The organism is Cognaticolwellia aestuarii (assembly GCF_002000025.1).
Classification (GTDB): Bacteria; Pseudomonadota; Gammaproteobacteria; order Enterobacterales; family Alteromonadaceae; genus Cognaticolwellia; species Cognaticolwellia aestuarii.
On record NZ_MUZV01000007.1, the window covers coordinates 1 to 57671 of the forward strand.

Annotated in this window: 56 protein-coding genes, 1 tRNA gene and 2 rRNA genes; 29 read left to right on the forward strand and 30 right to left on the reverse strand. The window is 39.1% G+C overall.

Going from position 1 to position 57671, the window contains the following annotated elements; all coding sequences use genetic code 11:
- Positions 1-139: 139 nt before the first annotated feature.
- From rrf (B0169_RS11590) to epmA, 3 genes are all read left to right on the forward strand, one after another.
- Positions 140-254: ribosomal RNA gene (rrf, locus tag B0169_RS11590) — 5S ribosomal RNA — on the forward strand.
- Positions 255-351: 97 nt separating this feature from the next.
- Positions 352-466, forward strand: a 5S ribosomal RNA gene (gene rrf / locus B0169_RS11595).
- 177 nt (positions 467-643) lie between these two features.
- Entirely contained in the window at positions 644-1621 is a 978-nt protein-coding gene (gene epmA, locus B0169_RS11600; protein WP_077286154.1) for an elongation factor P--(R)-beta-lysine ligase, read from the forward strand.
- Between the two features lie 24 nt (positions 1622-1645).
- Here epmA and glnG read toward each other — a convergent pair whose 3' ends face one another.
- The 4 genes from glnG to glnA all read right to left on the reverse strand — a co-directional run bounded on the left by glnG (position 1646) and on the right by glnA (position 6264).
- The gene (gene glnG / locus B0169_RS11605; RefSeq protein ID WP_077286155.1) at positions 1646-3055 is read right to left on the reverse strand and encodes a nitrogen regulation protein NR(I); all 1410 of its coding nucleotides are present in this window, start codon (positions 3053-3055) and stop codon (positions 1646-1648) included.
- Positions 3052-4140, reverse strand: a complete 1089-nt coding sequence (gene glnL, locus B0169_RS11610) for a nitrogen regulation protein NR(II) (protein WP_077286156.1) — start codon at positions 4138-4140, stop codon at positions 3052-3054. Before glnL ends, glnG begins: the two co-directional genes overlap by 4 nt.
- A gap of 76 nt (positions 4141-4216) precedes the next feature.
- Complete coding sequence (locus B0169_RS11615) at positions 4217-4744, reverse strand: DUF4124 domain-containing protein (protein WP_143323528.1); 528 nt, start codon at positions 4742-4744, stop codon at positions 4217-4219.
- A 113-nt stretch (positions 4745-4857) separates the two neighbouring features.
- On the reverse strand, positions 4858-6264 hold the full coding sequence (gene glnA / locus B0169_RS11620; protein ID WP_077286157.1) for a glutamate--ammonia ligase: 1407 nt from the start codon (positions 6262-6264) through the stop codon (positions 4858-4860).
- Between the two features lie 345 nt (positions 6265-6609).
- On the opposite strand from glnA, the gene typA reads away from it, so the two are divergent.
- The 6 genes from typA (at position 6610) to dtd (ending at position 11746) form a co-directional block, all read left to right on the forward strand.
- The gene (gene typA / locus B0169_RS11625; protein ID WP_077286158.1) at positions 6610-8427 is read left to right on the forward strand and encodes a translational GTPase TypA; all 1818 of its coding nucleotides are present in this window, start codon (positions 6610-6612) and stop codon (positions 8425-8427) included.
- 310 nt (positions 8428-8737) lie between these two features.
- On the forward strand, positions 8738-8920 hold the full coding sequence (locus B0169_RS11630) for a hypothetical protein (RefSeq protein WP_077286159.1): 183 nt from the start codon (positions 8738-8740) through the stop codon (positions 8918-8920).
- Positions 8921-8953: 33 nt separating this feature from the next.
- On the forward strand, positions 8954-9118 hold the full coding sequence (locus B0169_RS19245; RefSeq protein WP_158077084.1) for a hypothetical protein: 165 nt from the start codon (positions 8954-8956) through the stop codon (positions 9116-9118).
- Positions 9119-9373: 255 nt separating this feature from the next.
- The gene (locus tag B0169_RS11635) at positions 9374-10252 is read left to right on the forward strand and encodes a virulence factor BrkB family protein (protein ID WP_077286160.1); all 879 of its coding nucleotides are present in this window, start codon (positions 9374-9376) and stop codon (positions 10250-10252) included.
- Positions 10253-10334: 82 nt separating this feature from the next.
- The gene (gene pip / locus B0169_RS11640; protein ID WP_077286161.1) at positions 10335-11303 is read left to right on the forward strand and encodes a prolyl aminopeptidase; all 969 of its coding nucleotides are present in this window, start codon (positions 10335-10337) and stop codon (positions 11301-11303) included.
- 5 nt (positions 11304-11308) lie between these two features.
- Positions 11309-11746 carry a D-aminoacyl-tRNA deacylase gene (dtd, locus tag B0169_RS11645; RefSeq protein WP_077286162.1) on the forward strand — a complete coding sequence of 146 codons (438 nt, stop codon included), beginning with the start codon at positions 11309-11311 and terminating at the stop codon, positions 11744-11746.
- A gap of 11 nt (positions 11747-11757) precedes the next feature.
- Here the strand turns inward: dtd and B0169_RS11650 are convergent, their stop codons facing one another.
- Positions 11758-12525 carry a polyamine aminopropyltransferase gene (locus B0169_RS11650; protein WP_077286163.1) on the reverse strand — a complete coding sequence of 256 codons (768 nt, stop codon included), beginning with the start codon at positions 12523-12525 and terminating at the stop codon, positions 11758-11760.
- 69 nt (positions 12526-12594) lie between these two features.
- Here B0169_RS11650 and B0169_RS11655 point away from each other — a divergent pair, with 69 nt between their 5' ends.
- The 4 genes from B0169_RS11655 to B0169_RS11670 all read left to right on the forward strand — a co-directional run bounded on the left by B0169_RS11655 (position 12595) and on the right by B0169_RS11670 (position 15397).
- Positions 12595-13512: a bifunctional GNAT family N-acetyltransferase/hotdog fold thioesterase gene (locus tag B0169_RS11655; RefSeq protein ID WP_077286164.1), complete on the forward strand. Its 918-nt coding sequence runs from the start codon at positions 12595-12597 to the stop codon at positions 13510-13512.
- A gap of 95 nt (positions 13513-13607) precedes the next feature.
- Positions 13608-14084, forward strand: a complete 477-nt coding sequence (locus tag B0169_RS11660) for a nuclear transport factor 2 family protein (RefSeq protein ID WP_077286165.1) — start codon at positions 13608-13610, stop codon at positions 14082-14084.
- A 42-nt stretch (positions 14085-14126) separates the two neighbouring features.
- Positions 14127-14993 (forward strand): Rossmann-fold NAD(P)-binding domain-containing protein, encoded by an 867-nt coding sequence (locus tag B0169_RS11665; protein ID WP_077286166.1) that lies wholly within the window; start codon positions 14127-14129, stop codon positions 14991-14993.
- 80 nt (positions 14994-15073) lie between these two features.
- Positions 15074-15397, forward strand: coding sequence for a hypothetical protein (locus B0169_RS11670; protein ID WP_077286167.1), 324 nt, complete (start codon positions 15074-15076; stop codon positions 15395-15397).
- 59 nt (positions 15398-15456) lie between these two features.
- Here the strand turns inward: B0169_RS11670 and B0169_RS11675 are convergent, their stop codons facing one another.
- Genes B0169_RS11675 through B0169_RS11685 form a run of 3 tightly spaced genes read right to left on the reverse strand, consistent with a single transcriptional unit; the run spans position 15457 to position 17810 of the window.
- The gene (locus tag B0169_RS11675) at positions 15457-16392 is read right to left on the reverse strand and encodes an SPFH domain-containing protein (protein WP_143323529.1); all 936 of its coding nucleotides are present in this window, start codon (positions 16390-16392) and stop codon (positions 15457-15459) included.
- Complete coding sequence (locus tag B0169_RS11680; protein WP_077286169.1) at positions 16389-17309, reverse strand: SPFH domain-containing protein; 921 nt, start codon at positions 17307-17309, stop codon at positions 16389-16391. The genes B0169_RS11675 and B0169_RS11680 overlap by 4 nt, the downstream gene beginning before the upstream one ends.
- Positions 17310-17357: 48 nt before the next feature.
- The gene (locus tag B0169_RS11685) at positions 17358-17810 is read right to left on the reverse strand and encodes an NfeD family protein (protein ID WP_077286371.1); all 453 of its coding nucleotides are present in this window, start codon (positions 17808-17810) and stop codon (positions 17358-17360) included.
- A 240-nt stretch (positions 17811-18050) separates the two neighbouring features.
- Here B0169_RS11685 and B0169_RS11690 point away from each other — a divergent pair, with 240 nt between their 5' ends.
- On the forward strand, positions 18051-18383 hold the full coding sequence (locus B0169_RS11690; protein ID WP_077286170.1) for a PBPRA1643 family SWIM/SEC-C metal-binding motif protein: 333 nt from the start codon (positions 18051-18053) through the stop codon (positions 18381-18383).
- 121 nt (positions 18384-18504) lie between these two features.
- On the opposite strand, the gene B0169_RS11695 is transcribed toward B0169_RS11690, so the two are convergent.
- Genes B0169_RS11695 through hutC form a run of 3 tightly spaced genes read right to left on the reverse strand, consistent with a single transcriptional unit; the run spans position 18505 to position 22802 of the window.
- Positions 18505-20535, reverse strand: coding sequence for a urocanate hydratase (locus B0169_RS11695; RefSeq protein WP_077286372.1), 2031 nt, complete (start codon positions 20533-20535; stop codon positions 18505-18507).
- Positions 20536-20551: 16 nt separating this feature from the next.
- A complete protein-coding gene (gene hutH / locus B0169_RS11700; RefSeq protein WP_077286171.1) occupies positions 20552-22069 on the reverse strand; it encodes a histidine ammonia-lyase in 1518 nt (505 codons plus the stop codon).
- A gap of 22 nt (positions 22070-22091) precedes the next feature.
- A complete protein-coding gene (hutC, locus tag B0169_RS11705) occupies positions 22092-22802 on the reverse strand; it encodes a histidine utilization repressor (protein WP_077286172.1) in 711 nt (236 codons plus the stop codon).
- Positions 22803-23019: 217 nt separating this feature from the next.
- On the opposite strand from hutC, the gene hutI reads away from it, so the two are divergent.
- On the forward strand, positions 23020-24255 hold the full coding sequence (hutI, locus tag B0169_RS11710; RefSeq protein ID WP_412842132.1) for an imidazolonepropionase: 1236 nt from the start codon (positions 23020-23022) through the stop codon (positions 24253-24255).
- A gap of 156 nt (positions 24256-24411) precedes the next feature.
- On the opposite strand, the gene rraA is transcribed toward hutI, so the two are convergent.
- The gene (gene rraA, locus B0169_RS11715; RefSeq protein WP_077286174.1) at positions 24412-24897 is read right to left on the reverse strand and encodes a ribonuclease E activity regulator RraA; all 486 of its coding nucleotides are present in this window, start codon (positions 24895-24897) and stop codon (positions 24412-24414) included.
- A gap of 170 nt (positions 24898-25067) precedes the next feature.
- Here rraA and B0169_RS11720 point away from each other — a divergent pair, with 170 nt between their 5' ends.
- A complete protein-coding gene (locus tag B0169_RS11720; protein WP_077286175.1) occupies positions 25068-27068 on the forward strand; it encodes a putative bifunctional diguanylate cyclase/phosphodiesterase in 2001 nt (666 codons plus the stop codon).
- Positions 27069-27100: 32 nt separating this feature from the next.
- On the opposite strand, the gene B0169_RS11725 is transcribed toward B0169_RS11720, so the two are convergent.
- The 5 genes from B0169_RS11725 to priA form a co-directional block, all read right to left on the reverse strand.
- Entirely contained in the window at positions 27101-27487 is a 387-nt protein-coding gene (locus B0169_RS11725; RefSeq protein WP_077286176.1) for a gamma-butyrobetaine hydroxylase-like domain-containing protein, read from the reverse strand.
- 28 nt (positions 27488-27515) lie between these two features.
- Positions 27516-28844: an HslU--HslV peptidase ATPase subunit gene (hslU, locus tag B0169_RS11730; RefSeq protein WP_077286177.1), complete on the reverse strand. Its 1329-nt coding sequence runs from the start codon at positions 28842-28844 to the stop codon at positions 27516-27518.
- 24 nt (positions 28845-28868) lie between these two features.
- Positions 28869-29387, reverse strand: coding sequence for an ATP-dependent protease subunit HslV (gene hslV, locus B0169_RS11735; protein ID WP_077286178.1), 519 nt, complete (start codon positions 29385-29387; stop codon positions 28869-28871).
- 181 nt (positions 29388-29568) lie between these two features.
- On the reverse strand, positions 29569-30120 hold the full coding sequence (locus B0169_RS11740; protein ID WP_077286179.1) for an SPOR domain-containing protein: 552 nt from the start codon (positions 30118-30120) through the stop codon (positions 29569-29571).
- Positions 30121-30230: 110 nt separating this feature from the next.
- The gene (gene priA, locus B0169_RS11745; RefSeq protein WP_077286180.1) at positions 30231-32459 is read right to left on the reverse strand and encodes a primosomal protein N'; all 2229 of its coding nucleotides are present in this window, start codon (positions 32457-32459) and stop codon (positions 30231-30233) included.
- A 235-nt stretch (positions 32460-32694) separates the two neighbouring features.
- On the opposite strand from priA, the gene rpmE reads away from it, so the two are divergent.
- From rpmE to alr, 6 genes are all read left to right on the forward strand, one after another.
- Positions 32695-32907, forward strand: a complete 213-nt coding sequence (gene rpmE, locus B0169_RS11750) for a 50S ribosomal protein L31 (protein WP_077286181.1) — start codon at positions 32695-32697, stop codon at positions 32905-32907.
- Positions 32908-33102: 195 nt separating this feature from the next.
- On the forward strand, positions 33103-33660 hold the full coding sequence (locus tag B0169_RS11755; RefSeq protein WP_235838556.1) for an RNA polymerase sigma factor: 558 nt from the start codon (positions 33103-33105) through the stop codon (positions 33658-33660).
- A 3-nt stretch (positions 33661-33663) separates the two neighbouring features.
- Positions 33664-34185, forward strand: coding sequence for a hypothetical protein (locus tag B0169_RS11760; protein WP_077286182.1), 522 nt, complete (start codon positions 33664-33666; stop codon positions 34183-34185).
- Positions 34186-34225: 40 nt separating this feature from the next.
- Entirely contained in the window at positions 34226-35167 is a 942-nt protein-coding gene (locus B0169_RS11765) for a DUF4097 family beta strand repeat-containing protein (RefSeq protein WP_158077085.1), read from the forward strand.
- 469 nt (positions 35168-35636) lie between these two features.
- Complete coding sequence (gene dnaB, locus B0169_RS11775) at positions 35637-37055, forward strand: replicative DNA helicase (RefSeq protein WP_077286185.1); 1419 nt, start codon at positions 35637-35639, stop codon at positions 37053-37055.
- 6 nt (positions 37056-37061) lie between these two features.
- Positions 37062-38150, forward strand: coding sequence for an alanine racemase (gene alr / locus B0169_RS11780; RefSeq protein WP_077286186.1), 1089 nt, complete (start codon positions 37062-37064; stop codon positions 38148-38150).
- A 96-nt stretch (positions 38151-38246) separates the two neighbouring features.
- Here alr and B0169_RS11785 read toward each other — a convergent pair whose 3' ends face one another.
- The 8 genes from B0169_RS11785 to ccmA form a co-directional block, all read right to left on the reverse strand.
- Positions 38247-39863 carry a methyl-accepting chemotaxis protein gene (locus tag B0169_RS11785; RefSeq protein WP_077286187.1) on the reverse strand — a complete coding sequence of 539 codons (1617 nt, stop codon included), beginning with the start codon at positions 39861-39863 and terminating at the stop codon, positions 38247-38249.
- Between the two features lie 107 nt (positions 39864-39970).
- Positions 39971-40387: a type 2 periplasmic-binding domain-containing protein gene (locus B0169_RS11790; protein ID WP_077286188.1), complete on the reverse strand. Its 417-nt coding sequence runs from the start codon at positions 40385-40387 to the stop codon at positions 39971-39973.
- 13 nt (positions 40388-40400) lie between these two features.
- A complete protein-coding gene (locus tag B0169_RS11795; protein ID WP_077286189.1) occupies positions 40401-41573 on the reverse strand; it encodes a hypothetical protein in 1173 nt (390 codons plus the stop codon).
- A gap of 293 nt (positions 41574-41866) precedes the next feature.
- A complete protein-coding gene (gene ccmE, locus B0169_RS11800; RefSeq protein WP_077286190.1) occupies positions 41867-42379 on the reverse strand; it encodes a cytochrome c maturation protein CcmE in 513 nt (170 codons plus the stop codon).
- A gap of 18 nt (positions 42380-42397) precedes the next feature.
- On the reverse strand, positions 42398-42625 hold the full coding sequence (gene ccmD / locus B0169_RS11805) for a heme exporter protein CcmD (RefSeq protein WP_077286191.1): 228 nt from the start codon (positions 42623-42625) through the stop codon (positions 42398-42400).
- On the reverse strand, positions 42615-43370 hold the full coding sequence (locus B0169_RS11810) for a heme ABC transporter permease (RefSeq protein ID WP_077286374.1): 756 nt from the start codon (positions 43368-43370) through the stop codon (positions 42615-42617). The genes ccmD and B0169_RS11810 overlap by 11 nt, the downstream gene beginning before the upstream one ends.
- A 4-nt stretch (positions 43371-43374) precedes the next feature.
- A complete protein-coding gene (ccmB, locus tag B0169_RS11815) occupies positions 43375-44058 on the reverse strand; it encodes a heme exporter protein CcmB (protein ID WP_077286192.1) in 684 nt (227 codons plus the stop codon).
- A gap of 11 nt (positions 44059-44069) precedes the next feature.
- The gene (gene ccmA, locus B0169_RS11820; protein ID WP_412842133.1) at positions 44070-44741 is read right to left on the reverse strand and encodes a cytochrome c biogenesis heme-transporting ATPase CcmA; all 672 of its coding nucleotides are present in this window, start codon (positions 44739-44741) and stop codon (positions 44070-44072) included.
- Between the two features lie 550 nt (positions 44742-45291).
- Here ccmA and B0169_RS11825 point away from each other — a divergent pair.
- A complete protein-coding gene (locus B0169_RS11825) occupies positions 45292-45870 on the forward strand; it encodes a glutathione peroxidase (protein ID WP_077286193.1) in 579 nt (192 codons plus the stop codon).
- A 9-nt stretch (positions 45871-45879) separates the two neighbouring features.
- A complete protein-coding gene (gene hemH, locus B0169_RS11830; RefSeq protein ID WP_077286194.1) occupies positions 45880-46899 on the forward strand; it encodes a ferrochelatase in 1020 nt (339 codons plus the stop codon).
- A 143-nt stretch (positions 46900-47042) separates the two neighbouring features.
- Here the strand turns inward: hemH and B0169_RS11835 are convergent, their stop codons facing one another.
- The 4 genes from B0169_RS11835 to pepA form a co-directional block, all read right to left on the reverse strand.
- On the reverse strand, positions 47043-47252 hold the full coding sequence (locus tag B0169_RS11835) for a cold-shock protein (protein WP_077286195.1): 210 nt from the start codon (positions 47250-47252) through the stop codon (positions 47043-47045).
- Positions 47253-47562: 310 nt separating this feature from the next.
- The gene (locus B0169_RS11840) at positions 47563-50433 is read right to left on the reverse strand and encodes a valine--tRNA ligase (protein WP_077286196.1); all 2871 of its coding nucleotides are present in this window, start codon (positions 50431-50433) and stop codon (positions 47563-47565) included.
- A 22-nt stretch (positions 50434-50455) separates the two neighbouring features.
- The gene (locus B0169_RS11845) at positions 50456-50932 is read right to left on the reverse strand and encodes a DNA polymerase III subunit chi (RefSeq protein ID WP_077286197.1); all 477 of its coding nucleotides are present in this window, start codon (positions 50930-50932) and stop codon (positions 50456-50458) included.
- Between the two features lie 34 nt (positions 50933-50966).
- Positions 50967-52472 (reverse strand): leucyl aminopeptidase, encoded by a 1506-nt coding sequence (gene pepA, locus B0169_RS11850; RefSeq protein WP_077286198.1) that lies wholly within the window; start codon positions 52470-52472, stop codon positions 50967-50969.
- Positions 52473-52723: 251 nt separating this feature from the next.
- Here pepA and lptF point away from each other — a divergent pair, with 251 nt between their 5' ends.
- Together lptF and lptG are read left to right on the forward strand one after the other, a co-directional pair.
- On the forward strand, positions 52724-53848 hold the full coding sequence (gene lptF, locus B0169_RS11855; protein WP_077286199.1) for an LPS export ABC transporter permease LptF: 1125 nt from the start codon (positions 52724-52726) through the stop codon (positions 53846-53848).
- Complete coding sequence (lptG, locus tag B0169_RS11860) at positions 53848-54915, forward strand: LPS export ABC transporter permease LptG (protein ID WP_179143621.1); 1068 nt, start codon at positions 53848-53850, stop codon at positions 54913-54915. Before lptF ends, lptG begins: the two co-directional genes overlap by 1 nt.
- Before the next feature lie 27 nt (positions 54916-54942).
- On the opposite strand, the gene B0169_RS11865 is transcribed toward lptG, so the two are convergent.
- Positions 54943-55443, reverse strand: coding sequence for an RDD family protein (locus tag B0169_RS11865; protein WP_077286201.1), 501 nt, complete (start codon positions 55441-55443; stop codon positions 54943-54945).
- 275 nt (positions 55444-55718) lie between these two features.
- On the opposite strand from B0169_RS11865, the gene B0169_RS11870 reads away from it, so the two are divergent.
- From B0169_RS11870 to B0169_RS11880, 3 genes are all read left to right on the forward strand, one after another.
- Positions 55719-55803, forward strand: a tRNA-Leu gene (locus tag B0169_RS11870).
- A 204-nt stretch (positions 55804-56007) separates the two neighbouring features.
- A complete protein-coding gene (gene ppiC, locus B0169_RS11875; RefSeq protein WP_077286376.1) occupies positions 56008-56286 on the forward strand; it encodes a peptidylprolyl isomerase PpiC in 279 nt (92 codons plus the stop codon).
- Between the two features lie 370 nt (positions 56287-56656).
- On the forward strand, positions 56657-57502 hold the full coding sequence (locus tag B0169_RS11880) for a hypothetical protein (protein ID WP_143323530.1): 846 nt from the start codon (positions 56657-56659) through the stop codon (positions 57500-57502).
- Positions 57503-57671: the final 169 nt, after the last annotated feature.

Here is a 57671-nt window from a genome sequence, read left to right on the forward strand (position 1 = left end):
TGGTTTTGTAGGTAAGTTTGACAAGTGTGTAGGAATACACAAATCACGCATAACATAGTGTGAATAAGAGAAAACAAAACGTATTTATTATCATTAAGGCATGTCTTAATGAACGGCTTTCAAGATTGTACCCTTTTTGTCTAGCGACAATAGCGACATGGCCCCACCTGATCCCATTCCGAACTCAGAAGTGAAACGTGTTAGCGCCGATGGTAGTGTGGGAGTTCCCATGTGAGAGTAGGACATTGCTAGGCTTCTATTAAGAGAAACCCGTAGCTAACGCTGCGGGTTTTTTGCCTAAACCTTATGACTTAGCTAATTTATAAGTTAATTAATTCATAAAGTTTTTTGTCTGATGACAATAGCGACATGGCACCACCTGATCCCATTCCGAACTCAGAAGTGAAACGTGTTAGCGCCGATGGTAGTGTGGGAGTTCCCATGTGAGAGTAGGACATTATCAGACTCCTATTAAAAAAGCCCGTTACGAAAGTAACGGGCTTTTTGCTGCTTGGTTTAAATTAATTTACACTACTATGTGATTATTTAGCATTAATAATATATCTATTGCATGACTTGAAGATTATTTATTATTCAATCAGTTGCGATTTCCTTTTTCGATAACCTAAAGGTGAACTTATTTATGTCATGGCAACCTACGATGGATTGGCATTATGCTAAACTGCGTGCCAACGTGTTAACTAAAATAAGGTCGTTTTTTTTAACGCGTAATGTTGTTGAAGTTGAAACGCCCATATTTTCACATTCAACGGTTACTGATGCACATTTAGATGCTTTTACTACTCAGTATCATTTCTCAGAAGCTAGTCATTGTGATGAAGCAGTCGCTTTATATGCTCAAACATCTCCAGAGTTTGCTATGAAACGTCTATTGGCGAGTGGTTATGGCTGTTGTTATCAGATTTGTAAAGCGTTCCGCCATGAACAACATGGTCGGTATCACAACCCCGAGTTTTCTATTTTGGAGTGGTATCGCCTTGGCTTTGATCATTTCAGGCTTATGGATGAACTTGCCGAATTATTAAACTTAGTTCTGGGCTGTCAGCAAGTTGATCGAATTAGCTATCAAGCGCTTTTTATCAGAGAAGTCGGAATTGATCCTTTAGTTACCTCGAAAGCTGAATTGATTTCACTTATAGCTAGCCATGATAAGTTGAGCGATTGGTTAGAGAAAGAAGATGATGTCGATACTTTATTGCAATTTATTATGGCAGAGTTGATTGAACCTCGTATTGGCAAAGAGCTTCCGTGTTTTGTTTATCACTTTCCAGCGAGCCAAGCATCACTTGCAAAAATAAGTGTCAATGATCCTCGTGTCGCTGAACGTTTTGAGTGCTATTTTAAAGGTATTGAACTCGCGAACGGTTTTCATGAGTTGACCGATGCCGCTCAGCAAAAATCGCGCTTTGAACAGGATAATAAAACCCGCAAGCAGTTAGGCAAAGTGCAGCGGGCTATTGATGAAAATTTTATATCAGCATTAGCATGCGGTTTGCCTGCTTGTGCTGGGGTTGCTTTAGGTATTGATCGCTTAGTTATGTTGGCACTATCGGTGAACAACATCGAACAAGTACTGACTTTTCCGATAGAGAGTGCGTAAAAGCCATTTTAGCTTTTCATCGTATTAATCGGGCATTTTTAGCTCTTTTAGCTTTCTTGTTAGGGTATTTCTACCCCAGCCTAAGCGCTTAGCTGCTTCTTGTTTATGGCCTTGAGTATGTTTTAATGCACTCTCTAACAATACTTTCTCGAATTCAGGTAAAGCTTGTTCAATGATATTACTTTTACCTAGGGCTAATTCATTGTCTACCCATGTTTTTAAGCTTTCTTGCCAACTATGTTTTGAACTGTTCGGCATTACCATTGGCTTTTCTGTTAGCTCGCTCGGTAAATCGGTCATTAAAATTTCTTTACCGCTTGCCATAACGGTTAGGAAGCGACAAATATTTTCTAGCTGTCTAACATTGCCAGGCCATTCGCATTGCTCTAGATAAGCGAGGGTATTTTTGTGTAGTGTTTTGACTTCAACTGAAAGCTCATTTGCTGCTTGTTTTAAGAAATGCTGAGCTAGTTGACTGATATCTTCTTTTCTTTCACTAAGACTTGGTATTTGAATCCTGATGACGTTGAGACGATGAAATAAATCTTCGCGAAACTCACCACTATTAACACGTTCTTCTAAATTTTGATGTGTAGCGGCAATTATACGGACATCAACCTGAATTGGTGAATGTCCACCAACTCGGTAAAATTGTCCGTCTGCTAGGACTCTAAGTAAGCGTGTTTGTATGTCTAATGGCATATCGCCAATTTCATCTAAGAATAGCGTTCCTTGATGTGCTTGCTCGAAGCGACCTTGGCGTACGGCATTAGCGCCGGTGAATGCGCCTTTTTCATGTCCAAACAACTCAGATTCAATTAAATCTTTTGGAATAGCAGCCATGTTCAGTGGTATAAATGGAGCTGAAGAGCGAGGACTGTGCATATGTAGCGCATGAGCAACTAATTCTTTACCTGTTCCTGATTCGCCATTAATTAAGACACTTATACTTGAACGGGATAGTCGTCCAATAGCCCTAAACACCTCCTGCATTGATGGTGCGGCACCGATGATACCGACACTACTAACTGAAGGAACATTAAATTGTTTTTTAGATTTTAGTTCTTGTGCATGGGTTAGTGCTCTGTTGGCTAATGTAATTGCGTCATCAATATCAAACGGTTTTGGTAAATATTCAAATGCCCCACCTTGATAAGCGTTGACAGCACTATCTAGATCCGAGTGTGCCGTCATGATAATGACCGGTATATGAGCAAACTGATCGTTTATTTGGGCTAATAGCGTCATGCCGTCTATGTTTGGCATGCGAATATCTGAAATAATGACTTCAGGCTGATTGTGTTCTAACGCGGTTAAGAGATCTTCTGGGTTGTGAAAAGTACCAACACTGATGTTGGCATTTGATAAGGCTTTTTCTAATACCCATCTAATAGAGCTATCATCGTCTACTATCCATACTTGTTCGGTGATCATTGGCTTTTCTCGCTATCAAAAGGTAATAAAATAGTAAACTCCGTATGCCCAGGCCTACTTTTACAGGATAATTTTCCGTTATGTTGATGAATGATTGTCTGGCAAATAGAAAGGCCCAAGCCTGTTCCTGAAGCTCTACCAGAAACCATAGGGTAAAATAATGTACTTTGTATATGCTCAGGGATACCTGGGCCATTGTCGATTATGCTGATTTCAGCACATAGTTTGACACGTTTGCCATTTATGGTTTTATTGCTAGCTGCACGTGTTCTTAAAGTTATCTTGCTTTTATCATCGAGTGCTTGAATGGCGTTATTGACGATATTAATAATGGTTTGTTGTAACTTGTCTTGATCAAATGTGAGTTCAGGAATGGATGGATCATAATCACGTGCTAATGTGATGTTTTTCGGGTTATCAAATTGGGTTAACTGAAAAACTTTTTCGATGATGGCATGAATATTCTGTAATTTCATCACCGGTAAATGATTTGGCCCCAATAAACGATCAACGAGGTTTGTCAGTCTATCTGCCTGCTCTATAATCATTGCAGTATATTCTTTTTGCTCAACATTTAGCTCTAAATCTAATAGTTGAGCGGCTCCACGAAGGCCACCTAGCGGGTTTTTAATTTCGTGTGCAAGGCCGCGAATTAAGTCTCGTGCTGATTCCCACTGCTGCTGTTGAAATGCTTCAGAGCTGATCTGTTTTTGCTGATCTATTTGTTTAAACTCTAATAAAATATGAGGGCATTGTTCAAACATTACAGATGACGCTGTGATCTCGACGGTGATTTGTTGATGATCAAAAAATTCAATCGTGACATCGCTATCACTGAACTCTTGGCCTGTGGTCAGTAGTTGCTGTAAACGATTATTATTGATTGGCGTATTATAAAACACTTGATCTATTGGTAGACGATAAAGCTTACTTAAGCTTTTTACTAGCAACGCTTCGGCTGCTGGATTGACATAACAGATAGCCAAGTCATGATCTAATACTACAACAGCGGTTACCATTTGATTAGGTAGTGCTTGTTGATAGTGCAATTTTATTTTTTTTAAATTAACAACGTTGCTAGGCATTACTTTCCTCTGCACTAAAGTGGTGCGTTAAGTAACGAGTGTAAATAGAAATGGTGCAATATGCACTGAAATCAGGCTAATTTGCCTTATTAACAGACGCTCTGTGCATATAAAACGTTACTGGAGAAGATATTGCAATAACCTTGCCTTTATCATCAAGTAAGGACATTTTTATTTGATGTTCTCCTCTATCGATATTTCTAAGGGCAAATACTGAATGGGTTTGTGGTTTTTCGTAGGGGCTGTTATCTAAATATAATTGAATTTTTAAGCCCGGTTTGAAGATAGGTTTGATACGCGCCGAAATATATACTGAGCCGGTGTTATCTCTTATAGTTGCGTTGTTCTTAGGTTGGAAAATATCAACTTGGTAACTATTGCTGATGACCTTTGGCTTGATATCTAAAATAGAGGTGTTGATTGATGACTTTATTGTATTAGATGTTTGTACATCGACTTCTTCAGCACCGGGTTGTGGGCTATCGGAAAAAACTAATACGCCTTGCTCGTTACGCCAGACATAAATTTTAGCAGAGCTAGCATAGACAGCAAAAGCTTGTGTGAGCAGTATAAACAAAATGCAAAAGCGTACTGTGAAAGTCAAAAGTTATATCCTAGTTACATAGGTCTACTATTAATCTATCCAAATAACGCGAAATGTGCCACAAAAAAAGCTCACCGAAGTGAGCTTATTTAATTGTTGATTAACTTAATTCTCTACACGCTGTAGTACATATCAAATTCAACAGGATGCGTAGTTTGGTTTAATAGTTCAACTTCTTTACGCTTTATACCAATGTAAGCTTCGATCATATCTTTGTCCATGACACCACCTTCTAGAAGGAAGTCCATATCGCTTTCAAGAGAGTCTAGAGCATCACCTAAAGATGTTGCAACTTGTGGAATTGCAGCAGCTTCTTCAGCAGGTAGGTCATAAAGATCTTTATCCATCGCATCACCAGGATGAATTTTATTTTTAATACCGTCAAGACCAGCCATCAGTAATGCTGAGAATGCTAAGTAAGGGTTTGCTGCTGGATCAGGGAAGCGAGCTTCGATACGCATTGCTTTTGGTGACGGTACAATTGGAATACGAATAGACGCTGAGCGGTTACGAGCAGAGTATGCAAGCATCACCGGCGCTTCAAAATGTGGCACCAAACGTTTATATGAGTTTGTTGAAGGGTTAGTAAAAGCATTTAATGCTTTGGCGTGCTTGATAATGCCACCAATGTAGTAAAGTGCCAGTTCAGATAAACCGCCGTATTTGTCACCGGCAAATAAATTCACACCATCTTTAGCAAGTGATTGATGAACATGCATACCAGAGCCGTTATCACCAACTACTGGCTTAGGCATGAAGGTAGCTGTTTTACCGTATGCGTGTGCAACATTATGTACAACATACTTGTAGATTTGCACTTCATCAGCTTTTAATACCATAGTATTAAAACGACAAGCGATTTCGTTTTGACCTGCGGTCGCTACTTCATGATGATGTGCTTCAACAACTAAGCCCATTTCTTCCATGACTAAACACATAGCAGAACGTAAATCTTGTGATGAATCGACTGGTGATGTAGGGAAATAGCCACCTTTAACACCAGGACGATGTCCCATATTACCTTCTTCGTATTCAGTGCCAGAATTCCAAGCAGCTTCTTTATCGTCGATCTTATAAAAAGAACCACTCATATCTGTGTGGAAACGAACGTCGTCAAAAACGAAGAACTCAGGCTCAGGACCGATCAGAACTGTATCTGCGATGCCGGTGCTACGCATGTAGTCTTCAGCGCGTTTTGCTACTGAACGAGGATCACGGCTATAGCCTTGCATTGTTGCAGGCTCAAGAATGTCACAACGAATATTTAGTGTTACAGCTTCAGTGAAAGGGTCGAGTACTGCTGACTCTGCAACTGGCATCATTACCATGTCAGATTCATTTATACCTTTCCATCCTTCAATTGAAGAACCATCAAACATTTTACCGTCTTCAAAAAAATCTTCAGTTACTTGATGATGAGGAATTGAAACGTGTTGCTCTTTACCTTTTGAATCAGTAAAACGTAGGTCAACAAATTTGACGTCATGCTCTTTAATTAAATCTAAAACTGCATTTGACATTGAAAGTCTCCGTTGTAGTTAGTTCTTTAAATTTTCAAAAAATTAATTTTGTTTGCATCTGCTTAAGCCAATAACGTGCCAAAGCTAAAGCTATTGAAATATAAGCCTTTTATGTTTTTGACTTTACTTGCCTGCACCATTTGCGTGCGCTTCCTGCTGCATTGTGGTGCGCCTGCTCCAATTTGATCATAAGCAGTATATCAACTGAGAATATTTTTGTTGGTTATATTTTTGCTTGGTGGTGTATTTGTGGTTACTCATCCTGTATAATACGCGCCCAATTGTAGCCCTATAACGTTAATATGCTTATGTAGCAATAAACGATAGTAACAGCGAGTAACGCCTGTGTTAGATAAATTAAGAAATGTGGCAATTATTGCTCACGTTGACCACGGAAAAACCACTTTAGTCGATAAATTATTAGAACAGTCAGGTACGCTAGACGCCCGTGGCGGTCTAGAAGAACGTACGATGGATTCAAATGATATCGAAAAAGAACGTGGTATCACAATCTTAGCTAAAAACACGGCTATTAACTGGAACGGCTTCCGTGTCAACATCGTAGATACCCCTGGCCATGCCGATTTTGGTGGTGAAGTTGAACGTGTAATGTCAATGGTAGATTCGGTTCTACTAATTGTTGATGCTCAAGAAGGTCCAATGCCACAAACGCGTTTCGTAACGAAGAAAGCGTTTGCACAAGGTTTAAAGCCAATTGTAGTTATTAATAAAGTTGATAAGCCTGGTTCTCGCCCTGATTGGGTAATGGATCAAGTTTTTGAATTATTTGATAATCTTGGTGCAACTGATGAACAGCTTGATTTTAAAGTTGTTTATGCTTCAGCAATCAACGGCTGGGCTACGCTTGAAGAAGGCGCAACTGGCACTGATATGACGCCTTTATTTGATACTATTTTGAATGAAGTACCACAACCAACAGCGGATCCAGATGGTCCATTCCAAATGCAAATCTCTCAACTTGATTACAGCTCATACTTAGGTGTTATCGGTGTTGGTCGTATTACGCGTGGTTCTGTTAAGCCAAATCAACAAGTAACTATTCAGTTAGCTAACGGCGGCATACACAATGCTAAAGTAGGTAAAGTATTCGGTTACCTAGGTTTAGAGCGTCATGATATTGCTGAAGGTTTTGCCGGTGATATTATTGCAATTACTGGTTTAGGTGAATTAAAGATATCAGATACTATCTGTTGTCCAAGTGAAGTCGAAGGCTTACCTGCATTATCTGTTGATGAGCCAACGATTAACATGACTTTCCAAGTAAACACTTCACCATTTTGTGGTAAAGAAGGTAAGTTTGTTACTTCACGTAACATCAAAGATCGCTTAGACAAAGAGTTGGTTCATAACGTAGCTTTGCGTGTTGAGCAGCTTGAAGATGCTGATAAATTTAAAGTATCAGGTCGTGGTGAGCTTCATTTAGGTATCCTAATTGAAAACATGCGTCGTGAAGGTTTTGAAATTGCAGTATCACGACCAGAAGTAATTATTCGTGAAGTTAATGGTGAGTTACAAGAACCATACGAAACTGTTACGATTGATGTTGAAGAACAGCATCAAGGTCCTATCATGGAAAGAATGGGTGTTCGTAAAGCTGAATTAACTGACATGGCACCAGACGGTACTGGTCGTATCCGTATGGACTTCATTATGCCAAGTCGTGGTTTAATTGGTTTCCAAACTGAATTTATGACATTAACGTCAGGTTCTGGTTTGATTTATCATACATTTTTTGAGTATGGTCCTCATAAAGGCGGCGAAATCGGCCAGCGTAAAAACGGTGTAATGATCGCTAACGCAACCGGTAAAGCACTAACTAACGCTATCTTTAACTTACAGTCTCGTGGTCGTATGCTAATTGGTCACGGTGTTGATATTTATGAAGGACAAGTTATCGGTATTCATAGTCGTGATAACGACTTAACAGTGAACGCGCTTAAAGGTAAGCAGTTAACTAACGTTCGTTCATCTGGTACTGATGAAGCGCAAACATTAACGCCACCTATCATTATGTCTTTAGAGCAAGCATTAGAGTTTATCGATAATGATGAGTTAGTTGAAGTTACACCAGAAAACATCCGTATTCGTAAAAAATCGTTGAAAGAAACAGATCGTAAACGTGAAGGTCGTGGCGTTAAATAAGCCATAGTTAATCGTTTATTAAAAAACCATTCGAAGAAATTCGAATGGTTTTTTTTTGTCTTTTTGCCATGAAGAGATAGTTTATGTAAGACATATCTTAAACTGTCAGCTACTTATGTAATTCTTATGTCTTCGGTTTTGTATTTAGCTTATAAAAATCATAGTGTTAAAATTTAAACGTTGAAAATATTTTAAGAAACGTAATTATATTCACTGATTGCATTTTCCCTGCCTTTTAGAAAGTTTTTTAGCTGCTATATTTAAGTATATAAAATGTTCATAAAACTATGACATTAGGAGAGCGAAGATCATGGAACCTGATAAGCTAGCAAGGCTAAATTGTCTATTTGAAAAAGCTGTTGCCAATAATGCGAAATATTTAGAAAAGCGTGAGCTTGATGAACTATATGATGAGTTTATTAGTGATGGCCGTGATATAGTGAAAAATAATACGGTTGTGTTTCCCTTAGAAAAAAGACGTTCAGCAAGTTAATCGTTAACGATAAAAGAAAAAGGAAATTTCTTAATGTCTCCAGAGCAACTAAAAAAATTACAACAGTTAAATCAATTGTTTGCACAGGGCTCGGCTGGCCCAAAGCAAGTTAAACAATTATCAGCTCTTTTGGCTGAAATTAACCAGTTAGCCAGTTGGCCTGAAGAAAACATTAAGCAAACCTTGCCTTCACACTAATCAAAATTGCAGTTTTATCCTCCGTCTATTGCACAATTATATCGTTTTTAATCTCTTACTTAGTCGGCTGATTTTATTAAAAGTTTCTTTATGCTACTCTAATTTAAACAGCGTCAAATCTATTTTACTATTGTTTCTTCATAGCACGTATTATTGTATGTATAAAAACTGAAACCTAGTGTTATTGATATTGTCATTACAGTTATTTTAGCTATTGTCTTACTATTAAGATAATGCCGTTCATTAGTAATTTATATGCATCCTAAATTAGAAGAAGTAAAAACACATCCTTATGTCGAGTCAGTCATAGGCTTTTTGTCATTGTTTCTAAACAATTTTAACAAAGAGCGTATTCATGTTACTGCAGGCTATTTATCTTACGTTACGTTAATGTCGTTAGTGCCGTTAATGGTTGTGATGCTATCTGTGATGACCGCCTTCCCAATTTTTTCTGAAATTCGAGAGCTGATAGAAAATTTTGTCTATCAAAACTTTGTTCCTGCCTCTGGCGATGTGGTACAAGAGCATATTACCGGCTTTGTCAGCAATGCTTCTAAAATGTCAGCTGTCGCGATCACCGCACTATTTATTTTTGCCATGATGCTCATTTCTGCTATTGATAAATGTTTAAATAAATTATGGCGGGTGGATGAAAAGCGCAGAGTGATAACGTCATTTTCAATGTACTGGATGGTGTTGACACTAGGGCCTGTATTAGTTGGTAGTAGCCTAGTAATGAGCTCTTATATTCTTTCTTTAGTGTCTTTGGGGGATTATGATCTACTTGGCTTAACAAATATATTTGTTAGGGCCTTACCATTATTTGCCTCAATAGCTGCTTTTTTTATCTTATATATGGTTGTGCCTAATAAAGTAGTGCCAGTTAAGTTTGCTTTTGCCGGTGCTGCTTTAGCTGCAATTTTATTTGAAGTTGCTAAGAAGGCTTTTGCAATTTATGTAACGCAACAGCTATCTTATCAAGCTATTTACGGGGCTTTATCGAGTATTCCTATTTTATTTTTATGGGTATATTTAAGCTGGCTTGTGGTACTGATTGGGGCATTGTTTACCGTATCGCTCGAAGACTTTGATGAAAAAAATAAACTGGCTGCCTTAAAGCAAAATACAGATTAATATTGTTTCCCTTGGTTGCTCAGCATCGCTATTCAATGGTTAAGCAACTAAACTAACAAAGTTTTCTTTAAAGGTGGATTTTATGTCTAGAGTGCTCTTTCCAAATATTGGTGCCTATCAACAAGAATGGCTTGGTGTTGGTGATGGTCATCAACTCTATCTTGAGCAATCAGGTAATCCCAATGGTATTCCGGTGATTTATCTGCATGGTGGACCCGGTGGTGGCTCATCTAAAAATCATCGGCGATATTTTGATCCTGAAAAATATCGAATCATTTTATTTGACCAACGAGGTTGTGGACGCTCTAAACCTTCTCCGAGTTTGCATCAAAATACACCGAATCATTTAATTAATGATATGGAAGCTATTCGTAAACATTTAAAAATATCGCAATGGTTAGTTACCGGAGGCTCTTGGGGCACAACTTTGGCTTTGCTCTATGGTATAGCGCACCCAGAGCGTGTATTAGCTTTTATTTTAAGAGGGATTTTTCTCGGTACTGCAGCTGAATATGACTGGCTGTATACTCAGGATGGTGCAGCGGGTTTTTTTCCTGAGTACTATCGAGAGTTTATTGAGCAATGTGCAGATATTCAATGTGCTAGCACATTACAAGGCTATTACGATTTATTAACTGGGGATAATGAAATTGCGGCTATTGCAGCCAGTAAAGCTTGGTGTCTATGGGAACTGAGGTTATCGACAATAGAGCATCATAATATTGAACCTCATCATATAACGGATGCTCATCAAGCGTTATGTATGGCAAAAATATCAAGTTACTATTTCGTTAATAACTGTTTTATTGATGAAGGTTTTATTTTAACGGCTATCGAAAAAATTAAAGCAATACCTGGGATTATTTTACATGGCCGTTATGACATGGTTTGCCAAATGCGCTATGCCGATAAGTTGGTAAAAGCATGGCCAAATGCTCAATTACAAATACTGCCTAAAGCTGGTCATGGTGGTTTTGAAACGCAAACTATTGATGGCTTTTGCAAAGCAGCAGATACTATGGCCAGTTTTATTGCTGAACGGGGAAGTTAAAGTAAATGATTGCCTTATTACAAAGGGTGTTAGAAGCGAGTGTTAGTGTCGATAATAAAGTCGTTGGTGAAATAGATCATGGCTTATTGGTGTTATTAGCCATTGAACCTCAAGATACTGAGGCAAAAGCTAAACGTTTAGCTGAACGAGTGGCAGGCTATCGAATTTTCACCGATGAAAATGACAAAATGAATTTAAACGTTAAGCAAGTCAACGGTGAAATATTAGTTGTTTCTCAGTTTACCCTTGCTGCTAACACGGCAAAAGGGCTACGACCAAGTTTTACTAGCGCGGCATCGCCAGAAATGAGTAACAGGTTATATCAGTGTTTTTGTCAAAATTTACGAGCGCAAGGCTTTGCAGTGCCAACCGGTATATTTGGTGCTGATATGCAAGTAAGGTTGCTTAATGATGGCCCCGTGACGATTCATTTACAGGTCTAATGAAAACAATATTACGTACTGATATGGTGAGAAAAAAACTGTTGCCAGCGACGATATTGCCATAAGGGCAGATAAGTGGCTTTAGAGCGCTTTTTTAGATTAGTTATTGGCCAGTGACTAGGAAGTAAATGTATGACAATATTAAGGTAGCGTGGAATATGAAAATAGATGATTTGATGTGAGCTTTGTAATTGTTTTAATATTGTTAAGCAAAGGTTTACTTCATGATCGTCAAGGTCAGGTAGATTGATCGTTAAACAAGCATCATTTGTTAAGTTATCTATTAGTGCCGTTAATAATTTCACTCGGTTTGTAAAGCTATCTGCATGATGTTGATATACATCACAAATTAGCCAGTCGACTGCTTGGTTATCACTGCTGTCATGCTCTTGTAACCATGTCAGTGCTGCGTTATTTTCAATACTCATGTTATGCTGTAACGGATTAAAAAATCGCTTGAAACAATGGATAACTTGGCTAGAAAGCTCCACGCTTACCACATCAATATTTGAATTTAGTGTGGTTAAAAATCGACTAATGTTACCTCCACCTAAGCCTAATTCGACTACCTTTTCAGCTTTAAAAAAAAGTAGTGGCATTAGCACCGCATACTGATGCGGTAACGTTAATTTTTCTGGTTGGCGTAAATGCATGACACTTTGAATAACATCATCAAACATTAACCATCGGTAGTGCATATTTTCACTAATGGATATTTGGTCTGCATCATTACTGAGGTACACTATGTGCCCTTGAGCAACATGTTTAGTTAGTTTCACGTGTAATTTGATTCCCAAAATTAAAAGTAGCTAAGCAATTATTTATTTCCTTTGTGATAAGAATAGACAATGTACCTATGTAGAGCACCCAAAAATCAGGCTGAGTTAGATGCTTATTATCAACTTCGTTGGCAAGTGTTGCGTAGCCCTTGGCAGCAACCTAAAGGTAGTGAACAAGATGAGCTAGAGTCGCAATCATACCATCGCGTTATCTTGGATGATATGGGTAATGTTATTGGTGTTGGTCGCTTACATAAAAGTGGGCAATATAAAGCACAAGTGCGTTATATGGCTATTGCTGAAACAGCAAAAGGTAAAGGGCTAGGTAGAATATTACTAACAGAGCTAGAGGGTATTGCTAGAAAAGTAGGGGTGAGCAGTATAGAGCTTAATGCGAGAGAAAATGCTATTGGCTTTTATCTACAACTTGGATATAAAGATCAAGGTTTCTCACACCTGCTTTATGGCAAAGTACCACATACTAAAATGAGCAAGCACCTTAATCATTCAAATAAGCATTTAAGCGAAAAATCAGAAGCTTTACAAACACTATGGCATCAAACTATTCCATTAAGCCAAGCGATGAATATTAATATCTGCTACTTTGACCAACAACAGTTAGTGACCCATTGTGATCCCGGGTTTAATAAAAACTTACATCACACGATGTTTGCCGGCAGTATTTATACCTTGGCAACATTAACCGGTTGGGCGTGGGTTTATTTTGCCTTGCAAGCCTATCAACAGCAGGCTGATATTGTTTTAGCAGAGGGGAATATTCGCTATCTAGCACCATTAGCAGGTGTTGCGCATGCACAAACTTGTCAGACTTTAGTAACCGGTAATGGTGATGCATTGGCTTTAGGCAAAAATGCACGCTTTTCCATCGAAGTTCAAGTATGTTGTGGCGATAAAACCGTAGCGCTATTTACTGGCGCCTATGTGGCCGTTTTAAAAAGAGATAAACTCATGTTAGCGGATAAATAAACCTCAAATAAAACAGTTTAAAATCGTGTTATTTTGGCTTATTGAATTCATAGCTCAAATAGCGTTTGGTCACTTTCAGCACAAGAGTTATCGATATGTATAAAGTTATTTTGAGTTTATTCTGGCTTAGCTTTTTTAGCTCAGCAAATGAAGATATTGAGCAGTTATTAAATAAATTTCATCAAGCGGCAGCGGAAGCTAATTACGATCAATATATTGATTTATTAGCAAAAAATTCGGTTTTTCTCGGTACGGATGGTGGCGAGCGATGGAATAAAGCTCAATTCTCCGCTTTTGTTAAGCCTTATTTTAGTCAAGGAAGAGGTTGGTTATATCAACCAATTGAGCGCCATATTAGCGTTGCTCAAGTTAATGAGATTGTTTTTTTCGATGAACTATTATTCAACAAAAACTATGGTCGCTGTCGTGGCAGTGGTTTATTGATTAATACCGAGCATGGTTGGAAGATACTTCAGTATAATTTGTCAATTCCGGTCCCTAATGCTATCGCTGGTGATGTAGTAGAAGTAATAAAAGACTATCGTACTAATAAAGCTAAAAGTACCGATTAGTCGTTGTACTAATAATGAATAATTTTTGGAGATATTGGGTCTATGAGCGTTAGTATTATAGGTTGTGGTTGGTTAGGCCAAGCACTTGCAACAGTTTTGTTATCTGAGAATATTCCTGTACTTGCAAGTTATCAATCTCAGGCAACATTGGAAAAACTCAATCGCTTAAATATACCTGCTACGCCGCTTGTATTACCACTTGCTGTAGATATAAATGCTATAGAAAGCACGAGTAACACCATAGATGTGGATCAGGCGTTATTTGAAAATGACGTACTAATTATTGCTATCCCACCACAAATAAAAAAAGGTAAGTTAGATTATCCACTCAAAATTAAACAATTAGTAAAGTTAGCTGAGCAAGGGAATACTCAACATATTATTTTATTAAATTCTACGGCTATCTATAATGGTTTAGCGGGAGCTATTGATGAAAATAGCCGCTTAGATATTACTGCTGCAAAGGTTGAAACACTACTAGCTGCTGAGCAAGCGGTAAGGGAATTTTCTAAGCAAGTGCATATTTTACGCTTGGCAGGTTTAGTGGGGCCTAACCGTCATCCTGGCAAATTTTTGCAATCAAAGCGTATTTTTGCTCATGCTGGTGCGCAAGTGAATTTAGTACATCAAGCTGACGTGGTTAATATCATTAGGCTATTGATTGATAACAACACTTCTCAATCCACGGTTGTTTACAATGTAGTCAGTCATACTAAAATTGATCGTAAAGGTTACTATCAAGCCGCGGCACAAGCTTTAGGCTTGCCTTTGCCACGCTTTGAACCAGAGCAAGGTGAGCAGGCAAGTAAGCAGGTTGTTGGTGACAAGCTTCGGGCAGATTTACAATACCACTATGTTTATGATGATTTATTACAATGGGCTGTAGGGTTGCAATTGGTTGCGCTCTAAGCATTAGTAGTGCTCAGTATCGCTAGATTAACCCGTAAACCATTCAGTAATGGTTAAGTAACAATTAAGGTAAATACTTTATGGCAAATAATGTCATTACTAGAACATTAAAAGCGCTTTATCAGTACAAAATCTCTTTGATGTTTTTTGTTTTGTGGGCTCATGTTTCGTTGTTAAATTTATTTTTTGTTAATTACAGTGGCCCCGTTTTTCTTTGGCAAGAAAATAGTGAATTGCTGACTATCCAAGTACATTTTTTGATTGCATTATCAACAACCATTTTTTATTTAATGGTAAGTAAAATAAGGCAACTAAAGAGAGATAAAAAGCTTATCATCGCAGACAAAACCTGGTTGCTTTGTTCGGTAATTTTACTGCTTAGTATTGGCTTTTTGTTAATATAAAATAAGCCAACATCATTGTCGGCTTATCTATTTTTAGTCAGTGCTGATGTTAAGTTAGCTTATTTATGATGTATGCCGGCGGTTGCTAACCATTGTTTAAAATCAAGCAAGTTGGCAGGCAATATTACCTTGGTTGATTGCTGACTTAAGCCTTTCATTTGTTGTAAGTATTGTTCGCTTAATTGCATATCTAACGCCTGTTGACCACCGGGTTGTTCTATTGCTGTTGCCAATTTACTAATGGAGTCACCCGTTGCTTGAGCTATGGCTAATATTTCTGCCGCTTTACCTTCAGCAGAGTTGATACGTCGTTGTTTTTCACCTTCAGATAAATTAATTAACTCCGTCATCTGCCCCTCTGAGCGATTAATTCGACTGGCTTTATCACCTAAGCTTTTTGCTAAAATAGCACGACGTTCACGCTCGGCATTGACTTGCATTTCCATCGCGTTGCGTACAGTTATCGGCGGCGTAATATTTTTAATTTCGTAGCGATGGACTCTTATTCCCCAACTTTCACCAGCCTTATCAAGTACTTCAACTACTTTTGCACTGATAATATCACGCTCTTCAAAGGTTCTGTCTAACTCAAGTGTACCAATGACTGAACGGGTGGTGGTTTGAGCAAGTTGCATAGCGGCAAAACGATAATCTGTAATACCATAACTTGCTTTTACCGCGTCTATCACCTGGATGTAAATAACGCCATCAACCTCGACATTAACTTCATCTTTTGAAAAGCACTCTTGCGGTGGTACTTCTATAGTTTCTTCTTTTAAGTCCTGAATAAAAGCTACTCGGTCAATAAATGGCAATAATAAATGAAATCCCGCATCTAAAGTACAGCGATATTTTCCTAAGCGCTCAACAACATAAGCTGATTTTGTTGGAACTAGGCAAATGGCTTGAAAAAATTTAAAAGCTAGAAATAAAAATATAAATGCCCAAATAGCTAATACAGCTAAATCAATGGTGTTTGCATCAATCGCTATCATGATTTTGCTCCTTGAATATTTTGCGTTACTTTTTCCATACCTTGAAAAAATCCTTCTAATTTTGCCACTTCGTTTGGCACTATAGAAACATCTGCGGTTTTCAAAATGCTACTCGTTTGTGAGATAAACTGCTCTAATAAGCGCATTTTAATCGCCTGATCGCCACTGGGTAAAGCAGCTGCCTTGGCAATTAAATTAATACCTTCTGCGGAAGCTTGAGTCAGAATAGCAATTTCCTGTGCGCGGCCATGAGCTTCATTAATTTGTTTTTGTTTATCACCTTCTGACAAGTTGATCGCTTCTTGGCGTTCACCTTGTGATAAATTTATCGTCGATTCTTTTTCTGCTTCCGCTAAAGTAATTTCAGCGCGTTTTTGTCGTTCGGCTTCCATTTGCTTTTCTAGCGTATGGATAACGTTATCCGACGGAGTAATATTGCGCACTTCATAGCGTAATACTTTTATACCCCAAGGATCTGAAGCTTTGTCAATTTCGCTGACGATAGTTTCATTCAAGGTATCTCGTTCAGAAAATGTTTGGCTTAAGTTTAATTTACCTATCTCGGAACGCATGGTGGTCTGGGCTAAGTTAATGCTAGCACGACGGTAATCTTCAATACCGTAGCTGGCTTTTTCACCATCCATTACTTGAATATAAACCAAACCATCCACGCTAATTTGAATGTTGTCACGAGATATACAGCTTTGTGCTGGTATATCAAGAACCTGTTCTCGTGTTTCATGGCGATAGGCGACACGATCGATAAAAGGGATCAAAAAATGCAATCCAGGTTGCAATACAGCACGAAACTTTCCGAGACGCTCGATCACGCAAACTTCTTTCATTTGAACGACAAGTACTAGCTTCACGACGATAAAGAGCAATGCTAGAAAAGCAAAGGTAACAGTAGCTAACATAGGTATTCTCCTACTAAATTTGGGGGTGTTTAAAAGGGGTATATAAAGTTATTTGGTGGGCTCAACGATCAAAGAAATATTTTCTTTGCAAACAATGGAGGCTTGGCTACCAGCATGAATAATAGAGCCGTCCCCCAATGCTGTCCAAGTGCTGCCTTGAAATTCTACTCGACCTGATTGTGTACCGGGGCCTATTTGTTCAAGCACATTGACATTTTTTCCGTATATATCGAGCTCTTCAAAAACATTTTCTACGGTTGTATCACCAGCAAAGAAACGCTCAGTAATAAAATAGACACTGATCAATAAAAATGTCGCAATAATAAACCAAGTGGTTAAGGTTAATATCCAGGTATCAAGAATTTGTTGCTGTACACCAATAGCGACAAGCAAAGAAGCGATGCCTAAGTTCAGTAAAATGCCACCGGGGACAAAAATTTCTAAACAGGCAAACAAGATAGCGAGAAAGATCCAAGTTTCAAAAAATAGTATGTATTCCATTACCACCTCCGTTATAAGCTGAACTGTTAACGGTAAGTTAACAATCATATAATCAAGTTAACCTGCTTGACATAATATGTCAAGCTTGTCGTTACTTCTACTGTTGATTAAGTGCTTTTGATGCCTCATAGATTTTAAATCGCTATAAACGGGTTAATGCTAAATTCAACGGTCGACTATTGCACGGTTTAGGTTATACTGCCGCGCTCAAATCAAGTATTTTATTAACGGAGTTTTGTTATGCACGATCTGTATTACAAAGGGCGTATCCATACCAGAGTAAATCATGTCAAAACAGGTTATAGCACTAAGCGTACCGTTAAACTTGGCAGCGAAAAAAATCCATTAACTTTAGTGGTTAATAGTGAAGAAAAAAAAGCAGAAGTTGCTATTGTAGTTGCTGAAAATGACTTATTCGCCACCATTAGTGTCGATAGTGCGGCAAGTGAAGATCTCAATGAACTTGAGGTTATACTTAATAAGCCAACGACGACCACCTTTGAAAAAACACCAAGTCGTAATGACCCTTGCTCATGTGGCAGTGGTAAAAAATATAAAAAATGCTGTGGTTAACTATACCTGACAATATTTAGTTACATGCATTTACAGACTATGAGTATAAAAAAACCGGCATCTGCCGGTCTTTTATTCAGTAAATGTTAAATAGTGTTATTTTCGCTAGGGGATGCACACTTTACAGCGACAAATTATCTAGAATATCATCTTCAACTAAGTTCGCTAAGGTAACTTTTAGTTTTGGGGTGCGTGCCATTTCACGTTTAATTGCGAAGTTTGCTTCGGCGTTGCGGGCCCAGCTGCGACGTGCAATACCGTTGTTAACATCAAACAATAACATCGACTTTAAGCGACGCTCTGCTGCTGCACTGCCGTCAAGTAACATACCGAAACCGCCGTTAGTTACTTCGCCCCAGCCTACACCACCGCCATTATGTATTGATACCCAAGTTGCGCCACGGAAGCTGTCACCAATAACATTATGAATAGCCATATCTGCGGTAAAACGACTACCATCATAAATGTTTGAAGTCTCACGAAATGGTGAATCAGTACCACTAACATCGTGATGGTCACGACCCAATACTACTGGGCCAATTTCACCGTTATTAATTGCATCATTAAAGGCTTTTGCGATTTCCATACGGCCTTGCGCATCAGCATAAAGAATACGCGCTTGTGAGCCAACCACTAGCTTGTTTTGCTTAGCGTCTTCAATCCAAGTGATGTTGTCTTGCATTTGTTGCTGAATTTCTTCAGGTGAATCGGCCATGATTTTTTTCAGTACACTTGCCGCGATAGCATCAGTTTTATCTAAATCTTCTGGTTTACCAGAAGCACAAACCCAACGAAATGGACCAAAACCATAGTCAAAACACATCGGGCCCAAAATATCTTGCACGTATGATGGGTATTTAAAGTCAATGCCATTTTCAGCCATAACATCGCCGCCGGCGCGTGATGCTTCTAATAAAAAGGCATTCCCGTAATCAAAGAAGTAAGTGCCACGTGCCGTGTGTTTGTTAATCGCATCTGCATGACGTTTCAATGTTGTTTGTACTTTTTCTTTGAATACTTCTGGCTCTTCGCGAATTAAACGGTTTGACTCTTCATAACTGATATCAACCGGGTAATACCCGCCTGACCATGGATTGTGCAGCGAGGTTTGGTCTGAGCCTAAGTGCACATATATTTCTTGTTCATAGAAGTTTTCCCAAACATCAACAATGTTGCCAATATAAGCAATTGATACTACTTCTTTTTTTGCTTGTGCGTCTTTAACACGGGTAATTAAATCGTCCATATTGTCAATGAGCTCATCAACCCAGCCTTGTTGGTGGCGCTTAGTAGCGGCATTGGCATTCACTTCAGCACAAACGGTTACACAGTTTGCAATATTACCGGCTTTAGGTTGTGCGCCGCTCATACCGCCCAAGCCTGCCGTAAGGAAAATTTTACCTTGTGGGCTTTCATCTTTGTTGAGGACTTTACGAAAGGCATTCATGACTGTGATCGTTGTGCCATGTACAATACCTTGTGGGCCAATGTACATAAATGAACCGGCTGTCATCTGGCCATACTGAGTTACACCTAAGGCATTGAATTTTTCCCAGTCATCTGGTTGAGAGTAATTAGGGATCATCATACCGTTAGTGACTACAACACGCGGAGCATCTTCCGAAGATGGAAATAAACCCATAGGGTGACCCGAGTATAAATGTAAAGTTTGATCGCTTTCCATTTCACTCAAATACTTCATTGCTAATAAGTATTGTGCCCAGTTTTGAAAAACCGCACCGTTACCACCGTAGGTAATTAACTCTTCAGGATGCTGTGCAACGGCAGGGTCTAAGTTGTTTTCCACCATTAGCATAATAGCCGCTGCCTGTTGGCACTTGGCTGGGTAGTCAGCAATAGAGCGTGCTTTTAGATGATAGCTCGGCTTAAAGCGATACATATAAATACGGCCAAAGTCCGTTAACTCTTGGGCGAATTCAATGGCTAACTCATGATGCCATTCTTTAGGGAAGTAGCGTAGTGCATTTCTAATCGCTAATTGTTTCTCTTCGACAGTCAAAATGTCTTTGCGTTTAGGGGCACGGTTAGCGTCAGCAGGGTAGGGTTTGGCTGCTGGCAGCGCATTTGGAATACCTTGCGTTATGCTCTGCTTGAAAAGCGCTAGTTGTTGAGAGTTCATTGCTGTTTCCATGGTTTTAAGCTCCTTTTTATTCATCAAAGTTGACAGTGAATGCTTGTGATTTTACTAAGGAGATCATGGCATCAATATCAGGTTTGAGCAGTCTATCTTCTTCAAGCTTTGCCACTTTATCTCTGATCACGGCAAAGTTTTTCTCAATAATGTCTGAGCACTTATTTGGACGTCTAAAATCAATGGCTTGTGCGGCATACATCAGCTCAATCGCGAGTATTTTTTCTAAATTACCTAATATCTGATTAAATTGTCGGCTTGAGATACTGCCCATTGATACGTGATCTTCTTGTCCCATCGAGGTTGGAACACTATCAGCTGATGGTGGAAAACACAGTGATTTGTTTTCAGTCACTAACGCAGCAGTCGCGTATTGTGGGATCATCATACCTGAGTTTAAACCACCGGCAGTGGTTAATAATCTCGGTAAGCCGTGCAAGCCTTCAAGGAGTAAGTAACAACGACGGTCAGAAATATTACCTAGTTCAGAAGCCGCAATAGACGCGTAATCAAGCACCATAGCCAAAGGTTGACCATGGAAGCTACCACCTGAAATCGCTTCTTCACTACTGATAACAATTGGGTTATCAGTAACTGAGTTCATTTCAATTTCAGCTAATTCTTCTAAATGGTAATAGGCATTGCGTGATGCACCATGTACTTGTGGAATACATCGTAAAGAGTATGGGTCTTGTACACGGTCACATTCTTCATGATCTGCCATGTTTTCAGAGTTTTTAAAGAATGCTCTCATACGTGCAGCAACTTTTAAGTTACCTTTAAAAGCACGGGTTTGATGTAATTCTTCTCTAAATGGCGATTCACTACCCTGCATACCTTCAATACTCATAGCACCCGTTAGGTCTGCTAGGTCTAATAAGTAACGCATTTTAGTTAAGCCAGTGATTGCGTGTGACAGAATGAACTGTGTACCGTTAATTAACGCTAAACCTTCTTTAGCGTGCAATTCCATTGGTGCTAAACCGTGTTCTTTAAGAAGCTTAGCTGCAGGAACTGTTTTATCATCTTTCCCCTCTTCACTTTGCCAGAATTCACCTTCACCAAGCAGTGGTAAAAACAAATGAGACAGTGGTGCTAAATCACCTGATGCGCCTACTGAACCTTGCTCTGGTACCACAGGGATAAGATCAAGTTCAATAAAGGCTAGCATTCTTTCTACGGTTTCTAAGCGAATGCCAGAGAAACCTTGGCTTAATGCATGCACTTTAGTGATGAGCATTAACTTTGAAATAGCTTTATCGATAGGCTCGCCGACACCGACGGCATGAGTAATAAGCAGGTTTTTTTGCAGTAAATTGGTGTCTTCTGGCGAAATTTGCGTATCACATAATGGCCCAAAGCCAGTATTAATACCGTATACCGCTTCATCAGAAGCCGCCATTTTCTCTACGCGTTGACGACTTGTATTAATTTTATCTAAAGCTTCTTGGCAAAGTTCAGCTTTGATACTGCCATTAGCAATACCGTTGACCATATTAATATCTAGACGGTCGATACCATATTTAAACGTCATATTAACGCTCCTAAATTATAAATTAAAAAACTAAATGGCTACCTAAGCGGTACTTATTTCCCGGTGATGTCAAAATGGCTAAGCTGACGACTCCTTGGCTTGACCAAGTACGACGTTTAACTTGCAAACAAGGGGTGACATTATTTATATTCAGTAACTCACAAACATCATTACTAGCAATAATAGCTTCAACTTCATGGGTTGCTTCTGTTAATGGTGCTTCAGAAGAAAGGTACTCATGTGGAGTAATTTGGGTAAAATCTTGGCTTAAATATTGTGAAACTAACTTAGGGTTAACAAATCGTTGCTCTAATTGAATAGCCACGTTGTTTTCAAAGTGTAGTACACTAGAGAAATAAGCTTTATCATTAGGTTTTAACGCTAATAAAATAGCAACTTCGTCATTTACCTCAACAGCTTTTAAGCTTAATTGCTCAGCATGATATTGATGGCCGCGTTCGTGTATTTCATCGGCGATATTACGAATTTCGAGTAGTGAAGATTGGGATTTAAACGTTGCAACGAAAGTACCAGAGCCTTGTGAACGGACTAATAAACCTTGTTCGGTCAGCTCTTGTAAAGCACGTCGAGCAGTCATTCGGCTGACAGAGAACTGTTCGGTAAGCTCGTTTTCAGAAGGCACTTTACTATGTTCAAGCCACTGACCTGATTCTATTTTTTCACAAATGTATTGTTTGATAACATTGTATTTAGCGGTTTTTACTTGTGTCATTGTTATGCCTAATATTGCAACATATGCAAAGTCTACTTAACTTGTATATACAATCTCATTTTTTGATCGTCAGGTCAAGAGTTGTATATACAAGCTTGCTTGTTAATTTGCTATCAGTTAGAGTGCCAATTATTGGCAACCGTCATGTCTTTCTTAAACGTTATCCGGATACGGAAAACGTTTAAGCGTAGCTGAAAACAACTTCTTTGGATTTTTTATGTCGATGACAACACAACAATGGCAAACACTTTGGATTAATGTGAATCTCGCCACCATGAACGATGGCAGCAATAGCTATGGCGCAATTGAAAACGGCGCGCTGGCGATTGCTAATGGTAAAATTGCTTGGTTAGGCACGATGAGTGACTTATCGGCTTCTGAGTATAAAGCAGAGCAGTTGATTGACGGAAAAGGAGCTTGGCTAACACCTGGCTTAGTTGACTGTCATACCCACTTAGTTTTTGGTGGTAATCGTGCCAATGAATTTGAAATGCGTCTTGAAGGTAAAAGTTATCAAGAAATAGCCAATGCGGGTGGTGGGATTATATCAACCGTTACAGCAACTCGTGCCGCGAGCGAGAGTGAATTATTTCAAAGTGCTTTCAAGCGATTAGCTGCAATGCACCAGCAAGGCGTCACTACAATAGAGATAAAGTCGGGCTATGGCTTAGATAGCGAAAATGAAATAAAAATGTTGCAAGTAGCAGGGCAGTTAGCAAAAAGCTTACCCGTAACAGTGAGAAAAACATTTTTGGGTGCCCATGCATTACCAGCTGAATACCAAGACCGCGCCGATGATTATATTAAGTTCGTCTGTGAGGATATGTTGCCGAAAGTAGCCAGTTTGCAATTAGCAGATGCTGTAGATGTTTTTTGTGAAGGTATTGGTTTTAGTTTGGCGCAAACAGAGCAAGTATTTGCTGCGGCAAAAAAATACCATTTACCTATTAAAGTGCATGCTGAGCAACTTTCTAATTTAGGAGGCACGGCATTAGCAGCAAAGTATCAAGCTTTGTCCTCTGATCATATTGAGTTTCTCGATGAAGCTGGCGTTATAGCGATGAAATCGGCAGGTATGACCGCGGTTTTATTACCGGGCGCTTTTTACTTTTTAAGAGAGACGCAACTACCACCAATTGAACTACTACGTAAGCATAAAGTGAGTATGGCTGTTGCAACAGATGCTAATCCGGGGACGTCACCGATCAACTCTTTGCAATTGATGTTGAATATGGCCTGTACATTTTTTAGGTTAACGCCTGTTGAAGCTTTAGCTGGCGTAACATGCCATGGTGCTAAAGCTTTAGGGCTAGCAAATAGCAAAGGGCAACTCGCGGTTGGTTATGATGCTGATATTGCTTGTTGGGATATTAAGCAACCGGCAGAGTTATGTTATCAGTTTGGTGTTAACCCACTTAGCCAGCTCATGCAGGCGGGTAAGATCGTTATTTGATTCTTAAGCTAATGGTGGCTTTAACTTTTACTTTTCTAAAACAAGAGTCAGCGCGATCTTAAAAAATAATGCTGCTAATAAAATAACAGACGAAAAATGTCGCGATTTATTCGTCTGTTACTGAAAGAGAGGCACTGACAGTGCGGATTGACACATTTATTCGATATCTAGTGGTTCTGGAGATAAAATTACCCCAGTATTATCAGCATAAATGTGATCATCAGGTAAGAATGTTACCCCAGCAAAGTTGATCGCTAAATCGCTTTCACCAATATCACTAGTGCTTGCCCCTACGGGTATTGATAACAAACCTTGAATACCAATATCAACATCTTCCAATGCGTCAACATCGCGAACACTACCAAAGCAAATAATGCCTTCCCAATTATTTTTGGCCGCAAGCTCTGCAATATTAATATTGATCAGCGCTCGACGTGTAGAGCCCCCTCCGTCAATAACAAGGACTTTACCTGTACCGTCAGTATCAACAATTTCTGAAATCAAACCATTGTTTTCAAAGCACTTTATAGTTACAACTTTTCCGCCAAACGAACTTCGTCCACCATAATTACTAAATACTGGCTCAAGTACATCGACTAAATCGGTGTAGATATCACATAACTCTGAAGTGTTGTATTCCATAGTGAGTTTTCCTAGTAGCGTTTTGTAATAGCTAGTATAACGGTTGAGTTCACAGGTACAACAGCTAAGCCGCTATAGTTGTTAAATAAATATTGCGTAAACTCTCGCTTGTAATTAGATAAAAAACATTATTTAATAACAGAACTTACTTTTCTATAAGAGTTGTATTCATGGTTGATCTGGCATTTACCCAGAGCTTAATTTATTCTACTGAAACTCTTGTTTTTACTATTCTTGCATTACTTCTTTCTGCTTATTATCGCGGCTTTAATCATCAATACGTTAAATTTTGGATGCTTAGTTTATCAGCCCTAGCGATTAATCAATTAGCGCTGGCCTGCCAAAGTATTTTTCACGATCAACAGATCGGTAGCTTAGTTGACATAACGATCACGCTAGTTCAGCAAACCAGTAATTACTTATATTTATTATTTTTGATGTTGGGGATATATAGCGCGATAAAACAGGAAAGAATAGCAGCTAAGTTACTTTATATAAGTATCGTCATAGTAATGTCGCTAGGTGCTATAGCGACATTAATGTATGGTTTTGATAGTCAAAGTGTCTTTAATCGTTTTTACTTGCGAGAAAGTTTGGCTGCCTTTATTTTTGGCTGTGCCTTTATTGCGGCATCATTTTTTATATATTCATCTAATGTTAAACATTTCTCAGGAAAAATATTACTCGCCTACTGTAGTTTAGTCGGCATTCGATTTGTCGCTTATTCATTCGCTTCCATTGTGTCACTAACTGATGATTGGTTTCGTCACCTTACCGAATACTTGTTATATATCGATATGGGCATCAATACCATTTTAGGCTTTATTATGTTGATATGGCTGCAAGGTGCGGAAAGAAATGTCGCTTCCACAGCAATCAACCGGGCAAAATATTTAGGCAAACATGACTCTTTAACGGGAGTATTAAATCGTGAACAAGTACTTGAGAAGTTAACGAATGAGATGAGTATTGCTGACAATAAAAGCCAAAAACTATGTATTTATTTATTGGATATTAAACGTTTTAAGTTTATTAACGATACTCATGGTTTAAAAGTTGGTGACTTGATTTTAGGTGAAATAGCACGTCGGCTTAATCAAAGTTTACTTAAGCCTAAAGTGGTTGGCCGCCTCAGCGGTGACTCCTTTATGTATGTTATTGATTATTCTAATACACATCAGCAATTGACGGCAGCAGAACATATACATGCGTTAATTGCTCGGCCCTATGAAGTGGCTCAGCAAGAAGTACATTTACAATGTAGCGTAGGTTATTGTAACTTCCCTCAGGATGGAGATAATGCAGATGACTTGTTACAGAAAGCGAATTTAGCATTATTTCAAGCCGAGAGCCAAAATATTCAGACCGTTAAATTTGAAGCGGGTATGCAGTCACAAGGACGACGTTTATTGGCAATGGAAAAAGCAATTCGCAGTGCCATTACTAATGAAGAGTTTATATTACATTTTCAGCCACAATTAAATTTAAAAAATAATCGCTTAGAAGGGGCGGAAGTCTTAGTGCGTTGGCAAAATCCGGACAAAGGTTTATTGGCACCGGGGCAATTTTTTGATGATATTGAAGCATTGAATTTATACAGCGAACTCGATAACTATGTTTTAGAGAAAACCTGCCAAACGATTGCAAAATGGTATAAAACTTATAAACGACGTGTGCCATTAGCAATTAATATTACTGCAGTAGAATTTCAGGCGCCTAACTTTGTTAGCAATATTCAATACTTATTAATAAAGTATGAGATCCCACCAATTTATCTTGAGTTAGAAGTTACCGAAAGTGTTGTTATTACTGATATTGAATTAGTGATGAAAACAATTGTTATATTGCAAAATATGGGTATCAAGGTATCGATTGATGATTTCGGTACGGGTTACTCTTCTCTAGCATATTTACGTAAGTTACCTATAGATAAGATAAAAATAGATCGAAGCTTTATTATGGAAGTTGCAACTAATGATTCTGACTTAACCATAGTGAAAACCATGGTGGAATTATCACACGGTTTAGGTAAGCGTGTATTGGCTGAAGGCGTTGAAACCCAGCAACAGTTACAGTTATTGCGCAATATAGGTTGTGATGCTGTACAAGGCTACTTTATCAGTAAGCCGATAAGTGAAGAAGAGTTTACTAAGTATTTAAAGCGTAAGTAATCTAAGCTCAGATAACTTATCCAGAGTTTAGGTTACTTAAGCTCTTTTATTTCTATTGTTGCTTCTCGGCTCTTGGCTGCAGTGCCTGTGTGCTCTAAATAGTGTTGCCAACGTTGCTGATACTCATCGGCTAATAACTGTAAGTAATCAGCACTATAGATATCGCTATGGTTGTCATCAAAAATAAATCGGTAACCATGTTGAGCAACCGATTCGATTGTTAATAGCTGCACTTGTTTTTTATGAAATACTTGAGGTACAGAGCCTGCGTTTTTGCCTTTGCCGTGAGTAGGAGCAAACACGCGTAAGTATTCAAAGCTTAATTCAATCGCTTTGCTGCTGTCTTTTTCGGAATTTTCATCAAATATCGATAAAGTTGCAGTCGCTCTGTTAACAACAAAGCGTTTAATTTTACTCATGTTTTACTCCAATATCTCTTTTATTTAGCTATAAAATAAAGCGACTTAGGTCTTCATCTTTCACTAATTCAGATAAAATTCCAGCAACAAACTCAGCGTTAATAACTATGCTTTCACCTGTGCGATCATTGGCAGTGAATGACAGCTCTTCGATTAGGCGTTCCATCATCGTATGTAAACGACGGGCTCCGATGTTTTCAGTGCTTTCGTTAACTTGCCATGCGGCATTGGCAATGGCTTGAATACCATCTTCACTAAATGAAATATCAACACCTTCAGTGGCCAATAAAGCAATATACTGCTCAGTTAAAGACGCATTAGGTTCAGTTAAAATACGTACAAAATCATCTGTAGTTAATGCTTTTAACTCAACACGAATTGGCAAGCGACCTTGTAATTCTGGAATTAAATCAGATGGTTTGGCCATCTGAAAAGCACCAGAGGCAATAAACAGTATATGATCAGTTTTAACCATGCCATGTTTAGTGCTAACGGTAGAGCCTTCAACTAAAGGAAGTAAGTCTCGTTGCACACCTTCTCTTGAAACGTCAGGGCCTGAGCTATCGCCGCGTTTACAAATTTTGTCAATTTCATCAATAAACACAATACCGTTTTGCTCAACAGCATAGATTGCTTTTTCTTTGATGTCGTCTTGGTTAACGATTTTAGCTGCTTCTTCTTCTTGCAAAGCTTTGAATGCATCTTTAATTTTTAGCTTACGTTTTTTTGTTTTTTCACTCGACATGCTTTGGAACATGTTTTGTAATTGTGAGGTCATGTCTTCCATGCCCGGAGGAGCCATGATTTCAACGCCCACTTGTGGTGCAGCTAAGTCTAATTCAATTTCTTTATCGTCAAGTTGGCCTTCGCGTAACTTTTTGCGAAATACTTGGCGAGTTGAGTTATTTTCTGGTTGCTCATCATTGCCAAAGCCATCTCGTGCTGGCGGAAGTAATACATCTAAAATGCGCTCTTCGGCAGCTTCTTCAGCTAAGTGCTTAACACGAGCCATTTCTTGCTCTTTCGTCATCTTAATTGCCATATCAGCAAGATCACGAATAATAGTCTCGACTTCTTTACCCACATAACCTACTTCAGTGAACTTAGTTGCTTCAACTTTAATAAATGGCGCGTTGGCTAGCTTAGCTAAACGGCGGGCGATTTCAGTTTTACCAACCCCTGTAGGGCCGATCATCAGAATGTTTTTAGGGGTAACTTCTGCGCGCAACTCTTCATTAAGTTGCATTCGACGCCAGCGATTTCTCAGAGCAATGGCAACGGCACGTTTAGCATCGCTTTGGCCAACAATATGGCTATCAAGTTCGTGAACAATTTCACGTGGTGTCATATTTGACATATTAATTTCCTTACAAATTGGCCGTTATAGCTCATCAATTACGTGTTGTTGGTTGGTAAATACACAGATGTCGCCGGCAATTTTTAATGATTTCTCAACAATTTCTTTTGCAGAAAGTTCGGTATTTTCAAGCAAAGCTGTAGCGGCTGATTGAGCAAAGTTTCCACCACTGCCAATGGCAATAAGATCGTGCTCAGGCTGAACTACATCACCATTACCGGTAATGATTAGTGATGCCGTTTCATCAGCAACAGCTAATAAGGCTTCTAATTTTCGTAGTGCACGATCACTGCGCCAATCTTTTGCTAATTCAACAGCAGCTTTTGTTAAATGCCCTTGATGAATCTCTAGCTTGCTTTCAAAGCGTTCAAATAGGGTAAACGCATCCGCTGTGCCGCCGGCAAAACCTGCTAGTACTTTGCCATTATATAAACGACGCACTTTACGAGCGTTGCCTTTCATTACTGTGTTGCCAAGAGAAACTTGACCATCACCACCAATGGCCACTTTGCCATTACGTCTGACTGAAACAATAGTAGTCACAATTAACCTCTTACATTTTGCCCACTAAGGTAGTGGGCTTGTCTAATGTAGTTTAGATAAGGGGTAGCTATAGCTTTTTCAAGGGAGCTATGACGAATTTATCAGATTTTTTATTATAGAAAGGTGACAATAAAGCCCTAGAATAGGGCTATGTTAAATGACTGAGAGTGATAGAAGTTGGCTAATCCCAGCCCCAAATTTTACAGCCGTGAACAGCATTGTTTTTCAATTTATGTTTGTCTTTTTCAGCATTGCGCTTTTTAGTGTATGGTCCCAAGTAAACTTTGTACCAAGTCGAGCTCGTACCAACAGATTTACTGACTTGTGCTTCTAAGCCGGTAAAGGCAATTTTTGCTTTTAATGATTCGGCCTGTTTACGCGTTTTAAATGAGCCACATTGCATTTTATATGGGCCTCTTTGTTTTACTTCGTATTCACCTACTTCAACTTGTTTGCTTTTTAAGTCATCAACGTAGGTCCACTTTTCTTCTGGTGGTTCAGGCAGTTCGGTGGTTTTTTTCGCTTTATGCACTTTAGGTGCAGCAACCGTGTCGGGGGCTACATCTTTGATGCTCCAGAGCATATAGCCAAAGCTAGGGATAGCAATCACGAGAAAAGCCGCAATTAGCTTCACTTTTAATGGTGTTCCTGCGACCTGCTCAGCATTTTTTTTATATGGACTTTGTTTTTTATTTTTTGCTCGAGAGCGAGAAACGTAATCTTGATGTGCCATGGAAAACTTTATACTGGAAGACTTTCGCCAATTCTAACCAACTGGTAAGAAAATAGCATCAATTGATATCACTTTATTTTGTTATTAAAACAACAGCAACATAGTGTTAACTACCAACTTAAGTCGACAGGGTCGATATCAATAGACCACCTTACTTTTGAATGCCATTCATTTGATGCACTATGATAGATAAGTTTAAAAACTGCTTGGTGAAGTTGCTTTCTAGATTTTGCTTGTAAAATTAAATGAAAACGAAACTTACCGGCTTTTTTCTCCATTGCGGCCGGTACGGGGCCAGCAAATTGACAGCCTTCAAGCGGTGTTTCAGTCATTGCACGTAAAAACTTTTCTGGATAAGAGGGGTAGTTTGCTTCTGCTCGGAACAACGCTTGAAAGCTGAATGGTGGCAATAATGCTTGTTGCCGCTCTATCAGTGCTTGTTTAGCAAAATGTTGATAGCCGTTATGAATTAAATCTTGCAGCAAGGGATGATCTGGGAAATTACTTTGCACCATTACTTTGCCAGGCTTACTGGCTCGTCCTGCTCTACCTGATACTTGTACCAGCAGTTGCGCCATATGCTCTGCTGCACGAAAGTCATAGCTAAATAAAGCGCCATCAACATCAAGTACCGCAACTAAAGTAACATCTGGAAAATGATGACCTTTGGCTAGCATTTGCGTGCCAATGAGCAGTTGATGTTCTTTATTAGCCACTTCCGTTAATAACTTAGCTAAAGCCCCTTTTTTACGTGTACTGTCGCGATCGATTCGTACTGTTGAATAGTCAGGAAATAGTGCGCTAATTTTTTCTTCTAATTGCTCGGTACCTTGCCCCAATGGTTTAATACGAACGCTACCACAACTCGGGCATTGCGGTGGAATACGTTTTTGACTGCCGCAATGATGACAAATCAGTAACCCTTGTCCTTGGTGAAGTGTATAAGGCTTATTACAGCGCTGACAATCAGCAACCCAATGACATTCTTGGCAATTTATTGCTGGCGCATAACCACGGCGGTTAAGAAATATTAACGCTTGCTCGCCGCGAGCTAAGGTGTTTTTAATTGCTTGTTTTAACGTGCCAGAAAGCCCATGTTCCATTTGTTGTTGTGCAACATCGATCAGGCTTATTTTTGCTGTTGAGGCATTGCCAGCGCGTTTGCGTAATTGATGATAATGGTACTTACCTGTTAAAGCGTTATGCAGTGACTCAAAGCTTGGTGTGGCACTACCAAGCATAATGGGTATATTTAGCTGCCTTGCGCGCAAAATAGCAATATCGCGTGCGTGATAGCGAAAGCTATCTTGTTGCTTAAATGAGGCGTCATGCTCTTCATCAACAATGATCAAACCTAAATCGTGCAGTGGTGTAAAAATAGCGGAGCGAGTGCCAATAACAATGGCTGCACTTCCACGCTGTGCGGCTAACCAGGTTTGCAAGCGTTCTTTGTCGTTTAAGCCCGAGTGGTGCAAGCTTATTGGCACATTAAATCGTTGTTCAAAGCGGCTTAAGGTTTGCGGTGTTAGGCCAATTTCAGGCACTAATACTAACACTTGCTGACTTTTTGCTAATACTTGTTCAATGGCTTGTAAATATACTTCAGTTTTACCGCTACCAGTAATGCCGTCGATTAAATGACATGAAAACTGAGCTTGCATTTCTTTCATGGTAGCGACAATGATAGCTTGTTCAGCCGAAAGCTCTAATCTGTTTGCCTGTTGTAAGGCCTGTGCTTGCCATTTAAATAATGTTGCGGCTCGTGTTTCACTATAAATAAGTTGTTTTTTCTCAAGCGCAGTTAATTGTGCCTTATTAAATCCCAGTGTTAATAACTCGGACCAGGTCATACCTTGGTGCTGCTTAATAAAATTTAGCAGCTCTGCTTGTTTAGGTGAGCGTTTGGCTATTGCCTTTTGTTCTGCTTCATCTACGTGAGCTTTTGCCAACCAAAATTGTGGTAATTCGATGTCAGGTTGTTTTATTTGTCTTAATAAAACCGGTAATGCTTGTTGAAATACATCACCAATGGGATGGTGGTAATAATCACTACAACGTTGGATAAAGTTAAGTAGAGTAGGCGAAAAATGAAAGTCATCATTAACACGACTCAGCACCGACTTTAATTTATCAATAGCGTATTCTGTACTTTCATCTATCGATAAAACAATACCAACTACTTGACGGGCGCCAAAGGGAACAATAACACGCTCCCCCAGCTGTAACGTTTTAGCGGCTAACTTTGCCGGTACTTTATAGGTAAATAATTGGCGCATAGGTACCGGAATGGCAACCTGTACATAGATATCTGTTGAAGTTACTGGCAAAAAATTGGTCATATAAAAAGAAAATGTTACAGCTATTCTACTGCTAAATAGCACAATGCCAAGTGAGAAAATAAGGAGAAAAGTCTTTTTATAAAATAAAGTAGTAAATTGCTTGTTTTTTTAGCGGTTTTTATTGCTATGCGGGTGGGGATCTTATAATATTCGCCTCCATTATTTTTAACTCGTATGGTGCTTGGCAGCAATAATGACTGATCAAGTGGCGATACGGCCTTAACAGAGGTTTCCCATGAAAGACGGTATTCATCCAAATTATGTAGAGTTCAAGGCAACTTGTTCTTGTGGTAACGTTATTACAACTCGTTCAACTGTAGGTAAAGACTTACACTTAGACGTATGTTCAGAATGTCACCCATTCTACACTGGTAAGCAAAAAGCTGCTGAGACTGGTGGTCGTGTTGATAAATTCAACAAGCGTTTTGGTGCTCTTAGCAAGAAGTAATTCTGCTAAATTACCAGAAGAAAAAAGCACCTTAGGGTGCTTTTTTTTTAGCTAAATTAGCTTGAATCACTTATGTAATAACGAGCTGCTTATGTTTTTATACTTTTCAGAAGTTATTTTTACTTTTCTTTAAACCCTTTTCCTGCATACTGCATCTAACTTAGTAATATAAGCAAAACATCGAGAATTCACTTTTTGGATAAGTTAAAAATTATTGATGCCAACGAGCGCTTTAGCCCAGATATTGAATCCCAGTGGATAGCGCAAGCACAACAGGGAGATCAGCAAGCATTTCATCGTATATATGAGAATTATCATCGTCGAATTTATGCCTTATGTTGGCGTATGCTGGCTGATAAAGACAGTGCAGAAGATGTTTGTCAGGAAGTTTTTGTACAATTATGGCAAAAAATTAGTAATTTTCGTGGTGAAAGTAAGTTTTCAACTTGGTTGCATAGTGTCGCAAGTAACATAGCGTTAGGACATATCCGCAAAAATAAAACTTGGCTTCAGCGTATTTTTAGCATCGAAGATCAGGTTGTCGAAGATGTTGCCGTTGATATGCCGCAATGCTCAAATTTAGATAAGAATATTCTTAAGTTACCTGAAAGAGCGCGCTTGGTATTCGTATTGTTTGCTATTGAAGGTTATCGCCATGAAGAAATTGCTAGTATGTTAGGTATGGCGGTGGGCACCAGTAAAGCTCAATACCATCGAGCTAGAGGTTTATTACGCGAGTCATTGAGCGAGTAGAAGATGAAAGAAAATAATATTACCGATAATAGTGCGGAAAAAAACTTACAAGTAGCAATCGCAAAGCTGCCAAAAGAAATATCACCAGAACGTGATTTATGGTCTGGTATTGACAGAGCGATTAACCAAAATACTAGGGTGTTGGAAAAAAACAATACCCGAAAAGTAATTATGCCAACAGCTTGGGCTGCATCAGTGGTCGCTGCGGTATTATTAACTTGGATAACTTTAGGCCCTGAATTATCAACAACACAGCCATCGATAAATTTAGTTGCAGAAATTCAACATAATTTTCAGCAACAGAAGCAGGCTATGCTGGTTAATTTTGGTACGCCAGACATTAAACAATTGCCGATAGCTATGCAGGCGGAGTTAATCAAGCTCGCATCAGCACAAAAAACGATTAGCAAAGCCCTTGTAGAAGATCCTAATAATAGTGATTTATTAAACTTATTACGTTGGACTCAGCAGCAAGAGTTAGATTTATTAAAACAATTATATAGTCCGCAATGGCAAGAGATTTAGTTGTTTATAGTTATTATTGAATATGAAACAAGAGGTTAATATGGGAAGCTTACGTAATTATTTACCACTAGTACTTTTTATCACAGCAACCACAACTATCGCTGGAGAACGCATTGATGAGTCTATGCCATTAGGTAGCATTAAAAATGTCACCATTGAAAATTTACGTGGTGAGGTAACCGTTACCGGCACTAGCGGTGATACCGTTTCGGTGATGGGAGAGCTTGATGATAAAGCGCAAGGTTTAACCTTTGAAAAGTCAGGCTCGCGGATCATTATTAAAGTTGAGATACCTCAAGGTAACCATAATGACTGGGGTAATAAAGGCTCTGAACTTAGCATTAAAATTCCCCAGCATGTTCGTATTAGCTTTAAGGGGGTGTCATCAGACATCAATGTCAGCAAGTTCACTCATGGTACTGAAATTCAAACGGTGAGTGGTGACATTAATGCTAAAGACTTACAGCAACAAATAGAATTAGCGACCGTAAGTGGCAATATTGACAGTAATAACTTAGCAGGAAAAGTACGTCTTTCCTCGGTGAGTGGTGACATACACGATCGTAACTCAAGTGGCAGAGCTCACTTTAAAACCATCAGCGGTAGTCTAAGCTCAAGCTCTAGTGCCAATGAAATTTCAGCCAACACCGTTTCAGGAGATATTGACCTACGTTTAGCGGATATTGATGAGTTAATTGTTTCAACGGTCAGTGGCGAATTTAATAGTCAATTATCGCTTAATGACAACGGTTTATTAAAAATGTCTAGCGTTAGCGGTGATTTAACCGTCGACTTTAAAAATGAAGTGCAAGCGAGTTTCGATTTAAAAACCAATGCTGGTGGACATATTATCAATCGACTAACCTCAGCAAAGGCAAAACGTGCAAAATATGGTCCTAGCGCTAAATTATCTTTTGAAACAGGCAAGGCAAATGCTTCAGTAAGAGCTAGTACAGTTAGTGGTAGCATAGAAGTTAAATAACCTAAGCTGCTAAACGCGTTATAGACATGATACTTAAGTGTTTAGCAGTGACTTTTTTGTTTAATTAATGTTTGAAAGTGGTAGGTCACCCTTATTTAACTTAAATATCAACAGTGAAATTCAAGGTGTTAAGTGGCTTACCGTCGGGGCTTTGGATTTTAGCAAAGTAAGAAGCCAGCATTTAAATCCATTCCTAGTTTATTTAGCCTTTTACATTGCTCTCAGTGGTAAGCAACAGATTATCATTACGATGACTGTTAGGCTAAGCCGTTCTGTTTCGCTGAGCTCTGAGCGTTACTATTAATATATTTCTAGCCTAGATTGGCTTAATAATAGTTTTCTTTTTCATTTTTCTTGGCGGTAATTTCTGCTACATTAGCTCTCTTTATTTTCGAATAATTTTAAATACTAAAAAGTGCAATAGTTGCACGTTTAAGTAGAGATTATCGCCAAGCATTTAAGGTGTGATATGGCCGATCGTAAGCCCGCCAAATTTAGTAAAAACAACCAGTTTCCTCGAGACAAACAAATTGATGAGTTAAAAGTTCCGCCACATTCATTAGAGGCAGAACAATCAGTGCTAGGTGGTTTATTATTGGATAATGAAACCTGGGATCGTGTCGGAGAGCGCGTTGTAGCACAAGATTTTTATAGTCGTTCACATCGTATTACCTTTGAAACCATTGGAGCGTTAATTGAGTTAGGTGAGCCGGTAGATTTAATCACCTTATCTGAAGCGCTTGAAAATGATCAAAAGCTTGACGACGCTGGTGGCTTTGTTTATCTCGCTGAAATGATGAAAAACACGCCAAGTGCCGCCAATATCACCGCTTATGCAGATATTGTTCGTGAGCGAGCTGTTACGCGTGAGATGATCAGCGTTGCCAATGAAATTGCTGAAGCAGGCTATGATACACAAGGGCGTAGCAGTGCTGAATTACTCGATTTTGCCGAAACTAAAGTATTTGCTATTGCAGAGCAGCGGGCAAATAAATCGGAAGGGCCTGAAAATATTAGCTCGGTTCTAGAGAAAACCGTTGATCGTATTGAGAAGCTATGCGCCTCACCAACAAATGGTGTTACCGGCGTTTCAAGTGGCTTTACTGATTTAGATAAAATGACGGCGGGATTACAAAAATCTGATCTTATTATTGTCGCTGCTCGACCATCTATGGGTAAAACGACTTTTGCGATGAACTTGGCTGAGCATGCAGCAATGACGGAAGACAAGCCAGCACTTATTTTTAGTTTAGAGATGCCTTCAGAACAGTTGATGATGAGGATGTTAGCTTCACTTGGGCGTATCGACCAAACTAAAATTCGTACCGGTCAATTAGAAGATGAAGATTGGGCACGATTATCGTCGACCATGGGATTGTTAATCGAAAAAGGTAAAATGTTTATCGATGATGCTGCGGGATTAACACCCACAGATGTCCGATCACGAGCACGACGAATTGCGCGAGATCATGGTGGCATCAGCATGATCATGATCGATTATCTGCAATTGATGCGAGCGCCACAGTTTTCTGATAATCGTACCTTAGAAATTGCTGAAATATCACGTTCATTAAAAGCGTTGGCCAAAGAACTAGAAGTGCCTGTTGTTGCACTATCTCAGTTAAACCGTGGCTTGGAGCAACGTTCTGATAAACGTCCAATAAACTCAGATTTACGTGAATCAGGTTCAATAGAGCAAGATGCTGATTTAATTATGTTTATTTATCGTGATGAGGTTTATCATGATGACTCTGAATATAAAGGTATGGCTGAAATAATTATTGGTAAACAGCGTAATGGCCCTATTGGTAGAGTACCTTTGACTTTCCAAGGGCAATTTTCACGCTTTGATAACTATGCTGGCCCGCACGTACTTGATGAAGATTAAGCATAAATGACCTTACGTACTGCTACGGCGGTAATTGATTTGCATGCGCTTAGCAATAATTACCGTTTTATCCAATCGCTTGCGCCTGATACAAAAATTTTAGCTGTGCTTAAGGCTAATGGCTATGGCCATGGTTTGGAGCGTATTGCGAAAGCCTTACCTAATGCCGATGCCTTTGGTGTTGCACGTATTGATGAAGCGCTCGCACTTAGAGCGGCAGGTATTGAGCAACCTATTGTCTTACTTGAAGGTTTCTTTGCTGCTGAAGATATTGCTATTCTGGCGGCGAATAACTTACAAACCATAGTACATAACGAGCAACAGCTTGCAGCAATTCTTCATGCAAGGTTGGAAAAACCGTTAAAAGTGTGGTTGAAAATTGATACCGGTATGCACCGGTTAGGTATTAACCCTGAGCAACTAGAGCAATTTTATCTCACGCTAAGTCAATCAAAAAATGTTCAACAGCCGATAGTATTGATGAGTCACTTAGGCTGTGCTGATGAGAGCAAAAATTTAGCAACGCCAAAACAAATAGCACTGTTTAATGAACTTACCGGCCACTTTTCCTTAGAAAAAAGCTTAGCCAATTCGGCTGGCGTTTTACTTTGGCCTGAAAGTCATTATCAATGGATTAGGCCAGGTTTATTGTTGTATGGTGTTTCACCTCTGCCGATTGAACAGCAGGTAAAGGGGATCGCACCTGTAATGACCTTGCAGTCAAGTTTGATTTCTGTGCGAAATATCGCAGCTGGTGAGGGAGTTGGCTATAGTGGCGCTTGGATTAGCGAAAGAAATACCACGATAGGTGTGGTTGCCATTGGTTATGGTGATGGTTATCCGCGCCATGCACCTAATGGTACACCGGTGCTGATTAATGGCCGTCGAGTGCCGCTGATTGGCCGAGTATCAATGGATATGATCTCAGTAGATTTAGGTGTTCAAAGCAAAGACAAGGTAGGTGATATTGCGACGTTATGGGGGAAAGGGCTACCGGTGGAAGAAGTCGCGATATTTGCCACCACTATTCCTTATGAATTGTTGTGTAATATTTCTCGCCGTGTACATATTCAGCTCACTAACGAGTCAGCATAAAAAATGGGTAGACACCTAAATGTGTTTACCCATTTTTCTTTGTTAATAGATTACTTAACTGAGGTTGGGAGTAAGTAATTTACCTTGATAATGCCATTAGATTATAAACTTAGAAGTGGCATCTCTAATTAACGTCGCGTTAGCATCAAGTTGATGTGACACTTCGCCTATTTCTTCAACAGCAAGTGTTGTAGCGCCAAAGCTGTTGTACATATCTTCAATGTTATTCACCACAGTTTCTGCAACTATTGATTGCTCTTCTGTTGCTGCAGCAATTTGATTGTTCATTGAACTAATATGAGCAATTTGTTGCTTAATTTTAGTTAAAGATTCATCAACTTCTCTGGAAATACTTTCGTTACTACTGGCTTTGTCTTTTGCCGTTTCCATTGCACTTACTGATTGATCTGCTGCTGAAATAAGTTTGTCGAGAAGCTCTCGTACCTCAGTAGTTGATAACGCGGTTCTAGAAGCAAGATTTCTTACTTCATCTGCGACAACAGCAAAACCGCGGCCATGTTCACCGGCTCGTGCAGCTTCAATAGCGGCGTTAAGAGCGAGTAAGTTAGTTTGATCTGCAATGCTATTAATAACATCAAGGATTTGATTCATGTTCTGCGAATCTTGTGCCAATTGGTTGATAACGCTTGACGCTAAGCTGATGTTTTCAGTTAATTCGCCAGAAACAGATAGTGAATGCTGAACATTTTCCATGCCTTGGTTTACTTCTAGTTCACCTGCCTCAGCCGCACTTGCCGCTTGTGAGGCCGACTTAGCTATATCAGTAACACTGTACTGCATTTCTATCATCGACTGCTTAGTTACTTCGGCCACATCTGATTGGCTTTTGATATTACTGTCTACTTGTTGGACCTTTTCTGCTAATTGCTGGGCACTTTGTGTTAAAGGTGCCACAACAGCAACAACTTCTCGTACTATGCCCCTGAGAATTTGGGTGAAAATATTAAAATGTTTAACAACACTACCTAATTCGTCATTGCTAGTAATGGCTAATTGGTTGGTTAAATCACCATCACCTTCGGCAAGTTCTTGTAAAGAAGCATCAATTGAAGTCACTGATTTACTAATTGAACGTGCGATAAATACACTTAAGGCGGTCATTAAAACTAATAAGCTTATGCCCAATATAATGCTTAAATCTCTAGATTCACTTGAATTATTGACTGTTTCAGCAACTAAGTTTTTAAATAGCGTCGCAGCATTTTTTTTGTCTTCATTTAAAACTTTAGCCACTTCTTCAAAGAGGGTTGATTTTAGCTTTATTGTTGGCTGCGCTGATTGAAAATCGATACTTTCATTTATGAAATCTAACGACATTTTACTCGCGATAGCATTATATTCATTGGCTTTTGAAATTAACTGTTCAATATTTGAAAAAGAGTTATCAAGGCTTTTTATTTTTTTTAAATTTGCTAATAAGTCTGTTAATGCCTTATCAGCACCTTCGATCAAATCTTCATCACCAAATGATACACTCTGAGTGTATAGCTCATCTATTCGCTGCCATGCAGTAACATTTTCACTAGTTAAGTTCACCAAATGAATGGAGGTATTTTCTAGGGTTTCTAATAATATTTGGTTTTTTGAAATAGCTGATATGTTTATCGCCAAATTAACAGCAAAGCTAAGAATAGCAACGGCTAATATGGCAATTATTTTGTGAAATATTTTGAATCTTTTAAATATTTGCATGCACAACCTCTAACTTGTCATTCGATACTTTTACAAAAAAAGTATTAATTTAATTGTTATTTGTAAAAGTGAGGTTATTCATCGCGAATAACCTCATATATAAAGCATTAAAAGGTAGCAACAACCTTTACATCACCAGTGACTGCGTTGCTATTAATAAAACCAATTGATGATGGATCAGATTTTATAGCATTAATCATTTCAGCATTACTGGCAACCTCTGTCGGTGGTGTACCTTTACCCGTGAAAGCAATTTTTGACCAATAAGATTTAAACTGACTATTCGATTTATTTAAGGCACTTTCACGGAACTGTGTTGTTTCGGGAGCGTCATCTGTTAATGTTAAAACAGTGACTTTCTCGCCATTAGCAAGTGCTTTAATTTTACCAAGATAAATGCGTTTAATCGTTTTTTCATCAAATGATTCAGTATTAGCAGAATTTACTATGACCGAAACTTCAGCCAAGCTAACAGAGCTTATCAAAAGTAAGATGGTGGTAAATGTGATTTTAAATAAGTTCATTTTACAGGTTTCCTTAATAAATAAAATCTACGCCAAAAGTAACTAAGTTAGCACTTTCATCAGCTAAGTCATTATTAATTATTGTGTATTCAAACTTTAGAGCGACACCTTGATCAAGGTCGTATCTAAAGTGTATGCCTTGCGCGTCATAGGCATCAGACTTAAATAAGCTATCAGCTGTACCGGTAGCAAAGGCATTGATATAAGGATCAGCAGAATTTGCAGGATCATAGTCAAAGCTAGTATCGTAGTCTTGATGGACAAATGATACCACCGCTTGATCAAAGCGATAACCAAGCGAAACATACATTACTTGAGTTTCTTCAACAAATGAGTCTTCAATCCCGTAGGTCGCATATTCGGCATTAAACAACCAATTTTCATAATCAATGGTAAAGCCCGTTGACAAATATAAAGTACGGTCGTCATCAGCATATAGGTCTTGCATATCATAAACTGCAACATTAGCGGGGTTATAAACAGTCGAGTTGTCAATACTATAACCAAGGCCACCTAATGATTGCATTAGTCCATTATCAAAACTGGTTTTATTATCGAAGCTAGCGTCGGCGGTTAATACTCCTGCAAAAATAGAAAACCATTCATAGGTATAGTCGACAGAGGCTTGTATAATGTTATCAAGCTCAAAACCTGTATTACTCACTTCACCGGAAAAAGAGCCAAAGGAGCCTTTAAAAGTTAAGTCACCATCGCCAACTAAAGTGGTATGCATAATACGTATACCCTCAATAATATCGTACTCTTCACCTAAGTAGATTGCCTTAGGCATACGACTATAATTATGGCTGTAACCAATGTCTTGAGTATCTGAATTTCTGAAATATGGTGAAGCAAAGCGCCCTAAAGATATTGTGGTGTCAGGAGAGTATTCGTAGCTTAAATAGGCCCAACGAGCTTCTAAATCAAAGTCTTCTTCACCGCGTGCTTGTAATACAATGGTAGCATTCCATTTTTCATTTAGAGTCGCTTTAGCTTGTAAGGCAAATAGTGATTCATTTTTAAAATCAACCTTGTCGTCATAGCCAAAATATTGTGGCGTAATATCATCATTGACTAGAAGGCCTCCTCTAATTGAGCCATAACCACTAAAGTCAATATCGCTAGCTTGTACTGTGCTAGATAATATTGCAGCCATTAAGCTAGATGCTAGTAGTGTTTTTTTCATTTTTAACCTCTTCAAGTTTAAATTGCATTTTAGTCTGAGAGAATAGAACTATTTAAAGCATAGAAGTAGGTTATTGTTATTACAATTAAAGACTTAAAATAAGTTGTTATAGATCATTATAATTTCCGGTAAGCACCGTTGTATTGCTGATTTTATCTAGGTTAAATGCTATCAGCGCTTTTATTACACCTTGCTCAGTACAACTCTAGCTAAGTTACATTGGCTGATTATTATGCTGGCATAAAAAAACGAACTTGTTATCGTTCGTTTTTATTGGTCAAACCTGAGCGAAATTAGTTTGTCGACTCTAACTGTGCTTGACTATAACTTGGCTTAACATGCTTTTCACCGACATCGTCAGCAAGTTCTTTTGGCATATAATTCTCATCATGTTTAGCAAGTACTTCACTGGCTTCGATCATATTGCCATTAACTAAAATACCATTAGCCACAATCCCTTGTCCTTCACGAAATAAATCAGGCAGAATACCATCGTAACTGACAGTAACGGTAGGATCTGTATCTGAAAAGCTGATTGGCATCCTCATATCGGTTAATTTAAAACTGACCTTTAGGCTGTCGCTGTCACGATGAACACTACCTGGCACGACTAAACCACCAATACGTAAACGTTGACCGTCAATCGCCTTGAGACCAGAGTCTTCTTTACCGTTATAAATTTCAGATGGTTTATAGAATAAATCAATATTTTGACTTAATGCGTATAACACCAACCCAGCGACAACCCCCAAACCTATAATTATTGATGCGACTATGGTTAATCGCTTCTTACGACGTGGATTCATACTACTACCTCTTAAAGATTATAAACGGGTGTCTGCACTGGCTTGTGCCTTCTGCAGCTCGGCTGCTTGACGCAATTTTATTTCACGCTTTTGGCGTTGGGCAATATGTTGTTTGGTTTTTTTATGGTTACTTAAGCTGGATAAAACTAAAAGTGCCAAAACCAAGATACTAACCCCATAAGAAAGCCAGACATAAAAGCCATAGCCACCCATAGCTAGAAAAGCACTAATACTATCAAACTGCATGAGTTTTCCCCTCGTTAGCCACTAATTCACGCACCCAAGGCCGCATACTATTTCGGTTTAATACTTCAGTTCGAAATCGTAGGCAGATTAGTGCTGTTACGAAACAAGCAAAACCGATAAAGCAGACCAAAAATGGCCAAAACATATCAGCACTCATTGAGGGCTGACCTAACTTACTGACTGTTGCGCCTTGATGAAGCGTATTCCACCACTCCACTGAGTATTTGATAATAGGTAGGTTGATAACCCCTACAAGTGCCAATATACCCGCAGCTTTACCCGCTAAACTTTTATCTTCGAAAGCATTATGTAAAGCAATAACACCAAGGTATAAAAATAATAAAATTAATTCTGAGGTCAGTCGAGCATCCCAAATCCACCATGTTCCCCACATAGGTTTACCCCATGCTGCCCCTGTAACTAAAGCAATAAAAGTAAAAGCAGCACCAATAGGAGCCATGGCCGCAGCAGAAGCGTCAGCTAGCTTTAGCTGCCAAACTAAACTCGATAGTGCAGCAATGGCCATACCCAAATAAATACCCATAGACAACATAGCTGCGGGTACATGTAAGTAAAATATTCTAAAAGTATCACCTTGTTGGTAATCAGCCGGTGCAAATAAAAGCGCCCACGTCACACCTATGGTTAAAAAGATAACCGCGAGGCGAGTGCACCAAGGTAATATTTTACCGGCAAAGTGATAGCTAGTTTTTGGGTTTGCATAAGGGTGTAGCCATTTCCACATCATATTAATTCGTACTCACTTTCAGTGCTGCGCTAACAGCAAATGGGGCTAAGGTTAACGAAGCAAAAAATATTGCCGCGATTATAGCAAGTTGACCGCTGTAAGGTAAATTCATTGCTGCAGTATCAATTGCGCTAGTCGCAAAAATCAGTACCGGAATGTAAAGTGGTAGCACTAATAAACTCAATAAAACGCCGCCTTTTTTAATGCCGACAGTTAATGCGACACCAATGGCGCCTAATAAACTTAAGACGGGGGTGCCCAACAGCAATGTTAGCATTAATGCGCCATAACTACTTTCATGCAAATGTAATAGTACTGCCAGTAAAGGTGCAATCAATATAAGTGGCAAACCGGTTAATAACCAATGTGCAACAATTTTGGCCAGTACCAAAATAAATACCGGATGAGGACTCAATAGCATTTGCTCTAATGAGCCATCGGCATAATCTGACTTAAATAATCTATCTAGTGACAGTAATGTCGCTAATAGGGCTGCAACCCAAATAATACCTGGCGCAATACGCGATAGGGTTGTACTTTCTGGTCCCACCCCTAATGGAAATAGTGTCACGACAATGATAAAAAATAATAGTGGATTAACGATGTCATCACGATGGCGAAAAGCGATCATCAGATCTCGTTTGACGATTAAAGCGAAAGCTGCACGATAAGAAAGTTGTGTCATGAACAATTACCCTAGGAGAATCGATAAGCTAAAGTGACTTTCTTTACGCGCTCAGCGGGTAATGAGAGATCTTGATGAGTGGTTAAAACAACGCAGCCACCGTTGTCAGCATGTTGTAAAAATAGTGCTTCCAATTTTTTTACGCCTAATTTATCGATAGCGGTAAAAGGTTCATCTAATATCCAAATTTTAGCTTGGCTTTGCCATAGACGTGCTAAAGAAATGCGGCGATGTTGGCCGGCACTTAAATGTGAGGCAAAGGCGTCTTCAAAGCCCAGTAAATTAACTTCAGATAATGTTTTTTCAGCCGAGCCAGTATGTAAACCATGTAAAGCGAGATTAAACTCAAGGTTTTCCTGAGCCGTCATTTCGTCTTTAACACCAGGTAAATGCCCTAAGTAAAGTAGCTCTTGATGAAAGGCTTCACGCTGTTGAGCTAGGGGGGTTTCTTGAAAGTATATATTGCCGTCATAAGGTTGAGATAAGCCGGCAAGAATACGTAATAAACTGGTTTTCCCAGCGCCATTCGGACCTTCTATTTGCACGATATCGCCGGCAGCAATAGTAAAGTTTAATGCTTCAAACAATACCCGTTCTTCACGAATACAGGTCAAGCCGCACGCGCGTAATAGCGGATTGATGTTTGTACTTGTTGCTTCAATTTTTGCGTTTAAATTCGACAAACCTGTCCACTTAATAGATGCATAATGACATGGGGTAATAATAACGTAATAAAGGCGATTAGAATTTGACTTATGTCACTATTTTTCAACATTAATCGCTGTAAACCATGCCTATGATACTATATCGTTCAATAAAGGCTAGTAACAGATTTTTAGTTTTAGCTTTCTTTAGCCTACTCTCATTGTTTTTATGGCTAGTCGTTTGAACAGCCAGCATGAGTATTTAGAAGTTAATTTAATTAGGTGTCGCAAGCGGTGCTAATAAATAGTGTTAAGGTCGCAATCTATGGCGCTTGCGATAACAGGGAGGGTAACCGAGATTGCCATGTCGTGAAACATTACTGGTTGAATAGCAATGTAGTGATCGAGTCATGTTGTACTTACGTATAAATACCAAGCGCTTATTGTCTCTGTTCGAGCATTGCGCTTGCGACAATGAGCGAAACATCATCAGCGGCATGGTTAATTCCTTTGCTTAGATAATTACGATAATATATAGCGCCATAGCTAGTATCACGAAGTACGCTAAAGGTGCGGTTGAGGGAAACAAATGAAAAAATTATGCTTGGTCACAATCTTAGCAGTAAGTGCACTTATTACCGCTGTAAAAGCAAATACAAATATTGCTAGTGGGAATAATAATACTGAGCCTACGACATGCCTGCCTTTTATGCAGCACAGTGAAAAAAAACTGCATGCGAAAGATATGCTCGATCTTTGTGAGTTAACCGCTGGAAAGCCAATGCTGATTGTAAATACGGCTAGCCATTGCGGTTTTACGCCACAATTTACTGCGCTTGAAGTTATACATCAAACATACCAAGAAAAAGGCTTAGTCGTGATAGGTTTTCCTTCTAATGATTTTTTTCAAGAAGAAGATGAAGAGAAAGACACTGCTGACATTTGCTTTGTTAACTACGGGGTAACATTTACTATGCTAGCGCCAGTGCATGTTTGGGGTAGTAATGCCCATGCCATTTTTAAAGAGCTAGCAGATAAAACCACAGCCCCTAAATGGAACTTTTATAAGTATTTAGTCAGTGCTGATGGTAAAACTATTAAGCACTTTAATAGTAAAGTAACACCAGATTCAGACGTTTTTATTGACGCTGTAAACACTATTTTGTAGAGAAATTTTATGTCGAGATATGCGGGAAGAAGTAAAAAAATTCATGATGTCAGTGCGAAAACTGGTGTTTTACTCACTAACTTAGGTACACCTGATAGCCCAACTCCAGGGGCATTACGTCGCTATTTAGCAGAGTTTTTGTCTGATCCCCGAGTGGTAGAAATTCCTCGGCTACTTTGGCTATTCATTTTACACGGTATTATCTTAAGGGTTAGACCAAAAAAATCGGCCAAACTATATCAGAGCATTTGGACCGAAGAAGGCTCACCGTTGTTGGTGATCAGCAAGCAGCAGAAAGCGAAAGTTGAGACAATACTGACTGAAAAATATGGCGATAAAGTCATGGTTGATGTAGCTATGCGCTACGGCAAGCCATCAATTGGCAATGCTTTAGAAAATTTTCAAAAAAACGGTGTTAATAATATTGTTGTTTTGCCTTTGTATCCGCAGTACGGTGGACCAACAACAGGATCAACCTTCGACGCGGTATTTAATAAAATTAAAACTTGGCGCTGGATCCCAAGCATTCATTTTCAAAGTGGCTATCATGATCATCCGCTATATATTAAAGCACTCGCGGCTAGTATAGGTAAACATATTGCGGTAAACGGTAAACCTGATAAATTAGTTTTTTCTTATCATGGTATGCCTAAATATTTTCTTGAGCAGGGTGATCCATACTATTGCTTTAGCCACAAGACCACTCGCTTAGTGGTGGAAGAGCTCGGTTTAAGTAAAGATGATTATGTCATGACTTTTCAGTCACGCTTTGGAAAAGCAGAATGGTTGAAGCCATATACAGATGCAACCTTAGCAACTTTAGCGCAAGAAGGTAATAAGCACGTGGCAATTATTAGCCCAGCTTTTAGTGCCGACTGTTTAGAAACTCTGGAAGAATTGGTACATGAAAACCGTGAAATTTTTATGACTGCAGGTGGAGAGCAATATCATTATATTCCTGCATTAAATGACGATGATATGCATATTGCTGCTATGGTGGAATTAATCGAACCGCATATTAATAAGTAGTTTAAAGTAGAGAGCTAAGTAGTCGTTAGTAATGAATTATTTTACTAACGACAGAAACAAAAAAACGAAACATGTGTTTCGTTTTTTATTTAATCTTTAGCATTATCTAAATAGAAAGGCTAAAGATAAGTGTGCACTTTAGATTAAGATGCAACTACGTTTTCAGCTTCAGGACCTTTTTGGCCTTGTTTTACGCTGAAAGTTACCGCTTGACCATCAGTCAAAGTACGGAAACCGTCACCAGAGATTGCACTAAAGTGAACAAAAACGTCAGCGCCGTTTTCTTGCTCGATGAAACCGAATCCTTTAGATTCGTTAAAAAATTTTACTTTACCAGTTACTGTATCAGACATACCAACATTTCTCGCAGGTCAAAAATTAAAGTTTAGCCAAAATGGCCATATACGGAGTAAATGCCCTCTACCTATGAAGTACAGACAGAGAAAGGTTTCCAAGTAACACATATTAAAGCGTCTAGGCTGATCAAAAGTCTAATGACTCGCTGATCTCTCCTTCTCCCGAAACGCAAAAACTCAACGCAAAAACATGTTAACACATTAAAATTGAGGAATCTCTAAAAAAAATGAAGATTACTTTACTTTTTTATGACCAAAAAAAACCAGCTAAAGTGCTGGCTTTTTTAGATTATTTTTAACTAACGGTTTACATTTCTGCTATTTGGGCTTTCTGGTCAACCATTTTAGCGAGTGTTGATTCAGCGTCAGCTAGCTTAGCTTTTTCTTTATTGATAACTGCTTCAGGAGCCTTATCAACAAAGTTTGCATTGCTAAGCTTACCGCGAACACGATCAGCATCTTTTGTTAGCTTATCAATCGCTTTATCTAAACGCGCTAATTCCGCGTCTTTATCGATTAAACCTGCCATAGGTATAAGCACTGATAAATCACCGACCACAGCACTTGCTGAGGCAGGACCATTATCATCGTTTGCTAATACAGTAATGCTTTCAAGTTTAGCTAAGGCACTAATAAATTGCTCATTCTCAGATAAACGACGTTGATCATCTGCATTAACATTTTTCAAAAGTACCGGTAATGGCTTACTAGGAGCAATATCCATTTCGCCGCGAATATTACGAATAGCAACAATAAACTGCTTAAGCCACTCTAAATCATCAATAGCGGTCTGGTCACATTGGCTTTCATCAAACTGCGGGAAGCTTTGTATCATAATGCTATCGCCAGTTTTCTTAAAGTCAGTTAACGGTACGACACGCTGCCAAATGGTTTCAGTAATAAATGGCATAATAGGGTGCATCAAACGTAAAAGCCCTTCTAATACATTTACTAAGGTATGGCGAGTTGCACGTTGTTGTGCTTCATTACCTTTAAATAGTACCGGTTTAGTTAGCTCTAAGTACCAGTCGCAAAACTGGTTCCAAGTAAATTCGTATAAAGCTTGTGAAGCGAGATCAAAACGGTAAGAGTCAAACGCTTCATGGACTGTTTTCACGGTTTGTTGAAATTGCCCCATAATCCAGCGATCAGCTAATGAAAACTCCATTGCACCTGCAGGTTTATTTGCGGAAGAACGACCACAGTCAAATTCTTCAGTGTTCATCATCACGTAACGGCTAGCATTCCAGAGCTTATTGGTAAAATTACGGTAACCTTCAAGGCGTTTCATATCCCAGCTGATGTCGCGACCTGTAGTAGCTACTGAGGTTAAAGTAAAGCGCAAAGCATCAGTACCATGTGCTTCAATACCATTTGGATATTCTTTTTTGGTTAATTTGGTAATTTTTGCCGCCAATTTAGGCTGCATCATGTTGCCCGTGCGCTTTTGCAGTAAATCTTCAAGCGAAATACCGTCGATCATATCTAATGGATCAACAACATTGCCTTTTGACTTACTCATTTTATCGCCATTTTCATCGCGAATAAGCCCGGTCATGTATACTTTCTTGAAAGGTATTTGTGATTTACCATTTTCATCTTTGTTGAAATGCATGGTCATCATGATCATACGAGCAACCCAGAAGAAAATAATATCAAAACCCGTTACTAGTACATCGGTTGGGTGGAAGGTTTTCAAGTCTTCAGTGTTTTTTGGCCAGCCGAGTGTTGAGAATGTCCAAAGCGCAGACGAGAACCAAGTATCAAGTACATCATCATCTTGGCGCAAATTAACATCATCAGCAATGGTGTTATTAGCACGTACTTCTGCTTCGGTACGGCCAACATACACCTTGCCGTTGTCGTCGTACCAAGCCGGAATACGATGTCCCCACCAAAGTTGGCGTGAAATACACCAATCTTGAATGTTATTCATCCATGCAAAATACATGTTTTCGTATTGTTTAGGCACAAACTCTATTTGACCATCTTTTACAGCATCAACGGCAGGGCCGGCTAATTTTTCAACACGTACATACCATTGGTCAGTCAATAATGGCTCGATAATAACGCCAGAACGATCGCCGTAAGGCGCTACTAAATCATGCTCTTTTACTTCAACTAATAAACCTAATTCGTCAAATTTAGCGACGATCGCTTTACGAGCAACAAATCGATCCATGCCAGCAAACTCTTCTGGCAAAAATGTATCGTAGGCATTACATGCTTCACCTTTAGTGTCGTAGACTTCGGCAGCTACTAATACGGCAGCATTTTTATCAAAAATATTAATTTGGGGTAATTGATGACGTTTACCGACTTCATTATCGTTAAAGTCATGAGCAGGCGTAATTTTTACACAACCTGTGCCTTTTTCCATATCAGCGTGTTCATCACCAACGATGGGAATTAAGCGATTCACTAAAGGCAATAATACTTGTTTGCCAATTAAGTCTTTATAACGCGGATCTTCTGGGTTTACTGCAACACCAGTATCACCAAGCATGGTTTCAGGTCGGGTTGTTGCAACAACTAAATAATCCAATCCTTCAGCCGTTTTTTCGCCATCAGCAAGTGGGTAGCGTAGGTGCCACATGTGGCCTTTTTTATCTTTGTTTTCTACTTCTAAATCAGAAATAGCAGTGTGAAATTTTGGATCCCAATTCACTAGGCGTTTACCACGGTAAATTAGGTCATCTTCAAATAAACGGACAAAGACTTCTTGTACCGCTTCAGACATACCGTCATCCATAGTAAAACGTTCACGAGACCAATCAATAGAGTTACCCAAACGGCGCATTTGCTTACCGATAGTGCCGCCAGATTCTTCTTTCCATTGCCAAATTTTATCGATAAAGCCTTCACGACCGTAATCATGACGGGTTTTATCTTCTTCTGCGGCAATTTTTCGCTCTACGACCATTTGTGTTGCGATACCCGCGTGGTCGCAACCGGTTTGCCATAAGGTATTTTTACCTTGCATGCGTTGGTAGCGAATTAGGGTGTCCATTATGGTTTGTTGAAAAGCATGGCCCATATGCAAACTACCGGTAACATTCGGTGGCGGTATGGCAATGCTGTAGCTATCGCCTTCGCCAGTTGGGCTAAAGTAACCTTGTTCTTCCCAGCTTTTATACAGGGATTGTTCAATATTTGCGGGGGTAAATGTTTTATCCATCAGATTTTCCGTCAGAAGATTTTTAACTGGTTGTATCGATAGTTTGTGGTGCGCTAGCAACTTGATGGGCCACATTGAAATTCCACTGGCGACAAGTTCTAAAGCGATTTCTAGCCTGTTCTTTTAAAGCTTCATCGGCGGGCACAAAATCTATCAGATGCGAAAATTGGTTAGCAAAGTTGGGTACTTCACTAGTTAAATTAATTAAAACCGCACGGCGGTTCGTTGGCATTTGCCAGCTGATTTCAACAGCTGCGCCTTGTTTTGGGCCTTCACCGATCAGGTTATGTGGTACAAAACTCATTGGATCAAAAGCCCATAACATTTCATCGATGTCATGGGCGCTTTTTTGATCTTGGGTATAAATAAATACTCGCTGATTTTGGCGGTAAAAATAAGCCGCTTGCAGGCAAGCATAATGCAAGTGCAACTGTTGCTCAGAAACACCGGGTATTTTACTTTGCTCTTCAATACTGTAGAACATTGCTTGCGTTTGCATGACTTATTCCGCGTAGTAACTAATTCAGTGAGAACTATTCGCCTTGTTCAGCGCCAGAACGATTCAGTAGAAATTGCGTCAGCATACTTACCGGGCGACCAGTAGAGCCTTTGTTTTTTCCACCGCGCCATGCTGTTCCGGCAATATCCAAGTGTGCCCAATGATATTTCTTGGTAAATTTAGATAAGAAACAAGCCGCCGTAATTGTACCTGCCTCTTTACCGCCTAAATTAGTAAAGTCAGCAAATGGGCTTTCGAGTTGATCTTGATAATCATCCCATAAAGGTAAGCGCCAAGCTCTGTCACCACTCTGCTCAGAAGCATTTAATAGCTCATGTGCTAATGGGTTATGGCTACTTAGTAAACCGGTTGCATGCGCACCCAAAGCTACGACACACGCACCCGTTAAGGTTGCAACATCAATCACCAATTCAGGATCAAAGCGTTCTACATAAGTTAATGCATCACATAACACTAAACGGCCTTCAGCATCAGTATTTAATACTTCGACTGTTTGTCCTGACATGGTGGTTAAAATATCACCTGGGCGGTAGGCATTACTGCTCGGCATGTTTTCACAGCCAGCTAATACACCAATAACATTAATCGGTAATTTAAGTTCTGCTAATGAGTGCATAGCACCTAAAACACCTGCTGCGCCGCCCATGTCATACTTCATTTCATCCATGCCTGCGCCAGGTTTTAATGAAATACCACCGCTGTCAAAGGTTAAGCCTTTACCAACTAATACTAGTGGTTTTGAATCATCACCAGCACCATTATATTTAATAATACTCATTAATGATTCATTAACTGAGCCACGACCAACAGCTAAATATGAGCCCATGCCAAGCTCTTCCATTTCTTTTTCGCCAACGATTTGTGTGCTGACATTATCGTAATCATTTTCAAGAATACTGGCTTGCTCAGCTAAATATGCTGGATTACAAATATTAGGTGGCATATTAGCAACGTTTTTACAGGTTGTTATACCTTCAGCTATCGCCAAACCATGGCTAATAGCACGTTCGCCAATAGGCAGTTCACGACGTGTTGGCACATTAAAAACAATTTTACGTAAAGGGCGACGAGGCTCTTCTTTACGGGTTTTTAAGCTGTTAAAGCTGTAAAGGCAATCTTGAGTTGCCTCAATCGCTTGGCGAACTTTCCAGTAAGTATCACGACCTTTAACATGCAGTTCAGATAAAAAGCATACTGCTTCCATTGAACCCGTTTCATTTAGCGTATTAATGGTTTTGCTGATAATTTGGCGGTATTGACGTTCATCTAATTCACGCTCCTTACCACAACCCACTAACAAAACACGCTCACTTAAAATATTGGGTACGTGATGTAATAATAGCATTTGGCCTGACTTACCTTCTAGGTCGCCACGACGTAATAAATTGCTAATATAACCTTCACTAATTTCATCGAGTTGCTCAGCGATAGCTGATAAACGACGAGGCTCGAAAACACCGACGACAATACAGGCGCTACGTTGTTTTTCCGGACTGCCACTTTTTACACTGAACTCCATGATGTCTCCTAATTTGACTCAAATGCGTATATTTTATTGTAAATATACTAATTAGCTTGCTAAAAACAGTAATTAATCGCTAAGCTTACTTTTAAATGTATTCGGCTAAGGGCTATAATTATAGCCGGATTGCTCAGCATTACCTGTAAGCTTACATTTAATTTAATGCTAAAAATGACAAGTTTACTGAAAAAATGGCTGTATGTCAGAAAAAAACCATGTTTTATAGAAAGTTTTTATAGGATCACTTTGTGATTATATTTCGTTATTTGCTCAAAGAAGTTGCTAAAACCCAGCTGGCGGTATTTCTCGTTATTATGACGATATTTATCAGTAATAAATTCGTTCGCGTGCTAGATGATGCATCTGAAGGCGGTATTCCAGGGCATTTAGTGATGACCTTTATTGGTCTTAAAATACCTGATCTTGCCGGTATGATTTTACCATTAAGCTTTTTTCTAGGGGTTTTGCTAGCTTACGGTCGTATTTACGCTGAAAATGAAATGACCGTTTTGCATGCTTGTGGTGTAAGTGAATGGTATGTAGTACGTGTTACGCTGATATTAGGCTTTGTTACCGCCATTATTACCGGCATTTTCACCTTGTATTTATCGCCTATGGCGGCTGAATATGAATACCAAGTGAAAGATCAAATTGCCGCAGATTCAGGGCTCAGTTCACTTATTGCTGGGCGTTTTCAAACCACCGGCAACAAAAAAGCCGTGGTTTTTATCCATGAAAAAAATCGTGATGATAATACCTTTGAAAAAGTTTTTGTTGCTCAGTTACCTGATCAAGACACACCAAACGCTAGCGTTATCGATTCTAGTTTGGTTTATGCTGCCACGGGGCAGGTTGTTGAAGAAGAAACCGGCTCCCAACGCTTGATTCTTTCAGCAGGCACTCGTTATCAAAATGACATAAAAAACAAAGAATTTCGCCAGGTTGCTTTTGATAAATACTATATTCAGATACAAGATCAAAAAGTTGCACATAAACGCCGTAAACTCAGCGCTATAACAACCGCAGAGCTTTATCAGGAACAAAGTCCTGAAGCGAGTGCTGAAAGTCAATGGCGGATTGCATTTCCATTAGCTTGTATCATCATGACTTTGGTTGCGGTGCCTTTAAGTGTCGTGAACCCAAGGCAAGGCAAGTTTGGCAAAATGCTACCCGCGTTACTATTGTTTTTAAGTTACTTTTTATTACTAACCGCGATTCGTTCAGGTATTGAAAAAGGCTCGGTTCCTCAATATATTGGCTTGTGGCCCGTACATTTTCTAGTCCTTATTTTAGGTTTTAGTTTGTTATTTAAAGGTCGTAAAAGCGGCCGAGTTCTTAAAGCAAAAATAGCAAAAAATAAGGAGGCAATATAATGCGTATTTTAGATATGTATATAGGTCGTGTAATTGCCTCTACGACCTTTCTTACCTTAGCTGTGTTTGTAAGCCTAAGTGGCATTATTAAATTTGTTGAACAAATAAGATCTGTCGGCAAGGGAAATTATGACATTGCCCATGCTGCGCTTTATGTGCTGTACGCTATTCCGCAAGATGTGTCGTTATTTTTCCCGATGTCTGCCTTAATTGGTGGTTTGATTGGTATGGGAATGATGGCAAGCAGCAGTGAATTAGTGGTGATGCAAGCTGCTGGTTTATCACGACTTGATATTATTAAATCGGTGATGAAATCTGCTTTGTTGTTAATTGTGGTGAGTATGGCCGTGGGAGAATGGCTTGCGCCGCAAGGTGAAGCAGCTGCTCGACAAGTTCGAGCGCAGGCAATTTCTGGTGGCAGTTTAATTTCTTCTTCTGGCGGAACCTGGGCTAAAGATGGAGACTATTTTGTTCATATTGGTGAAGTGCAAGATCAAGGCTCCTTGAAGAACATTCAAATTTATCGCTTTAATGAGCAACTTAAACTGTCTAGTTGGGTGTCGGCTAAAAGCGCTGTTTATCAAAAAAATGCTTGGCAATTACGCGATGTAGTAGAGACGAAAATAGCAGCTAAAGAGATAAGTAAAGAAAGCCAGCCGGTAATGTCTTGGGCTTCAACGTTAACACCAGATAAATTAGGTGTTGTGACGGTTAAGCCAGAGTCATTATCGTTAAGAGGTTTAAATGATTACTTAGATTATCTTGAAGCTAACAAGCAAGATCCGAGTCGATATCTATTGGCGTTTTGGCGCAAAATAGCACAACCGTTCACCTTAGCGGTTATGCTGCTAGTAGCCTTATCTTTTATTTTTGGCCCTTTACGATCGGTATCGATGGGCGCGAGAATTATGATGGGGGTGGCAACAGGTATTTTATTTTTTATTGTTAACGAAGTTTTAGGATCGTTAAGTTTAGTTTACCAATTACCTGCCGTATTTGGCGCTTTTATGCCAAGTTTGATATTTGTTTCCGTTGCACTTTATTTCTTGAAAAAACGCGCGAGTTAGCTGCGCGTTTTAGTTATTTAAGTTAGTTTATAACCTGCCTCGATTAGCTTCAAGGGTTAGCAATACCACTTCAGTGCCAGTTAAACGGTCTTGTAGACTTAACTTGTTTTTTCTATCAACGAGTACTGCAAAGTTGCCAAAACCAAATAGCGTTGGCAATAAGCGCTTTATAGCGGTTTTTTTAGTTATTAAACTACCATCTTGATTTTGCACTCTTAATCGCCATGCTTTCATCCCTAAGGTTTGGCCGCTTTTCGACCAAAACCAAATAAAGAAAAATGCCACCCAGCCTAGCTTCCATAGTTCGTTGGGTAATAACAACCAATAGGTATTGGTAATGGTGTCGCTTAAATGCTCATAACCTAGTAAATCAAAAGCACCAAAATGTACCAGCAAGGAAATGATTAAAAATGAAGCCGCGCCAGCAGTCATGTATACCGCAATAGCAATTAAAGCATCATAAAGCCAAGACGCGATGCGACGGCGAAAGCCTGCCCGAGGAAATAAAGAGTTTTTAACTAATGACATATGCTGAACAGTGATAAAATTTGCGCTAGTTTAGCAAAAGGATAATAAAAGTATAAGTAACCACAGGTAATTAATACTCTAGCTATGCTCACCACAAAGTTTGTCTAAATTGCTGCTTATAAAATAAACTTAATTAAATAATTAATTCGTCTGATGTACAAATATACGGCAGTTGAGCGATAATCCAAGAAAAACTATTGCTAAGCGTTTAATTTTTCGTATAATGCCTGCCTCTTCATAATGTTCTGCATTATTTGAAGTGATAGAAAAGAAATGCCAGCGTGATGAAATTGGTATACATGGGGGATTCAAAATCCCCTGTCGAAAGACGTGTCGGTTCGAGTCCGACCGCTGGTACCATTCTTCCCTTGTTTTTAAAGGGCTATAATAAACCGACTTTTAATGTCGGTTTTTTTATGTCTGAAATTTACTGATATTTCGCTGTGGTTTGTCTAAAATGCTTTAATTATGTCGGATTTTGGCGATAGTGAAATTATCAATGGCTCACTTTCAGTGTCATTTGTTAATTTTTTAGCATTTAAACAATATTTAAAAGGCTTTTACATGGCAGCTACAGCTCACGCACTTCACATATTAGTTAAGCATAAGGAGATCGCAGAAGATATTCTCAAACAGCTAGCTAAGGGAGCAAAGTTTCAAACATTAGCTAAAAAATACTCAACCTGCCCGTCAGGTAAGAAGGGAGGGGATTTAGGCGAGTTTAAACGCGGTCAAATGGTGCCTCAGTTTGATAAAGTGGCATTTAAAGGTGCAATATTAGAACCACATCTGGTTAAAACTAAATTTGGCTGGCATGTCATTAAAGTGCTATATCGAGTGTAGTTTACAATGAAAATTGTTAAAAACTCCAGCTGAACTTTATTCTCGCTTGATACCTTACCTTATCCCATTCACTTTTTGGCTAGCTGAATGCTAAAAAGCAACCTATGATAAGTCTATAAATATTACTTGCGTACTTCTCGCGTTATATTAAAGATAAAAATTTATACTTGTGATAATTTATTTTAAGCGTATCGCTTGTTGACTATGACTATTGCTTTTTTTGTAGTCAATATCACTAAAAACAAGAAAAATAGTAGCCATTAACTGGGCTTCTTTAGCCAGTACATCAGACATTAAATCTTTACTGGAGCATTTAAGGCTGGAGCTTTTTATGGTCAATTTATTCGATTAATTAGGAGTGGTAGGCATTTTGACTCGTGTTACTTGTTTAATGCTATTTATCGTATTTTTCTGCAATATGAAAGCTTCCGCTAGAGAAACGATCATTGCCACTAATAACTTGATCTATGACTCCTTTGTGCAGTGGACTAAGCTCACGCCTTGTGAACAAATTTCTAATTTCAATAGTCCATATGCTAACCGTGGCACAGTAGAGCTTATTATTATTTGCCAAGCGCTCGATGTAGCGGGGTATAAAACCCAATTAAAGCTACAAAAGTACCCTAACTATGAACGTGCTTTGGTTCAAGCAAAGTCTGGCAAAGTTCACATGTCAGCGGAAACGCTTTGGGAAGAAGATATTGAAGATGAATACTTTTATAAGACCCCAGCAATAATACAAAATGGTGAGTTTGAAAAGGGGGTTTATACCTTAGCTAAAAACGTTGATGTGCTTGCGGTTAAATCGCTGGCAGAACTTCAAGCCTTCAGCGCAGTGATGCCAAAAATATGGAAAACTGATTGGCAAACCTTGCAAGCCATGACAATAAAAACATCGTCAGCACCTAATAAAGTAAACATGTTTAGAATGATTGAAGCGCAAAGGGGTGATTTTACCTTGTTAGAGTTTTCGCATGCGCAAGACATGTCAAATGAGTTCGTTGGCATCCGCCTTATCCCTGTTCCCTATCTAAAAGTGGGGTTACAAGGAGCAAGGTACTTTGTAGTGTCTAAACAATCTACAGATGCTAAAGCGCTTTATGCGGCGCTGAACCGAGGAGTTTTACATTTGCGAACAACAGGTGTGATCACTAAAGCTTTAACTCAGTCAGGATTTATTAATGAGCGGGTGAGAAACTGGCAGAAAATATTTTAATAAGTTAATGACTTAGTAGAGTGAAGCTATTTTAGTGCTTGTGGTCATGTGTGACGCAAACTTTCTGACTGTGCTATTTTCCATTTCGTGCTGTAGCATAAATCTATATTCATATTACCTCAAGGTCTATGATTGAGCCATGAGTACCTTGAGGAAAATGAGAATATAC

Coding starts and splice junctions, on each gene's coding strand:
- glnA (WP_077286157.1), bottom strand. CDS start 6,264: ATGTCAAATGCAGTTTTAGATTTAATTAAAGAGCATGACGTCAAATTT.
- glnL (WP_077286156.1), bottom strand. CDS start 4,140: ATGCCTAGCAACGTTGTTAATTTAAAAAAAATAAAATTGCACTATCAA.
- B0169_RS19245 (WP_158077084.1), top strand. CDS start 8,954: ATGTCTCCAGAGCAACTAAAAAAATTACAACAGTTAAATCAATTGTTT.
- B0169_RS11835 (WP_077286195.1), bottom strand. CDS start 47,252: ATGTCTGATACAGTAACTGGTAAAGTAAAATTTTTTAACGAATCTAAA.
- B0169_RS11865 (WP_077286201.1), bottom strand. CDS start 55,443: ATGTCATTAGTTAAAAACTCTTTATTTCCTCGGGCAGGCTTTCGCCGT.
- B0169_RS11675 (WP_143323529.1), bottom strand. CDS start 16,392: ATGATAGCGATTGATGCAAACACCATTGATTTAGCTGTATTAGCTATT.
- ccmE (WP_077286190.1), bottom strand. CDS start 42,379: ATGAATCCACGTCGTAAGAAGCGATTAACCATAGTCGCATCAATAATT.
- B0169_RS11655 (WP_077286164.1), top strand. CDS start 12,595: ATGTACCTATGTAGAGCACCCAAAAATCAGGCTGAGTTAGATGCTTAT.
- hutH (WP_077286171.1), bottom strand. CDS start 22,069: ATGACGTTTAAATATGGTATCGACCGTCTAGATATTAATATGGTCAAC.
- hutI (WP_412842132.1), top strand. CDS start 23,020: ATGTCGATGACAACACAACAATGGCAAACACTTTGGATTAATGTGAAT.
- priA (WP_077286180.1), bottom strand. CDS start 32,459: ATGACCAATTTTTTGCCAGTAACTTCAACAGATATCTATGTACAGGTT.
- alr (WP_077286186.1), top strand. CDS start 37,062: ATGACCTTACGTACTGCTACGGCGGTAATTGATTTGCATGCGCTTAGC.
- pip (WP_077286161.1), top strand. CDS start 10,335: ATGTCTAGAGTGCTCTTTCCAAATATTGGTGCCTATCAACAAGAATGG.
- B0169_RS11765 (WP_158077085.1), top strand. CDS start 34,226: ATGGGAAGCTTACGTAATTATTTACCACTAGTACTTTTTATCACAGCA.
- B0169_RS11680 (WP_077286169.1), bottom strand. CDS start 17,309: ATGTTAGCTACTGTTACCTTTGCTTTTCTAGCATTGCTCTTTATCGTC.
- B0169_RS11685 (WP_077286371.1), bottom strand. CDS start 17,810: ATGGAATACATACTATTTTTTGAAACTTGGATCTTTCTCGCTATCTTG.
- B0169_RS11695 (WP_077286372.1), bottom strand. CDS start 20,535: ATGGAAACAGCAATGAACTCTCAACAACTAGCGCTTTTCAAGCAGAGC.
- B0169_RS11720 (WP_077286175.1), top strand. CDS start 25,068: ATGGTTGATCTGGCATTTACCCAGAGCTTAATTTATTCTACTGAAACT.
- B0169_RS11660 (WP_077286165.1), top strand. CDS start 13,608: ATGTATAAAGTTATTTTGAGTTTATTCTGGCTTAGCTTTTTTAGCTCA.
- B0169_RS11725 (WP_077286176.1), bottom strand. CDS start 27,487: ATGAGTAAAATTAAACGCTTTGTTGTTAACAGAGCGACTGCAACTTTA.
- lptG (WP_179143621.1), top strand. CDS start 53,848: ATGCGTATTTTAGATATGTATATAGGTCGTGTAATTGCCTCTACGACC.
- dtd (WP_077286162.1), top strand. CDS start 11,309: ATGATTGCCTTATTACAAAGGGTGTTAGAAGCGAGTGTTAGTGTCGAT.
- rraA (WP_077286174.1), bottom strand. CDS start 24,897: ATGGAATACAACACTTCAGAGTTATGTGATATCTACACCGATTTAGTC.
- pepA (WP_077286198.1), bottom strand. CDS start 52,472: ATGGAGTTCAGTGTAAAAAGTGGCAGTCCGGAAAAACAACGTAGCGCC.
- B0169_RS11740 (WP_077286179.1), bottom strand. CDS start 30,120: ATGGCACATCAAGATTACGTTTCTCGCTCTCGAGCAAAAAATAAAAAA.
- ppiC (WP_077286376.1), top strand. CDS start 56,008: ATGGCAGCTACAGCTCACGCACTTCACATATTAGTTAAGCATAAGGAG.
- hslU (WP_077286177.1), bottom strand. CDS start 28,844: ATGTCAAATATGACACCACGTGAAATTGTTCACGAACTTGATAGCCAT.
- glnG (WP_077286155.1), bottom strand. CDS start 3,055: ATGATCACCGAACAAGTATGGATAGTAGACGATGATAGCTCTATTAGA.
- B0169_RS11630 (WP_077286159.1), top strand. CDS start 8,738: ATGGAACCTGATAAGCTAGCAAGGCTAAATTGTCTATTTGAAAAAGCT.
- B0169_RS11785 (WP_077286187.1), bottom strand. CDS start 39,863: ATGCAAATATTTAAAAGATTCAAAATATTTCACAAAATAATTGCCATA.
- B0169_RS11670 (WP_077286167.1), top strand. CDS start 15,074: ATGGCAAATAATGTCATTACTAGAACATTAAAAGCGCTTTATCAGTAC.
- B0169_RS11810 (WP_077286374.1), bottom strand. CDS start 43,370: ATGTGGAAATGGCTACACCCTTATGCAAACCCAAAAACTAGCTATCAC.
- B0169_RS11840 (WP_077286196.1), bottom strand. CDS start 50,433: ATGGATAAAACATTTACCCCCGCAAATATTGAACAATCCCTGTATAAA.
- ccmD (WP_077286191.1), bottom strand. CDS start 42,625: ATGCAGTTTGATAGTATTAGTGCTTTTCTAGCTATGGGTGGCTATGGC.
- B0169_RS11795 (WP_077286189.1), bottom strand. CDS start 41,573: ATGAAAAAAACACTACTAGCATCTAGCTTAATGGCTGCAATATTATCT.
- rpmE (WP_077286181.1), top strand. CDS start 32,695: ATGAAAGACGGTATTCATCCAAATTATGTAGAGTTCAAGGCAACTTGT.
- epmA (WP_077286154.1), top strand. CDS start 644: ATGTCATGGCAACCTACGATGGATTGGCATTATGCTAAACTGCGTGCC.
- hutC (WP_077286172.1), bottom strand. CDS start 22,802: ATGACACAAGTAAAAACCGCTAAATACAATGTTATCAAACAATACATT.
- B0169_RS11760 (WP_077286182.1), top strand. CDS start 33,664: ATGAAAGAAAATAATATTACCGATAATAGTGCGGAAAAAAACTTACAA.
- dnaB (WP_077286185.1), top strand. CDS start 35,637: ATGGCCGATCGTAAGCCCGCCAAATTTAGTAAAAACAACCAGTTTCCT.
- hemH (WP_077286194.1), top strand. CDS start 45,880: ATGTCGAGATATGCGGGAAGAAGTAAAAAAATTCATGATGTCAGTGCG.
- B0169_RS11825 (WP_077286193.1), top strand. CDS start 45,292: ATGAAAAAATTATGCTTGGTCACAATCTTAGCAGTAAGTGCACTTATT.
- B0169_RS11845 (WP_077286197.1), bottom strand. CDS start 50,932: ATGCAAACGCAAGCAATGTTCTACAGTATTGAAGAGCAAAGTAAAATA.
- B0169_RS11790 (WP_077286188.1), bottom strand. CDS start 40,387: ATGAACTTATTTAAAATCACATTTACCACCATCTTACTTTTGATAAGC.
- B0169_RS11690 (WP_077286170.1), top strand. CDS start 18,051: ATGCACGATCTGTATTACAAAGGGCGTATCCATACCAGAGTAAATCAT.
- B0169_RS11665 (WP_077286166.1), top strand. CDS start 14,127: ATGAGCGTTAGTATTATAGGTTGTGGTTGGTTAGGCCAAGCACTTGCA.
- B0169_RS11635 (WP_077286160.1), top strand. CDS start 9,374: ATGCATCCTAAATTAGAAGAAGTAAAAACACATCCTTATGTCGAGTCA.
- ccmB (WP_077286192.1), bottom strand. CDS start 44,058: ATGACACAACTTTCTTATCGTGCAGCTTTCGCTTTAATCGTCAAACGA.